Below are 57671 nucleotides of genomic sequence, written 5' to 3'. Positions count from 1 at the left end.
CGCCGCGCACTCCGCCGGTCAGGAGCCCGAAGCGGTCCGACAGGCGGGCCGCGATCTGGCCCGGCGCCAGCACCCGCACCCGCGACGCCGCCAGCTCGATGGCCAACGGGATCCCATCCAGCCCCCGGCAGATCTCGGCCACCGCCGTGGCGTTGCCATCGTCGATCCGGAAGTCGGCCACCACCTGCCGGGCCCGCACCTCGAACAGCCGCGCCGCTTCCGCGGCCGCGACCCTGTCGGCGGACCCAACAGTGGCGTCGAGCACCGGCAGCCCGGCGACCTCGAACGTCGCCTCACCCGCAACCACCAGCGGCACGCGGCTCGTGGCCAACACGTGCAGGTCTGGACACAACGACAACAACCTGGCGACCAGTTCCGCGCACGCCGCCACCACGTGTTCGCAGTTGTCCAGGACCACCAGCATCTGCCGTGCGTGGAGCTGCTCGGCGAGCGCATCGACCAGCGGCCGCCCGGGCCGCTCGCGGACGCCCACCGCTGCGGCGAGGGCCGGAGCAACCATTTCAGGCTCGCTTACGCCTTGCAGGTCCACCCAGCCGGCCCCATCGGGGAATCGCGACGCCACGTCCCCCGCGACCTCCACCGCCAAGCGCGTCTTGCCGCAGCCGCCCGACCCGGTCAACGTGACCACGCGGGCATCCACCACGAGGCCAGTCACTGTCGCACGCTCACGCCCGCGGCCGACGAACGCCGCGACCCCCACAGGCAGCCCGCTGGGCATCTCCATGGACTCCACGCTGTCCCGGATCCTACGAGCAGCGCCAGCACACGCGCTCGCGCGTCTTCGACGGCGCCGACCCCGGTGGTCACGCCGCAGCGCAGCGGCTGCGTAGGAGCGCGACCCCCTCGCCCTCGAGATCGTCGCAGTACGGCGCGCGGCCGGTCATCCTCATCGTCAGCGCCAGCGTGGTCCCGGACACCAACCATGTCGAAGGAGGACTGCTGCCGCGGAGAGAACTCATCGGTCCCCAGCAAGGCCCCCTCGTCGGTTGCCCGCGACCGTCTGAAAGCCCCGTCCCTGGCCAGGTTGGCCCCGTGAATGTCCGTCAGCGAGGGTCGGTGCCGTACGCCTATGCTGGTCACGAGGGCGGGCCCCGGCGGGGGTCTTACACATTCGGGTGGGGCGAGGCCGGCGCGCTGGTCGTCTGGCGGAACCTGGAGAACGGGGAGGGGCTGTGGAGGCGTTCCGACGGGCCTATGAGGATGCCACCGGCATGCCGCTACCGAGGGAGTCGTTCGCGTTCGGGCTCGACGCGCAGACGGCCGACGAACTCGCCGCGCTCGTCCTTGCGGGGCGGAAACGGGCGACGACCTCGCTGCTCGCGGAGTACGAGGCCGAGGGGCAGCCGCGGCCCGCCGCTGGTGATCGTTCGGTCATCCTTGATGGAGGGGGCGACCCCGTCTGCGTGATCGAGACCGCGCGCGTGGACGTTCGTCGTTTCGATGACGTGGATACCGAGTTCGCGAGGGTCGAGGGGGAGGGGGAGGGGGAGGGGGAGGGGGACGGTTCGCTGGGCCACTGGCGCGAGGTCCACCGCGACGCGCTCGGCGCGACATGCGACGCGCTCGGCATGGCGTTCACGCTTGATCTCGCGGTGGTGTGCGAGCGGTTCGAGGTCGTGTGGGCACCGACGCCGGCGCCGGAGCAGTCGCCGTAGCCTGCCGCGCCCCGGCGAGGCGGAACTCGGCGGCAGCGCGGAGGGGGTTGGACCGCGGGCGCCGACGCGTCGCCGCACGCCCTGGTGGAGTCTCGCGTACATGTACAATCGACCGACGTCGAGATGTACAGGAGGTGATGATGTCCGAGGTTGGGGTTGCGGAGCTGCGCCGGGAGCTCAAACGCTGGATCGAACGGGTCCAGGCGGGTGAGGAAGTGGTCATCACCGATCGGGGCCGACCGGTGGCGCGTCTTATTCGGGCGGGGGTCCCGTCGATGCTGGAACGACTCACTGCTGAGGGACACGTAAGCCGTCCGGCACAGGATCGGCTCTCGGCCCGTGAGCTGCGACGCATCGAGGCACAGGGCGGAGTGTCGGAGTATGTCACGAGCGAGCGTGAGGCTCGCCGGGCGTGATCGCGTACTTCGATTCCAGCGCGCTGGTCAAGTTGGTGATCGAGGAACACGGCAGCGACGCCGCCGCCGCGCTGTGGGATGGCGCTGATGCGGTGCTCTCGAGCCGGGTCGCGCACGCTGAGGTTCGGGCGGCCCTCGCTGCCGCGCATCGCGCAGCGCGGTTGACCACCGAGCAGAACGAGGGCGCCAGGCGTCTTTGGGGTCAGCTGTGGTCAGCATTGCGCCTCGTAGAAGTATCCCAAGGGGTGGGTCAGCGTGCGGGGGATATTGCCGAGGAGCACGCACTCAGCGGATTCGACGCGATCCATCTCGCCAGTGCCCTGCTCGTCGACGCCGACGGACTGATTGTCGCCACATGGGACACGCGCCTGGCGACTGCCGCCATGGCAGTGGGCGTTCCAACACTGCCTGACCGGTCTTGAGACTGACTCCGACATCCACGTCGTCGCCCCGGAGGGCGGCGGTGAAGCTCCTATGGGTGTCAAGCTGCGAGCTGGTCACTCGTTCGCCAAGGCGGCCACCGGTGAGGTGCGCGCGGCGCGACGACCCGGCAGGACCGACGCGGTGACACCGGCGAGCAACGAGATGGCGACCAACGCCGCGAGCTGCAGCCACGGCACCGCCAGTCGAACACCGTCGGCCAGCTCGCCGAGCACGGTCATCGAACCGACGTAGCCGTAGAACGTGCCGAGCAGCGACCCGATCACGGCGCCCGCACCGGCGATGAGCATCGCCCGGATACCGAGGTTCTCGCTGGCGTTCAGAGCGGTAACTGCGTACGCGTTGGCTAGGGGGCTGTGGCCGCGCATAGTGTCGATGGCGCCACGATCGGCTCGTCGTCCGAAGTCTGGTAGACACGGGTCGCGCCCGAGTAAGGGTGGCTGCGGTGTGGTGCACGCAGCCACGTGACAGTCCGAGGAGCTGTTCCATGACCGACGATGACGCCGAGGTCTCCCGCAACGTGAAGGTCACTCGTGAGGTGGCCGCCAGCGTGGAGGTGATCTTTGATCTCATCGCAGACCCGTCCCAGCAAGCGCGGTGGGATGGCAACGACAACCTGGCTGAGGCGCCCGTGGGGCAACGGGTCCGTGGCGCGGGGGACGTGTTCACCATGGTCCTTACGAGGGGCAGCGTCCGCGAGAACCACGTCGTGGAGTTCGAGGAGGCGCGGCGCATTGCCTGGCTGCCGGCCGATCCGGGTCAGCGACCGGCCGGTCACCTGTGGCGGTGGGAGCTTGAGCCGACGGGAGGGTCGACAACGAAGGTGACGCACACCTATGACTGGTCACAACTAACGGACGAGAATCGATTCGCCCGCGCTCGGTCCACAACGTCCGAGATGTTGCAGGCATCTCTCGACCGGCTTGCGGATCTGGCGGAAACAGGGACCGGGTCCCGCACGTGAAGCCAGTGTCGCTCGCCAGGTGGATGGGACCGGGGTGCCGCCGCGAGGTAGGGACCGGCTCGCGACATCAGGACGCCGAGCCGATCGCTTCGTCGGCCAGTCGGCGGTGATGGCACGCGCCCGAGCGGTTGGCGCTCGTGGGTTCAGCAGCCCCGGGAGTGCTCTTCGCGAGCGTTGCGCTCGAAATCGGTGAGGCCCTCGTCGGGCATGACGGTCTCGACGTCCTCGATGACCTCGACGAGGTCGCCGTCGGCGTCGAGCAGCGCGTAGGCGACGCACTCCTCTGCAGGCGGGACCCGCCCCCACATCACTGAGGGCTCGAGCTCGGTGACCACGTGGTCTGCAGCGTCCTCGGCCTCGGCAGCGCCCTGACGCGCGCCTTCGGTGAGCAACTCGACCTCGGCTGGCTCGACGCCGCCGCGCGCTCCGACGAGCATCTGGGCGGCCTCGACGCCGTCGGGCACCGGCGCCAGGACGACGGGAGACAGCGAGCGGGCGGTTTCCCCGTCGGCCTCGCGGGCGCCGTGGTCGACGAAGGCCACCGATGGCTCGCCGTGGGGGTGCTCGGACAGGTCGGCGCAGTGCTCCGTGCGCCCGTCGGCGTCGACGAGGCAGGTCTCGCCAGCGGGGGTGATGAACAGCTCGCCGTACTCGCCGAGGTCATGCCGTTGCTGGGCGCGGGTGAGGTCGTCGTCGGCGTGGTAGAGCCCCTCGGGGTCGCTGGTCTCGCGTCGCAGCTGGGCTAGGGCGCCGACCGCGCCGTCGTCGATGCGGACGAGGAACCGCCCGACGGTGGCGCCCCGGTAGCCCTCGAGGGGCTCGTCGTGCCACCAGCTCGAGGCAACCGTCACGCCGGCGTCGCTACAGCCCTCGCGGTCGGCATTGCACAGCCGCGCCGGGTCGGCGTCGAGGTCGAGGGTGGCCTCCACCACGGCAGTGGTCCCCGACGCGAGGCTCTCGAGATCGGCCACGTCGATCGGGTGGCGGTGGAACGGGGTGGGCAGGAGCACCCCGTCGGGCTCGGCGGCGAGGTCGCCGTCGCCGTCGATCATCGTCAACTCGTCGCATTCGCCGGGCAGCGCCTCTCCCTCGTCGCTGGGGCGCTCCGGCGGCTCATTCAGGTAGCCGACTCGGGCGCGCGTCTGGCCGTCGTGCTCGACCACCTCGACGTCATAGGCGGCCAAGCCGGCATGGGCCGGCCCACCCTGCCACTGCCCATCTGCCTCGTACACCGTCGCGCCCACCGGCTCGATGAACACCTGCTCGGGCGCGCACCAGACCACGAGGTGGTCGAGGTGGGTGCTGACCGCCGACAGCACATCGACGTCGCCGTCGTCGTGGTGGACGACGAACACCGGCGAGCCGTCATCGAGCTCAGCGGCGGCGGTCTCGCCCTCGGGCGGCACCGCTACCTCCGACACGGTTCCATCATCGTCGGACGGGACGAGCTCGACAGTGGTCTCGCCCTCGGGCAGCAGCCCCACCAAGGACACGCCGGCCAGCACCACGAGCACAGGCAGCGCGGACCAGCCGGCAACGCGTTGCCGGTGACGGCGTCGACCGCGGCGCGCGACCTCCGACGCTGCGAGGTGGGGGTCGAGGCGGGGTGTGGCCGCTGCACGGGACAGGCGATCGCCCAGGCCCTCATCTGTCATCGGCAACCTCCCGGCTCGGCTCCCGGGCGGCCTCCTCGCGAATGCCGGCTGCGCGAAGGCGTGTGATGGCCTGGTGGCACAGCGCCTTGACCGTGCCGGGCGCCCGTCCCATCACCTGCGCAGTCTCGTCGACCGAGCAGCCAACGTAGTAGCGCAGAACCAGCGCCTCTCGCTGCCGGCGGGGCAGGTCCGCCACCGCGGCACGCACCGCCATCGCGTCCCCGGGATCGGCGCCCCCCTCGGACTCCTGCACCGCAGGACCGTGGCGGCGCCTGGCGCGTTGCTCCGCCTGCCAGCGCCGCCACCACGAGTTCGCCAGGTTGGCCGCCACGCGGTGGGCCCACGCCTCCGGGGCATCCAGCCCGCGCACGTGCGACCAGCGTGACCACACTCGGACCAGCGTCTCCTGCGCCAGCTCCTCGGCCACCCCCGAATCGCCGACATGCAAGCTCAGCGAGCCCACCAGCCGGGGCCGGATCCGGTCACAGAACATCGCCCCCTCGTCCATCGCTCCCACGCATCGTGCAGCCTCACCCAGTTCACGCACGACGCCGTCCAACGGTTTAGCGTCATCAGACCGCCTCGCCGCCCCGCGGAACCATCAGCGCGCCGCCGCAGCCCCTCGGCGACGCTCCCCGCTGCGGCGACCCCGCTCGATCGACCCGTCAACCCGCCCCAGCAACGCCGTAACGCGAGTTCTGAGCGCGACACCGACACAGTTTTGAGACCATGCCCGCGGCGGCTTGATCTCGAAACTCGCTGACCTGGGCGTTCGTGGGGCACCTGAAGGTGGCTCCACAGGTTAGTAAGGCGAGTCTCCACACGGGCAGCGGATACTGGACCCGGACATTGTCTCCGGTCGTGGTGTGCTCGAGCCAGGGTAGACCTGCACCCCTTGATTGAGGAGCGCGTCGGTCAGTTGCTCTGCGAGAGGACTTGATGCGGGTCTTGGGCTCCCCTGATACCTCGCGTAGCAACTCCGGGACGTCGGTGCGTGGAAGGGTCAGGAGCGCCCGCCTTCCGCAGTTCTCGAGCAACGGCAAGGAGGTCCGTGCGGTTGCCCCCCCGTGTGACGGCGTTGGGACGAAGTCACGTAGGGGTGTCGCCTCGTTGGGTTCAGCGGGTCCGCCGTGCGGCGTCGACCTTCTCGGTGAAGTCTCGGGGGCGAAGCACGAAGGTTCGCTGTGGCCCCCAGCGGGGACCGAGCTTCACCAGATCGGGATGCGCTGCCACCAGCATGTTCCCGGCTCTGCTTGCAAGCTCAAGCGGTACCTCCACATGCGGAGGATTCGTCGCGGGCAATGGCGGGTCCGCGACGATGCTGCCGCCACTTGCCCGGGCGAAGGTGAGCAGGGCGAAGATGTACTCGTCGATGTCACGCTGGGCCAGGCCGACGTCGTCTGCGAGCACCGCCTGAACCTGCGTTAGCAAGCCGCGGCTGAGCACAAGACCGAAATCGGTGCCGTGCCTTGGCGAGGAAGACACGATGCCGATGCAGTCCGCCTCAGGGTTGGACGTGTATGGGGGCACGTCAGGCCATGACTGGTAGGTGGCACCCGCGAACGCTGTGGCGGCAGCGAGCAGCTGCGCGTCGTAGACGACCAGCGGCACCGTCAGGCATCCGCGGCCGCAGGGGATTCTGTGCTGGCAGCGGACATGAACGCCTCCGCGGCTTCGTGGTTCGCTTCCACTTCATCGAGTTCGGACCCGTCTGCGAACTGCTCGATCAGGGACGCCACACGCTGGGCATGACGGCTGTCGGGATTCGCTGCCGCCTCTGCGATCAGACCGGCGAGAACGTCGCGGTCGATGCCTCGCCGCGCCGTGAGCCGGTCGCCTCTGGCCTGCACATCCGCCAAGGTGTCGAACAGGGCCTTCTCCTCGAACAGGTCGATGGCCTGACGCAGCCACGAGCTACGGTTGCCGTGGGCGTAGCGGTCGGCAAGCCGCTGGACACGCTCCTGGTCGGAGGGGCCCACTGAGAAGCCGATCGTCGGGCCTGACATGGCAACGGCCTTCCTACTCGGGAACGCTGGCTACGGTACCGGGTTGCAGATACTATGCAACTGGTTGGCCCCTCGGGCCAGGTACCCGCGCGTGGCCTTGGCGGCTTGATCTCATGACGCGCTGACCAGGGAGTTCGCGAAGGTCTGCGGGGAAGGGTCCACAGCTACGCACCTGAGTCTCCGCAGGAACGCTGCAGCTGCAGTCGACTTGAGCGACGTGGTGCGCAGGCTGTCAGTTGCTCGCTCGCACGACTCAAGCAAGTCGAGAGCTTCGATCTATCGGAAGGAAGCGTGTAACCGCGCGCCGGGTGGGTGCGTCTCATGCGGCATGTATGGACGGCGCCAAGATCGACCTCAGCGATGTGTTCGCCGCGTATCAACAGGATGTGTACATCTACATCCTGCGGATGGTCGGCGACCGCCACCTCGCCGAGGACCTCACCCAGGAGACCTTCGTGCGCGCCTTCCGAGGCGCGTTGAGGTTCCGGGGCGACGCGCACGTGCGCACGTGGCTGCTGACCATCGCTCGCCGGGTCGTGGCGTCGCACCTGCGCAAACGCCGAATCGCCGAACCCTCGGACACCGAACCCGGGGACGTGGCTGCCGCTGCCAGCAGCGACACGCCCACGCGGCTCGCGATCGAGCAAGCCTTGGCCGCACTGCCCAGCAACCACCGCGAGGTGTTGGTGCTTTGCGACGTGCTCGACCTTCCCCGAGAAGAAGCAGCGACGATGCTCGACACGACCCCGACAACGCTGAAGGTGAAGCTGCACCGGGCACGCCGCGCCTTCAAGGACCACTACCCCGATGACTGAGCCTTCCCCTGCGCCACACGAGCTCCGCGACCTCGCCGACGAGCCCTCACCGGAGACCGTCGGGCTGGCACTGCGGCGCTTCCGTCGCCGCGTGATCTTCTGGACGCTCTTGGTCGGCGGTATCGGCGGGCTCGGGATCTTGGTGGTCACCGCCCCCGACGATCAACATCTGACCGACCGGTACGACGCTCTCGACACCCACACCCCCATCGGCGCAGTCGAATCGACCGAAGGGAGCTCGATCGCGCTGCTCGACGCCGCCCGACTCAGCGACGACCGGTACGCCGTGCGCGCGGTGGCCTGGCTCGACGAGGCCGAGGCACACGAGGGGCGCGTCTGGGCACGCAGTCCCTCGTTCCCCGGCGACGGTGATGGTGAGGTCACCGAGATCACCTCACGCCGGCAGGGTGACGGGGTCACCGAGCTGTTCTTCACCCTCCCCCTCGGTGAGCATCATGCGATTGTCGAACTGCACGAGCACGACGCCACAGGCGAAACGGACGAGCAGCCGCTGGCGGAGTTCGATCTCGACCTGCGCGGCTACGACCTCGGGGAGGTCACCGAGCCATGAGCGCACCCACCGACCTGCGAGAGCGAGATCGTGCGACCTGGAGGCTGCGGCGAGCCTGGCACCTGGCTGGGTGGCCTCTGCTGGGGCTGACGCTCGCCGCAGTGGTCACCGGACTGGTGGAAGCGCTCGTGCAGCAGCGGCTCTACTGGCGTCTCGAGGCGCACAGCATACTCATTGATCCGCAGCCTGTCCTCACCGGCCCAGGCCTCACGCAGACGCTGCTGACCGCCGCCGTCGCCGGGGCCGCCGGCGTCATCATCGGAGAACTCGCCGGTCGCAGCTCGTGGCGCCCCCGGGCAATCGCAATCGCAGTTGCGGGCATGTACACCGGTGCGCTCGCTGTGCTTGCAGCGCCCGCCACTCCCAGCGTCTTGATCGCGCACATCCTCGCCGCTGCCCTGTCGATTCCAGCGAGCTACGTGACGGCACGAACGCAGGAACCCCGCTTCTGACGTGCGACGCCGTGGTTCTACTGGACATGCTCATCTCTTACTTGACTTGTGAGCACATCCCGCTGACGAGGGAGTTCGCGAGGGTCTGGTGAGAGGCTCACAGGGTTGGCACCTGTGTCTCCTCACGAGCGATCCGGGCGTGGTCGCCTTGAGCGTCCTGCCGCGCCGGCGTTGTGTGCACCACCGCTGTGAACGGCTCCCCGCCCGCTGGCTGGGCCCGGCTACTCGGGCGGGGCTCCCAGCAGCACCTGTCGGTCGTCCAAGGGCTCGTCAAGCTCTATTCGGTCCTGCCCGCCGACGGCTACCGGGGTCTCGTCAGGCCGCTCTCGCCACAAGTGGGGCCACCGGCGGCACTCGCGCACGCTCACGGTCACGACCACGCTGTCCTCGGTCTCGCTGACCGCCACATCGCGACGCTCTTGAAGGCAGTTCTGGTCCGAGTGCCACTCGACGAGCAGTGCCTCCCCGCCCTCGCCGACCTCGTAGTCGTACAACTCGACCTCGGCGAACTCCGGCTGGGTGAGCAACCACGTCAACGTCAGTGCCAGCGCCAGCACGCACCCACCCACCAAGAACATCCATCGACGTCTCGCCTGAGCCATCACCCTGCCCCTCTCCGTGAGGCCCTTCGCGCGTTCGCTCACGGTGAGACGCCGCACCCCCGCCCGGAGTTGCTACCCCTGCGGAACTTGGGGGCTCCCCATACTCTGCGACCGCCCTGTGGCCTCCGACACCAGCTTGCGGGATCGCGGTCCTGACACGACGGGATCGGCCCTTGGCTCGCTCAACGCGTGCCGTGTCCCGAGTGCTCGGTTGCAGCCGAAGGTCGGCGGATCAGCGGGCGCAGCATCGCTGCGACTGCCAGGCCCACAACGACCCCGGTCGTGTTCGTGATCGTGTCGGCGAGTTGGCAGGTTCGCCCGAACCATGGCATGAGGAGGAACTGGGCGGCCAAGATCGCCGCCGCCGGCAGCAGCGCGGCAGGCAGCAGCCGTACCCGGCTGCGTTGGCGCCACAGCAACCCGACGGCGAGGCCGAGGGGCACGAACATCGCCGCGTTGAGGGCGTCACGAAGCTCGAGGTGGGCCGGCGCGAGCGTGCCGAGACCCAACGCGCAGTGGCGGCCGCCTCCGGTCAGCCCCATCGGTCCGAGTGCCGCCGAGGTCGGCGTCAAGGTCACGAAGAGCGGACCGGTCGCTCCGAAGATGAGCAGCGCCGCAGGCAGCCGTGTGGTTCCCAGTCGCCTGGCAAGCCACCGTGATGCGACCGCGGCGATGACCGCGGAGATCAGCAGGCCGGGCAACGCCAGCGGGACGGCTTGGAAGTGCAGGCTTATCACCGCAGATCGCCTCCTGCCATGAGGCGCATGCCAGTGTCACCCAGTGGGTCGTGCCCATACCCGCGCCGTCGTTGCTCGATGTGGAGGGCACGCGGATGGCCGGAGGGGTGCGGCGCCCGACGGAAGCGCACCTCACCCCACCCACCAATCCGACCGGCGCGCTACTCACCACCGAGGAGTTCGAGTATGTGCCCCCCGTCGAGCTCTTCGGTCTCGATCTTCACGGACTCGACCGGCTCGTCCAGCTCTCCCTCGTCGGGCGTGAGTGCAGGCTCTGTGTGATCGTCAGGATCATCGGGGCTCTCTGTCTCGCCCGAGTCGGCCATAGCGCCACCGGCCAAGCCGAAGGTCACCACGCCTATGGCAAGCACCGTCAGGAGACTTCGCTTCATCAGGCTGCCCATAACACGCCCTCCTCTGTTCCACCGGCCCCGGGCTCCGAGGGCCGGTCGGGCGCCGCCTCCCCCCACGAGAGACGGCGCCCGACGGCCAGGCGGCCGCGGAGCGAGGCCCCGTCGCGCCGGTCTCGGCCGTCGAGCCGGACCGTCGCGACGCCATAACATACAGAGCATGCATGTCAAGTATGTATGTGCACCCACAGGAGAGGGGTCCTCGGGTGCGGCGGGACGAGCCACGGACACGTCCCGGGTCTCGGTTGTGCGTCGGGTCGTCAGGCCGGTCGCCGGAGTGCGAGGTGGCGCTCGCGGGCGATGCTTCGGGTGATCGCCCAGGCGGCCAGCGGCAGCCCGATGAGGGCGACGGCGAGCGTCTCCCATGGTGGGGCGGGGGGTCGGCCGATGAGGCCGAGCGCGGCGGCGCTGCCAGGCACGAGCCCGACCGGTATGGCGAGCGCCCCAGCCACAAGGGCGAGCGAGAGCGCTTGGGCGGCGAGGAGCCGGCGGCGGGCGCGGGGGCTGGCGCCGACGGCGGCGAGGGTGGCGCGCTCGCCGCGACCCTCGGCAGCTGCCAAGGCGGTGGCGATCGCCACGACCGCGCCGGCCACGAGCGCGGCCAGCACCAGGACGACGCGGGTCACGATGCGTCCCGGATCGGTGGGCGTGTCGCCGAACCGGAGCATGGCTGAATCGGCCAGCCGCCCCTCGGGGTTGACCTGCACTTGCTCGGTGGCGGTGGCGACGTGACCGCGGATCGCGTCGCGGTCGGCGGCGGCCGGCGGCTCAGCGGCGGCGATCAGCGTCGAAGCAGCCTTGTCGACAGCCAAGTCGTGCGCTTCGGCGGTGGCGGTGATCAGCGCGTTCGCTCGCAGGCTTGGCCAGTCCCCGCCCGGCACCGAGACGGCCGGGAGCTCGGCCACCACTGCGAATGAGGGCTCCCCCTCATCCTCGCCTGGCTGATCGTCAGCATGAGCGTTCGGGTCGAGGGGCACGACGATCTCGACGGTGCGGCCGCGTGGCCCGTTGTCGTCGCCGAGCAGCACGATCTTGCCGGCAGCGAGTGCGTCCTCCGCGGAGGCGAGGGCGTCATCGTCGGCGGCCTCGTCGGGACCGAGGACGGCCGCGACCTCCTCGGGCTCGTCGAGGGCGGCCATCGCGAGCCGGCCCGAGAAGCCGCCGCCCTCAAAGCTGGCCATGGCGGGCTGGCCGGTATCGGGGTCGCGCACCGCGGCCAACGATGCGGCCGATTCGACCTCGAGGGACTCGGCGGCCGCATCGACCGCTGCTGCTGGTACGCCACCGTCGCCGTCGAGCGGCGGGCGAAGTAGGACATGCTCCTCGGCCAGCGATGGGCGGGGCGGCTCCTCGGAGACGAGGATCGTGCCGATCGCCACGGGCAGCGCGAGCGCGGCGGTCACCGCGGCCAGCGCCGCGCCGGTGCGGGCGCGGTGGCGGGCCAGGTCGCGCAGAGCCAGGCGCGGCAGCGTCGGCAGCCGCCCCGCCAGCCGGCCCAGGGCGCCGGCGATGGCGGGGCTGGCCAGCGGGACGCCGAGCACGACCAGCATCGCCCCGACGGCGATCGCCACCAGCGCGGGATCCTGGTCGAGCGTGCCGGCGGCGGGTCGGGCCAGCCATGCGGCGCCGCCGGCCAGCAGCACGCCGAGGGCAGCCAGGGCGACGCCGACCGTGGCCGCGCGCCGCGGTGGGGCGCCCGGTGGCAGGCGCCCCGCCAGCGACTCGGTGGCGGTGAGTCGAGCGGCGGTGCGCGCCGGCGCTGCTGCCGCGGCGAGGGCGGCGCCCAGCCCGCCAACAACGGCGAGCGCGACGAGCCCGACCGGCACGGTCAGCCCGCCGGGCAGGCGCTGGCCGAGCCAGCTCTCCAGCCACGGCTCGAGCAGCGCCACCGCCGCGATACCGCCGGCAGCGCCGAGCACCGCGCCCACCGAGCCGGCGACCACCCCGCCGGCCACCATCACCCGCCGCAGGTCGCCGGGTCGGCCGCCGACGGCAGCGAGCAGCCCGAGGTCGCGCAGCTGGCGGCGGACCCCGACCGCGAACGCGGCGGCGGCCACCAGCGCGGCTTCGGCAAGCGCCAGGGCAGCCACGACCGCGAACGCCGCCTCCAACCCGCCCCCACCGGTCACCGGCACGACGTCCGCGCGCGCGGTGACGCGCCAGGCCTCCCCGCCGTCGGTAGTGCCCTCCTCCCCAGCCTCGGGGGCGTCAGCCCCGGGCTGGTCGCCTCGGGGCGCTTCGTCGCCAGGGGTGGGAGCCAGCGCCGTCGCGACGGCCTCGTGCTCGGCCTCGCCCGCGGTGACCACCCACCCAGCCTGCCGGGTGGCACCGGGCAGCGCGTCAGGCGCGGCGAACACGGTACGCCGCGGCAGTGCCGAGGGCCACTCGGCCAGTCCTACGACCTCGCCGACGGGGTCCCCGTCAGGGTCGGCGATCACGTCGCCAAGGTCGACGTCGAGGTCGTCGGCGAGCGCAGGGGTGAGCGCGACCTCTTCCTCGCCCTCCGGCGCCGATCCCGCCACGAGGTCGAGTCGGCCCTCGTGCACCGAGGCGGTGAGGTCGACGCCGATCGACTCGGCTCCCACCGGCCCGAGCTCGCCGGCCAGCAGCAGCTCGCCACGGTTCAGCGGTGTCGCCTGCGCGCCGTCGGGCAGCTCGCCTGGCACCCAGTCCAGGTCGACGTCGCCGTCGCGGGCGCGCACCTCGAAGTCGGCGGCGCCGAACTGCTGCACGGTTTCCTCGGCCGGGGACACGTCCTGGGTGGCCCACAGCGTCGCCCCGCCCGCCAACAGCGCCACGGGGATGGCGATCAGCGTGACGACGAGTCCCGTGCGGCCCCGATGACGTCGGGCGTCGCGCGCGGCAAGGCGCAGCGCCACGCGCCACCGCGCCCACCTGCCAGCCAGGCCAGACGCGGCTGTGCTCATGGGGTGACATCCGAATCGGCGAGCAAGGTCTCGGGGCCCGCCGGCGGCCCGGCCTGGTCCTGGGCGCGGCCGTCGCGCAGGAACACCACGCGGTCGGCCCACGCGGCGTAGCGCGCCTCGTGGGTGACCAGCACCACCGCCAGGCCAGCATCAGCCCGCTCCCGCAGCACCGCCAGCACCTGCTCACCAGCCAACGAGTCCAGCGCGCCGGTCGGCTCGTCGGCCAGCAGCAGCCGGCGCGGGCCCACACACGCGCGGGCGATCGCGGTGCGCTGCTGCTCCCCGCCGGACAGCGCGTCGGGGAAGCGGTCAGCGAGCCCGGCCAGGCCCACGGCAGCCAGCGCCTCGTGGGCCTCCCGGCGCGCCGCCCGCGCACTCGCACCGTCGAGCTCCAACGGCACGGCCACGTTCTCGACAGCGGTCAGCGTCGGCAGCAGGTTCAGGTCCTGGAAGACATAACCGACCGTGCGGCGACGCAACCGGGCCAGCGCCTCCGCGTCCGACGTCGCCAGATCCGCATCACCGACCCGCACACCGCCGCTGGTGGGCCGGTCGAGGCCGCCCGCGAGCGTGAGCAGCGTCGACTTCCCCGAGCCGCTGGGCCCCATGATCGCCACCAGCTCACCCGCGGCGACCGACAAGCTCACCCCATCCAGCGCCGTCGTCGCGCCGCGACCGGTGCCGAAGACGCGGCGCACCGCATCCAGTTCCAGCATCGCCCCGCTCATCGGGATCCCCCCGCCTCGGACTGCACATCGCGCGAACCGTCCGCGGCAGCGCCCTCGGCGTCCTCGCCGCCGCCACCTGCTCGCCCCGCAGCCGCCGCGCGCCGGGCGGCCGCCGCGACGGCCTCATGCCCCGCCCGAGCCAGCCGCTGCTCGCACAGATCGAGCCACCGAACCTCGGCCTCGGCTTGGAAGATGAGGTGATCCACCACCAGCAGCCACGCGAGATCCCCGGCAGGATCGGCGCCGCGCGCGAGCTGGTTGAGCCGCTGCAGCCGCTCCAACGTCGCGGTCCGCTGCGCCTGGATCACCACCGCCGGATCCGCAGCGCTCGCGGCCAGCACCACCAGCAGCTTCACCGCCAGCTCGTCGCGCTGCGGCGGATCCCGGTCCACCGGCGCCGCCAACCACGCATCGAGCACCTCACGGCCCGCGTCGGTGAGCTGATACCGCCGCTGACGCGCATCCGAACCACTCGCCTCAGCCGGCTCAAGGAGCCCGTCGCGCGCACATCGCTGCAGGGTGGTGTACACCTGCCCGATGTTCAACGGCCACGAGTCCCCTGTGGCCGCCTCGAACTCGACCTTCAACTGATAGCCGTGCTTGGGCCCCTCGGCCAGCAGAGCCAACAGTGCATTGCGGATCGCCATGGGCAGCCCAATCGACTCGGCGGCACGGACAGGCCTCCCCTATTGCTTGCGCCGAATGTATGCGAGGTATGCATCGAGCGCAACGGTCGCGGCGACGGGACGGCGGCGAGCAGGTCTCACGTGTCGAGGCCGGCTTGACGGTGCAGCCTTGTTCGCTGCCGGGGAGACGTCAGCTCAACTGCGGCACGAGAGCGCCTATCCACCACAGCGCGCCCGGGGCAGCGACCGCGACCGCGATCGCGACGAGGAGAACCGAGGGCACGGCTGGGCGGCGGGAGGCCCACGCGGCCAGCGCTCGGGCTGCGACAGCGACTCCAGCGCCCAGCGCAGTGGCGAAGATGAAGGTGATGCCGAAGACACCGTCCCAGCCGCCCAAGAACCAGAGGCCCGCCAACGTCCCCAGGGTTGCGCCAGCCGCGGTGTAGACGGCCAAGTGCGCATCGACGCGGCGGACGCGGCGCTGCACCCACACCGGGCCGGACAGCGCTGCCGCACTGAGCAGCAGCGCCGCGGCGGCGGGAATGCTGGCGAACTCCACCACCTCGAGCAGCAGTGCCAAGGGGGGATCGTCGGCCAGCGGCGCCCTGCCGGCGAACCACTCGTAGGCGAGAGTGCCGACGCTCAGCGCGACGAACAGCCCGGCGGTGGCGATAGTGCTCAACGCCGCACCGGCCAGCAGGTCACGAACGGTGAGGTCGTCCGCGTCCTGCGACGAGGTCGCCGCCATACGCTGGCCCTCCTCGTTGTCTCCGTTACCCACTCTCGCTGAAGCTGCGCAGCAACGGGTTGGTGATGTAGAGGAACTGCCCGACGCCGATGTCGCGTTGTGCGAGGGAGCTCGGCCGTGGCTGCCTGACACTACGTAGCTTCCTTCGTGAGCGGCCACCACCGCCAGGTTGCCCTGTCAACGTGCTGGCTGGCGCGGCGGAGGCGGTGGGATTCGAACCCACGGGACACACGAAGTGCCCGGCGGTTTTCAAGACCGCTGCCTTCGTCCGCTCGGCCACGCCTCCAGAGACGGCAGTGTAGGAAGTCGGACGGATGAGGGCAGGTCCATGGCCGCTGTCGAGACTGTGCGAGCACGGTCGCGGGCACGAGGAGACGTGGCTACACTCGCCGATGCTCTGCGCGGCAGGGCATTGGAGGCTTCGCCTAGTCTGGTCTATGGCGCGGGATTGCTAATCCCGTTGGAGCTCCGGCTCCTCGAGGGTTCGAATCCCTCAGCCTCCGCCATCCCTTCCCGCCGTCCGGGGCCCGAGTGCGCGGGCAGCCTCGCCCTGACGCGGCATGTCCTCGGCGGCTTCGCGGCGTCCTCTGACGGGCTGCTCGCAGAGGACGCCGTTGTCATCGGGCGAGCGCCGAACGCACGCCCCGGTTGACGGTGGGTGCGGGGGCCGGCACGCGGACCATGCTGCGCCTACGCGAACTCATCCCCCGCGGGGACCCACTGCCCGAGGCGACCTTGCAACGGCGTCACCGTCTGCTGACCGCCGTACTGGTGCTGCACGTCCCACTGATCGCCGTCCTCGGTTCGCAGAGGACGGCCAGCGGGCCGCGGCCGAGCAGGCCCAGCAGGGCGCCATGGCCCAGGAGCGACGAGCGGAGGAGTCCGCGCAACAAGCCGCGCGGGTCGCCCAGGGCGCGGAGGCGATCACCCACGAGGTCGCTCAGGCCAGCGAGGCGGTCTCGACGGCGGCGACGAGCGCGGCGGAACTCGAGGCGAGCATCACCGAGGTGGCCGGCAACGCCGAACGCGCCTCCGAGATCGCGACGCACGGCGCCAGCCGCGCCGACGACGCGTCCGGGACGGTGCAACGGTTGACCGACGCGTCGGAGGAGATCCGCGAGGTCGCCGACCTGATCGCCACCATCGCCGAACAGACGAACCTGCTCGCGCTGAACGCCACCATCGAGGCGGCGAGGGCGGGCGAGGCCGGCAAGGGGTTCGCCGTCGTGGCCGGGGAGGTCAAGGAGCTCGCGCAGCAGACGGCCTCGGCCACCGAGCGCATCAGTGCTCAGGTGAGCAACGTCCGCGAGCAGGCAGGTGCGACGTCGTCAGCTCTCGACGGCATCGGGGAGGTCGTCCACGAGATCGCCGGGCTGCAACAGCACGTGGCCGCCGCCGTGGAGGAACAGTCGACCGCGAGCGAGGACATCGTTCGCCGGATGCGCCACGCCTCGGAGGCGGTCACCGGGATCGAGGGGCAGGTCCGCGCGCTCGCGCCCACCGCGGGGACCGAGGACGGGCGTCCCGAGCAGGCGCGACCCAGCGGGGACGGTCGAACCGCCGGGTCGTTCGACGGGGTGGCGCCGACAACCGGCACGGCTGAGGAGGCTCGGGTCGCCCTGACCCGTCCGCGGTGAACCCGAGCGGCTCGCCCGACCATGCCAACCGGTCGTCCGCGGCCGTGCGGACGCGGGCTCCCACCGGATAGGGGTGGCCCGCGGGTCGCTTCGCGGGACAACGCCGGGACACGGTGGGCCGACACTCCCACGACCTGCGTGGCCCCGCCTGTCCTGGAGATGTGGAATGGCTTCCCGTCGGTCCCGTGTGATGCTCGTGTGCTTGATCGTGGCGCTGCCGCTGCTTCTCGCGACCTCGTGGCAGGGTGCCCATAGCCCGGCCGCGGGCTCGGACCGGGACACCCCCACCGGTGCGGACACCGGAGGGCCTCGCGCCCAGAGCGCAGGGGTCACGGGGTCCGACGACCCGGTGACGCGCCTGGCCGGAGCGGACCGCTACGAGACGGCGGTCGAGCTCAGCCGCCACGCCTTCGACGGGACGGTGGAGGTGGCCTATGTCGCCACGGGTGAGGCGTTCCCCGATGCGCTCGCGGCCGGGGTCGCCGCGGCTCGCGATGACGCGCCCCTGCTGCTGACGCGCGCCGCCGGGGTTCCCGAGCCCACACACGACGAGCTCGAGCGGCTCGACCCCGACCGGCTCGTGGTCCTGGGCGGGGAGGCCGCGGTCGACGGAGTGGTGGAGGCCGAGCTCGGGGCCGTGGCGGAGGCGACGGTCGAGCGCGTCGCCGGGCCGGAGCGGTTCGCCACGGCCGCTGAGGTCGCGCGTTCGGCCTTCCCCGGCGGGACGGACACCGTGTTCGTGGCCACCGGCGAGGCCTTCCCCGATGCGCTCGCCGGGGTACCGGCGGCTGTGGCTGCGGAGGCGCCGATCCTGCTGACCCGGACGGGTACGTTGCCGGACGCGACCGCCGATGCGCTCGCCGAGCTGCAGCCATCGGAGATCGTCGTGCTCGGCGGACCCGCCGCCGTCGACGACGGGGTGCTGGGTGAGCTGCGCGACCACGCCTCGCAGGTGCGCCGGATCGCGGGCGCGGACCGGGTGGAGACCGCGATCCGCATCGCCGAGGACACGGTGGGCGCCGGTGGTGAGGCGTACGTCGCGACCGGGTGGGCCTTCCCCGACGCGTTGGCCGCGGGCGCCGTCGCCGGGGCGCAAGCCGCCCCGGTGCTGCTCGTGCAGCCCGACGCGATCCCCGCCCCGGTGGAGGACGCGGTCTGCGCCTTGGACCTCACGTCGGCGCGGGTCGTCGGTGGCGAGGCCGCGGTCGCGTCGGCGGCGGTCGGGGACCTCGGGGCCGCGCTCGACGCCTGCCATGCGGCGCCCGCGAACCTGCCGCAGCCGCCCGACCTCACGCCCACGACCACTCGGGCGCTGATCGAGGAGGCCGTGGCGTCGGGAGACATCGACGAGGCGACGGGCCTGCAGTACCGGCTCTTCGCGCGGTTCGACGACGACCGGCTGCCCGACAGGTACGCCGGCGAGCGACGCGAGTGGGAGGATCACGCGGTGTTAGGCGAGCTCGCGGCGGCGTGGGAGGACTTGCCGGGCGACGTGCGCGACACCGTCGAGCCCTACCTCGCGGCCCCGAACGACCCCGCGAGCGTGTTCACGGCGGACGACGCGACCTCGAGCCTGGCACACGGGCGGGCCGACGGGAGCGAGTTGGTGCCGCCGTGCGCGGAGGCCAGGTGGCGCGAGCACGAGCACGACACCCACCCGTTCGTGGTCTGGATGTGCGAGGACCACGGCGATCAGGGTGACGCCGACGCGGTCGCGGCCGAGCTCGAGGCCGTGTGGGAGCCGCTGACCCGGGATGTACCCGACGGCCTGGGACCACCCGAGCTCGATCCCGCCGCCGACCCGCCGCAGGACCGGATCGAGGTCTTCGTGATGCCCTCGGGCGAGATCGCCGACGCGGTCGGGTCGCCGCGGGCCCCGCGCGGCGCGGCGGCCGCCGTGGAGCCGACCGACCATCCGTCGGTCGGCACCTCGTCGAGCGGGATGATGCTTCTGCGCCGAGACCTGCTCGACGACCCCGGCGAGTTGCGGGGCGTCGCGGCCCACGAGCTGTACCACGTGCTCCAGTACGCCCACCACCACTCGCTGGACGATCGCTGGTACTACGAGGCCAGCGCGAGCTGGGCGATGCTGCCCCACTTCCCCGAGGACCACGAGGTACTGCGCGAGTTCCACGAGGACGCGGTCGGGGACTTCATGCCCACCGTTGCGCCGCTCGACGAGCGCGACGCCTACGGCGCGTATCTGTGGCCGGTCATGATGGAGCAGACGGCGGCCGCCGAACTCGTTCATCAGTCGTGGGCCGACCTCGCGAACCAGGCCGACGACGTCCGCATCGTGGAGGAGCTCGACGAAGCGTTCGCCTTCGCCGACCACTTCCACGAGTTCGCGGTGCGCGCCTCCAACCTCGACCTGCCCGGCGACCCGGTCACGCCGCGGTTCGCCGACGTCGCGCCGGGCTTCCCCGACGACCTGGAGCCGGACCTGCCCGGCCAGCGGCACGCGCTCGAGGCCGGTGGCGACCACGTGGAGATCGACCTCGCGGACTGGGGCACCTCAGGCGCGCCCGCGGGGGTGCCCGGCCGGTCGATGCGCTACGACCACGTCGAGGTCGGCGGCGACGTCGCCTCCGAGGGCGAGGTCGTCATCACCGCGGACGACGAGCTGGTCGACGACGAGGACGTTCGCGTCCAGGGCATCCTGCGCGACCGGGACACCGGTCTGTACCGCCGGGTGTCGCTCGACGAGCCCGACGGACGCGGCTTCTGCGATCCCCGTGACCTCTACATCGTGACGAGCAACGCGTCCCTGGAGGAGGGCGCGCTGGCCGACGGGTCGATCACCGTGGAGCCGCAAGGGCCGCCGTGCCCCCCGTTCGAAGGGACCCTCGACATGGACTTCGAGGGCTCCTACCGCAACATGCAGTCGATCCCGATCACCGAGGACTCCCACGTCCGGTGGCGTGCCCACTGGTTCATCCGGGCCGAGGACCCGCAGCCGGTGTACGACCATCCGGCGCTGTCGCCCGAGATGCGGGAGCAGATCGGGGTCGAGTACGACGCGAGTGGCAGCCGCGTGCACGTGAGCGGTGCCACCAGCTGGGAGGGTTGCCCCAGTCCGGGGGGTGCGTGCGGCACCCGCCAGCGCACGTACGCGCACTCGGGATCGGTGGCCGGCGAGGACCTGTCCCCGGGGTACGAGCCGACGGTGTTCGTGGACGACGACGGGACTGTCACCGTCGACCTGCAGGTGGAGGTCGGCTACCGCGAGGTGCACGTTCGGCCGATCATCTCGTACGCCGACCTGCTCTACGAGACGACCGTGTCCGAGGGCACCGAGAACCTGCGGGTGCAGTGCGTCGATGGCGGCGTGCTCTGGCCCGACGCCGGGGATGGTGTACGCCCCGACAGCGGGACCCACCTTCCCACCGGCCGCGAGGGACGACCCCTGGACGGCGTTCTATCCGACGACGGCGAGAGCGTCACCTTCGGCTGTGAGGAGTTCACGGACCTGTCGACCAGCTACAGCGACGGGGCGGTCCAGTTCACCGCCGCCGGGACGCTGCGGCTCGACGACTGAGCGCCGCGCCGCCACTCGTCGCGCCGCCGATCACTCGGCGGCGCGACGGTAACGGCTGACCGCCAGCGGCACGAAGATCGCGAGCAGCACTACGACCCAGACGGTCACGCGCGCGAACGCGAAGCCCGGGCTCATCTCGAGGATGTCGATGGCGGGCTGGCCGAGCATGAGGATGCGGGCCATGTCGACCACCGAGCTGATCGGGTTGACCAGCGCGAACGTCGCGAGCCAGTCGGGCATCGCCGCCGGTGGTACGAACGCGCTCGAGGCGAACACGAGCGGGAAGACCCACACGAAACTCGTCGCCTGCGCGGTCTCCGCGCCCTTCGAGGTGAGTCCGACCCAAGCGGAGACCCACGCGAGCGCGTGCGCGAACACGACGATGATCGCGAACGCGGCGAGCACGGACCAGATCCCCGTCTGGAACCGGAACCCGACGAGCACGCCGACCCCGGTCATCAGCAGGACGACGAAGCCCGCGCGGAGGGTGTCCGCGAGCGTCCGGCCCGCCAACACCGCCGAGCGGCTCATCGGCAGCGAGCGCAGCCGGTCGATCACGCCCTGCTCGAGGTCCTCGGCGAGGGCCACGCCGGTCTGCACCGCCCCGAACGCGACGGCCTGCGCGTAGATCCCGGGCAGGAGGTACTCGATGTACCCGTCGACGCCCGGGATCTGGATCGCCGAGCCGAACACGAAGTTGAACAGCAGCACGAACATGATCGGCTGGATCGTCGACACGACGAGCAGCCGCGGCAGGCGGACCCAGCGCATCAGATTGCGCCAGGTGACCACGAGCGCGTCGCTGATCTCCCAGCGCAGGCGCTCGGGCAGACCCGGCCGTTGCGCGGTTCCGGCCGGGGGCCCGGGGCTCGCGGCGGTGGGTGAGGTGTCGAGGCTCACGCGCCCCTCCCGTTGGATCCGTCGGGACCGCCGTCGCCCGTACCGGCATGGTGGGGCCCCACCGCGGTGCCGTGCAGCGCTGCCTCCCCCGACTCGGCCGCTGCGTCGGGTCCCTCCCCGTTGCGCGACGGCGGCACCGAGACCTCCGCGGCTGCCCGGCCGGTCAGCGCGAGGAAGACATCGTCGAGCGTCGGGCGGCGCAGTCCGAGCTCGATCGCGTCGATGCCTGCGCCCTCGAGCCCTCGGGCGGCGGCGGCCACGTCGGTCGTCCCGTTGGCGGGGACCGTCAGGTGCCCGTCCTCGGTGCGGTGGCAGGCGCCGGTGCCCAGTGCCTCGAGCGCGTCACGGGCGCGAGCCTCGTCGTCCGGCGCCACGCGCGCCTCGACGACGGCGCCTCCGACGCGGTCCTTGAGCTGGTCGCTGGTGCCCTCGGCGATGACCCGGCCCTGGTCGATGACGGCGATGCGGTCGGCGAGCCGGTCGGCCTCCTCCAGGTACTGCGTCGTCAGCAGGACCGTCGTGCCGGCGTCGACGAGCGACTCGATGAGGTCCCACAAGGCGAGCCGGCTGCGCGGGTCGAGGCCGGTGGTCGGCTCGTCGAGGAACAGCACCGGTGGGTTGGCCACGAGGCTCGCGGCCAGGTCGAGACGGCGGCGCATCCCGCCCGAGTAGGTGCGCACGAGTCGGTCGGCGGCGTCGGTCAGGGCGAACTGCTCGAGCAGCTCGTCGGCCCGGGCGCGGGCGGGGTCGCGGCCCAGGTGGTACAGCCTCCCGACCATGCGGAGGTTCTCGCGCCCGGTCAGGTTCTCGTCCACGGCCGCGTACTGGCCGGCGAGCCCGATCTGACGCCGCACCCCGTGCGGGTCACCGGTCACGTCGACGCCCGCGACCGTCGCCTCACCCGCGTCCGGGCGCAGCAGGGTGGTGAGCACCCGCACGGCGGTCGTCTTGCCGGCGCCGTTCGGCCCCAGCAGGCCGAGCACCGTGCCAGCCGCCACGTCGAGGTCCACCCCGTCGAGGGCGACCGTGTCTCCATAGGCCTTCCGCAGGCCGCGGGCGCTGATGACCGCCATGGCTCCTTCTCGTCTCGAACGTGTCGCGGACCATAAGCCCGACAGGGGTCGACCGCACTCGCGCCAGGGCGCGTGGTGCCCGTGTGGCGATGGGACGGCCTTGTTCCTCGGTCGTGAACGCACCAGCAGCCCCGAGCCTTCCCGCGTGAGGCGACGCTTGCAGCCTCGGCCGGACAACCGCTGCGCGCGGCGTGGCCGGTTCCATGCGACGAACCGGGACCAACGGGCCGAGTAATAGGGTCATTCCGGCGTTCCGGGCACTCCACCTCCAGGCCATCTTCCTGAGAGGATGCAGAGTGCACGCGCTGCAGACGAGAGAGCACGATGCCGGAGACGGCGCCGGCATCCGAGGAGAGGTGATCGCGATGTGGACCGCGGTGGTGGGAATCGACGCATCGACCGGTGCCGATCGTGCGCTGCGGTGGGCGGTGGACCTGGCGCGGCATCGTGGTGGGGGCGTAACTGCCGTGCACGCCTACGTGACCCCGGAAGGCCTGGGTTCCGCGACCGCGGAGCAGGTCTCGACCGAGTCCCAGCAGAGGGCCGAGAAGATCGCCGACCAGGCGCTCGCGGACCTCGGCGACGTCGACGTGCCGGTCAAGCGTGAGGTGCGGCCAGTGCGGGAGGGCAACGTCGCGAAGGCGCTGCTCGACGCGGGCGAGGGCGCCGACCTACTCGTCAGCGCCAGCCGCGGAGTGGGCGGGTTCTTCGGCCTCGTGATCGGGTCGGTGAGCATGCAGCTGCTGAGCAACGCGTCCGGGGCGGTGGCCATCGTGCCCGGGCCCGAGCGCGGCGCCGAGCCGCTCGGGGAGGGCGGGCACGTGCTCGTCGGGTTCGACGGGTCCGACCATGCGGCGCCGGCGCTGGACTGGGCCGTTCAGGAGGTGCAGGTGAGCGGTGGGACGGTCGTGGTGCTCTACGCCGATCCCGACCCGAAGCCTCACGGCCGGGACCGCGTGATGGAGCAAGCACGGCAGCGCATCCCCGATGGGGTGGCGGTGGAGGAGCAGCCGCTCACGGGTACGCCTGCCGAGGTGCTCATCAATCGCAGCTCGGAGGCCCGCACGGTGGTCCTCGGCTCGCGCGGGCGCGGCGGGTTCGCCGGCATGTTGCTCGGCTCGGTCGGCATGCAGGTCGCCCAGTACGCCCAGTGTCCGACGGTGGTGGTGCACGACCGGAAGTAAGGCGGTCGTCGCGCGACTCGCAGCGGCGGTTCACCGGCGTGGATCTCCTCCTCGCGGTGTGGTGTGCGCCCGCATGGGCACCGTTCCGAGCCGGTGTCCGCTCGGTGCGAGTGATGTCGCCGTGCGCTAGCCTCTCGGAATGCGGTTCCCCGCACGCGCCGGTAGCTCAGCTGGATAGAGCGTCTGACTACGGATCAGAAGGTCGGGGGTTCGAATCCTCCCCGGCGCGCCTTCGATCCACGGTGTGACCAGGGCGCGTTCGCCCTGGTCACACGCGTATCGGGCTCCTCTCGGCGGGTCGGCGGGCACCCATAACGGGGTGCGCCGATGCCCACCGCGACACAGCCGCGACACAGCTGCGACACAGCCGAGCCCGCCGCGGGCCACCGCCGGCGGGCGGGCGGCGACCCGCGCGCCCATCCCCGTCCCGGGGGGCGCGGGGGAAGGGCACGCGCGGGGTGGTGGCCGCCGGTTGTCACCGGTCGCAGAGCTCGCACCGGTCCCGGCATGTGCGAACACACCACCACCGCAAACCAGACCCCTTCGGTGCCGCTGCTGGTCGACCGCGGCGAGCTCATCGGCCTGCTCGGCGTCAGCCGCGAGCACTTCGCCGATCTTGTCAACGCCGCCGCGTGGTTCGACGACGCGATCCCCGAGCCGCTGTGGATCGGCCCCGGCTCGGCCGCTGCGCCATGGGCCGGGCGGCTCACGGTGCGCACCGCCGAGCTGGATGACTGGCTGGCGCGCCGCCACCACGCCGCCGGCGCCACGCCCCGCCAAACCCCGCTCGCGCCGCTGGCCGGCTGCGCGCTGCTCGACACGCGCGGGCTCGCCGCCGCGCTCGGGCTGCCGTTCGACACCATCAAGAAGTGGGCCGCGGCCCGGATCTGGGAGCAGGGCGAGCTTCCCACCCCGATCACCGTCGCGACCCTGCCCCAGGCCTTCGGCGGGTCGGCGCCCGCCTCCGGGCAGCGACGCTGGCAGCGCGCCGAGGTCACCGCGTGGCTCGCCGACCGCCAGCAGCACCACGCCCGGCTCGAGGGGGTGGCCTGAGATGGGCCGCTGGCGCTGCTACCCGCTGGTGCCCGTCGACGCGCGCGATGCCACCGTGCGCGACGCCGACGGCCAACCCGACTTCGACGCTCCGACCGCCCAGAAGCTGTTGCTGCGCTGGCGCGCGCCCGGCGAGCGCAACCCGCGCCGCCGGCGGTTTGCCAACACCAAGGGCGGGCTCGCCGAGGCCCGCCGGCTCGAGACCCTGCTCACCGCCGGCGCGCAGCACTGCTGGCCCGCCGACCCCGACGGGCTGCCCCAGTCCACCTCGGCGGCGACCAGCCCCCGCGCCGGCGGCGCGGACCGCCACGACGCACCCGCCGCCAACGCCGCCGAGCCGGCCGGTGAGGGCGACGGCGCGCGCTCGCCGCAGGGCCACACCGGTGAGGGGGGACCGGTCGATGGCGGTCGGCTGGTCGCCCTGCCGCCCCAACCGCCGCCGCCGCGGTCGGCCGCGGAGGCGGCGCGCTGGACCGTGGCGCAGCTGGGCAGCTACTACCTCGCCACCGTTCTGCCCGCCACGCCCAAGGCCCCCACCCGCGCGCAGCTGGACACGAGTGTGCGGTTCGCCGTGCGCCTGCTCGTCTACGGCCCCGATGACCCGCGGGGCGCAGAAGGCGAGAGCATGCGCGTGGGCGATGTCACCACCCCCGACGGCCAGTACGCGGTCGAACGGCGCCGTGCCACCAATCTACGGGCCTACATCAACGGCCCCACGCCCCGCCAGGACGGCGCCAAGGTCGGCCTCGCCTCCGAGCGGCACTTCTACAACGACCTGCGGCGGGTGTTTGCGTTCGCACACAGGATGACGCCCCCGCTCATCGATGCCAATCCCATGGACGAGGTGGTTGCGCGCCACCACCGTCGCGGCAAGCAAATGCGCAGCACCGAGGACGAACGCCAGGCCGCCGAGCGCGCCCGTGGTCGCGAGACCGGCACCGTCGAGGATGTGCTGTGGGTGCTCGACAATCACCTCGACGCTTTCTGGGAACCGCACGTGCTCAACGTCATCGCCACGCCCAAGCGGGTCGGCGAGCTCGCCGCGCTCGCGGTCGACGACTTCGACCTCGACGAGCGCGTGGTCGCGATCGACCGTACGGCGACGCCCGTGTCGGCGCGGCTGAACAACGGGCAGACGTGGCAGCACGGCGCCCCCAAGTGGCGCGAGTACGGCGACCGTTCGGTGGTGCCGCTGCCGCAGTGGCCCCGCCTGCTGGACTGCCTCGCCAGGTGGTTGCCGCAGGCCCAGCAGTTGCACGACCGGCGCGTGGCGTGGCTGCGCGAGGAGCTCGAGCTCGCCGCTCGCCTCGGCGATCAGCAGCGTCATGAGCAGGTCGCGGCCTGGCTGGGCGAGCAGCAGCGCTTCGTGCGCGCCTTCCCCTCCAAGCAGGGCGCCCCGTTTCGCGGCAGCAACTTCAACGAGCGCGTCTGGCACCCCGCGGTGGCCGCGGCGTTCCCCGACAAGCCCGGCGAGCCGCGGCACCCCCTGCGGGGGCGGGCGTTCGGGGAGTTGCGCCACATCGTCACCAACGACAGCATCGACAACGCCGGGCTGAACTACGGGCAGGTCGCCGACCTCGCGGGCAATAGCGAGAAGACCATCCTCGAGCACTACCGCCACGGCACCAGCGACGCCGATGCGCAAGCCCGTGCGGCGCTGGATCGGCGCTGGCAGGACCACGGCGACGAGGACGCGGACGACGCCGCGCCGGCCCCTGACGCGGGCAACGTCATCGACTTCGCAGCGGCGCGGGCGCGCCGCCGCAAGGGGGTCGGGGATGTCGGCTGAGCCCGCCAACGCGGCCCCCGAGCCCGGTCGCCACATGCAGGCGCTGGCCTACCTGCCCCGCGACGCGCGCGCGGGGGTGTGCCACCTCGAGCTCGCCGACCCCGCGGTCAACCTCGCGGTGGTCCGCAGCGACAGCCTCACCGCGCTCGCGGGCCCGCTGTGGGCGGTGCCCGGCTGCTACGTGCTGCTCGGCCCCGGCCCCGAGCCCGGCAGCACGCGCCTGTACGTCGGCCAGAGCCCCCAGGACGTGCGCGGGCGCTTGGGCGAGCAGGTCGAGCTCAAGGACTGGTGGGAGGTCGCCGTCGCGGTCTCCTCCGCGGCCGCCAACCGCGCGGGTCGGTGGACCTCGGCGTGCGTGGGCTACCTCGAGGGCGCGCTCTACCGCCGCCTGCAAGCCGAGGCCACGCTGGTGGACAACCACCGCACCCCCGGCGACCACAGCATCGACGCGTTCCGTCGCCACCAGCTGGACCGGGTCACCGCGCCGGTGCTGAGCCTGCTCCGCCTGCAGGGGCTCGCCGCGGCCACAGAGGTGCTGCGCGAAGCCGACGACGCCCGCGTCGAAACCACCGAGACCCAACCCACCTGGCGGGCCGCCGCGCAATGGGTGCTGCGCCGCAGCGCCACGCCGCTCAGCGTCGCCCAGGTGCTCGACAGGATCCGTGCCCATCGGCTGCGCGACACCGACACCGCCACACCCGAGCAGACGCTGTTTCGCACCCTGCGCGAGGCCGCCACCGACCCCGCCGACCCCATCACCAGATCCGACGGCACCCCCCTGCGCTACCACGCCCACCCGCCGACGCGGGCGCACTGATGCGCGCCGCAGCGCTCGGCCACCGCAGCGCGGCGACGAGGCGCGCTGCGACCGCGCCGGCGAGCCCATCGAGCCCCGACCGGTCCACCGCCGCGACCGACCCTGCCACCGGCGCCGGGGTCGCGTGTGGCGACCTCGTCGGCCGCGCCACGCCGCGCTTCGCCAGCACGACAACCGATCTTGTCGCGGCTCGCGGCCCGGCGACAACCGAGCCTGTCAGTGGTGTGGGGAAGGCCCGTTGATGGATCGACACCGCGCTGCCGACCGCGTCGAGCTGGCGATGCGTCGCGCGCTGACGGCGGCGGACGTCGTCGAGGAGGAGCACCGCGTCGCGGTGCTGGCCGAGCTCGCCCGCCGCGTCGCCGAGCGGCGCGACGAGGCCGCTGCGCAGGCCCTCGGCCACGGTGCCCAGTACGCCGACCTCGCGCGCGCGCTCGGCATCTCCCGCCAGGCGGCGCGGCAGCGCTTCTCGCCGCCGCGCGAGGACCGCCACTCTGGCGCTTCAGGGGTGCCGGCACCGAGTCGTGCCTCGCCGCGAGGGGACACCGGCTCGTAGGCGGCGGGAGATCGGTGCAGTCGTCGACTGAGCCCTCGAGCGCGACGTCCACAGCCAATGGGGACCGGACCGACAGCCTGGAGGTCGAGACCGGACCTCTGCGCACTGTGGCCGCGCGTAACGAAGGTCGGGGATGGCTCCCCGACGAGACGTGATCGCTGCCGATCTTCCACTCGGCCTGCTGCGTCACCGCGCAACGAAGGTCGGGGATGGCTCCCCGACGAGACACGCGGTCGGCCGCGGCCACGGTCATGCGCTGCTTCGCTCAACGAAGGTCGGGGATGGCTCCCCGACGAGACGCGACCTGCTCGAGTTCGGTGCCGTGCCACCAGGCCACGGCTCAACGAAGGTCGGGGATGGCTCCCCGACGAGACGAGCTCGCTCTCGCGGAGCTGCGCCGATGGAAGGGCGACGCTCAATGAAAGGTCGGGGATGACTCCCCGACGAGACGCGACTGGGCGCTGATCGGCGAGTCCGGCAGCGAGAACGTTCAACGAAGGTCGGGGATGGCTCCCCGCCGAGACACGAGCTCGAGCGCGAGCCCGATCCGGTCGTAGATGACCGCTCAACGAAGGTCGGGGATGGCTCCCCGACGAGACCGGGGTGACCAAGCGGCCCTCGTCGCTCACGGGCACCTCCGCTCAACGAAGGTCGGGGATGGTTCCCCGACGAGACTCGTCGCCGCGGACGATCGCGTCGACGTTGAGGTTCGCTCAACGAAGGTCGGGGATGGCTCCCCGACGAGACCGTGGAGCACGCGCCGGAGTCGCCGCGCGCGGAGACCGCTCAACGAAGGTCGGGGATGGCTCCCCGACGAGACGCGAGTTCTCGATAGAGACCGAACGCGAATCCACCGTCGCTCAACGAAGGTCGGGGATGGCTCCCCGACGAGACGGATGAGCTCGACCGAGCCGGCGAGCTCGTTCATGGCTGCTCAACGAAGGTCGGGGATGGCTCCCCGACGAGACACATCGCGACGATACAGCATCAGCTCAACGAGTTCGTCGCGCAACGAAGGTCGGGGATGGCTCCCCGACGAGACTGCCCGTTCAGGGCGAGCAGTCACTCGAGGGCGTAGGGCGCTCAACGAAGGTCGGGGATGGCTCCCCCGACGAGACCCGATGGTGCGGGTGACCGCGAGAGCAGAGGAGGCCGCTCAACGAAGGTCGGGGATGGCTCCCCGACGAGACCTGGCGGGAAGACCCGCGCTGGGACCAGCTGATGGACGCTCAACGAAGGTCGGGGATGGCTCCCCGACGAGACCGAGCAAGTCCCCGTGCACGCGGACGGGGGTTATTGCGCTCAACGAAGGTCGGGGATGGCTCCCCGACGAGACGGACCGGACCGGCCACCCCGGCCCCTGTGAGGCCACAACGCTCAACGAAGGTCGGGGATGGCTCCCCGACGAGACCTGGCGGGAAGACCCGCGCTGGGACCAGCTGATGGACGCTCAACGAAGGTCGGGGATGGCTCCCCGACGAGACGCCGGGGTCGCGGTCGAGCAGCAGCATGTCGTCGACCGCTCAACGAAGGTCGGGGATGGCTCCCCGACGAGACCGGTCGGCCGCGCGCTTGGCCATGACGTTGCGGCCGGTCGCTCAACGAAGGTCGGGGGTGGCTCCCCGACGAGACCGGTGAGCGACTGTCTGCTCGCGCTCGGTGGCTGGTTCGCTCAACGAAGGTCGGGGATGGCTCCCCGACGAGACGCGGTCGCGCAACCCGGTGGGAACGCGGACCTGCGCCGCTCAACGAAGGTCGGGGATGGCTCCCCGACGAGACCGTGGACGGAGATGGTGCACCCCGAATGGTCCGCGCAGCGCTCAACGAAGGTCGGGGATGGCTCCCCGACGAGACTGCAAGAGCGTCATCGCGTACTTCGGCTGGCCCGTCGCTCAACGAAGGTCGGGGATGGCTCCCCGACGAGATGACGCTGGCGCCCCGGGGATGACTACTGCCCCGGTGCGCTCAACGAAGGTCGGGGATGGCTCCCCGACGAGACGTGACTCGTGACGCCGCGCCACTGTCCCGCGTGTCTCCGCTCAACGAAGGTCGGGGATGGCTCCCCGACGAGACCCCCGTTCGGTGTGCCGGAGGCCGACGACGAGGTCGCTCAACGAAGGTCGGGGATGGCTCCCCGACGAGACGACGCGGTGTTCTTGCAGGCCACGCGCGAGTTCGGCCGCTCAACGAAGGTCGGAGATGGCTCCCCGACGAGACGCGCGCTGTAGGTGGTGCCCGAGTCCCACGCGCCGCGCGCTCAACGAAGGTCGGGGATGGCTCCCCGACGAGACCTTCGGCTCCCCCGTCCTACTGGCTAGCTGGTTATCGACCGCTCAACGAAGGTCGGGGATGGCTCCCCGACGAGACCTTGTCGCCGATCAGGTCGAGCGACTTGAGGCACTCCTCCGCTCAACGAAGGTCGGGGATGGCTCCCCGACGAGACACCGTGTGGCCGTGCGACGCGCCGTCCGGGGCGAGGTCCGCTCAACGAAGGTCGGGGATGGCTCCCCGACGAGACTCGAACCGTGTGGCCAGTGCTTACAAGGCACAGCCAGTCGCTCAACGAAGGTCGGGGATGGCTCCCCGACGAGACATGAGGTCCCACGCGATCGCCTCTTGCTCGGTCGAGCTCGCTCAACGAAGGTCGGGGATGGCTCCCCGACGAGACCCCCCGACCGGCGGGCGAGGTCGATGATGCCCTTCGCTCAACGAAGGTCGGGGATGGCTCCCCGACGAGACGTTGTGGACCGCGACTGGGACCGGACGACGTACGACGCTCAACGAAGGTCGGGGATGGCTCCCCGACGAGACCCGGCGGTCCTGCAGGGCATCGTGCCCGACAGCGGGCACGCTCAACGAAGGTCGGGGATGGCTCCCCGACGAGACCCCCCGACCGGCGGGCGAGGTCGATGATGCCCTTCGCTCAACGAAGGTCGGGGATGGCTCCCCGACGAGACGTTGTGGACCGCGACTGGGACCGGACGACGTACGACGCTCAACGAAGGTCGGGGATGGCTCCCCGACGAGACCCGGCGGTCCTGCAGGGCATCGTGCCCGACAGCGGGCACGCTCAACGAAGGTCGGGGATGGCTCCCCGACGAGACCGTTTCGCGTGTCCGGGGTTAGCGCGCGAGGATCTGCGCTCAACGAAGGTCGGGGATGGCTCCCCGACGAGACATAGCCGCGCTCATTGATCGAAGCCACACCCACGTCCGCTCAACGAAGGTCGGGGATGGCTCCCCGACGAGACCTCGGCTGAGGGCGCTCACGATGTCGGGGTAGGAGTCCGCTCAACGAAGGTCGGGGATGGCTCCCCGACGAGACCTCGCGTGACGGTCGAGCGACTGGCGGGCCCGGTCCGCTCAACGAAGGTCGGGGATGGCTCCCCGACGAGACCCTCCTTGGGGCACAAAGTAGCTGGTCGATGACGTGACGCGACGTGGCTGCCTCACGCTTCCGCCTTGACCGTGGCTTGTGTCAACGTGCTGTATCCGCAGCGTGACGCCAGGTTACGATCAGCCGTGCGGGCTCTTGTGTTGTCAAGGATCACCGACGGTTCGGCCTACACGATCCAGGGGCCGGCCGGGCCGCTGCCCCGTCTGCGACCCAGTGCTTGCCGGCTCGTCCGCAGATCGCCAGGGAAACGATAGATGAGCACCGAGTCGTCACTCGGGAGGATGGTGGCCTCCAGTTCAACGACCAGCGACTCCGCGGCCGTGGCCGTCAGCCGGCACTCGAACACAGAGTACTGCACTCGAACCCCGTAGCGCTCGCACACGGCGGCGACCTCAGCCAGACGGCGCTCTCCCTCCCGGTCGCGGGTTGCGACGTCGTATGCAACGAGCAGGTCCACGACGGCTCACCCCGCGAGCGTGAACGGTGGGTAGTCAGCCAGGTCGCCGCGCACATGGCGGGCCATCAGTGTGGCTTGCACCGACAAGGCGCTCCACCGCGGAAGATCGCGACCCAGCACCGGATGGAACACTTCCTCTGACTTGAACTCCTCGAACGCCTCAATGAACTTGCGGCGCCCTTCGTCATTCAGGTGGCACGCATCACGGTTGGAACGGACGAAGTCATCGTCAGTGAGTTGCCCGCGCATGAGCGCAGCGATGCCGAAGCGGTCACCGAACGCTGGGCGGAACTCCTTGACCAGGTCGAGCGCAAGTGCGGGCCGCCCGGATCGTGGTTGGTGCAGGAAGCCGATCTGCGGGTCGAGACCGGCAGCCTCGAGCGCTCCCACCGCTTCGGTCAGCAGCAGCCCGTAAGCGAAGCTAAGCACTGCGTTGACGGGATCGCGGGGAGGCCGCCGCGAACGGCCGGCGAAGTGCACCGAAGTTTCCTGGGAACCGAGGTGTAGGGCCAGTCCGCGGAAGTAGCGGCGCGTGCCGTCGCCCTCGATGCCGCGGATCCGGTCCCCGTCGAGGGAGCCCTCGAGCGCACGTAGCCGCTCCTCGACCATTCCTCGCTGATCGGCGAACAGGGACCGCAGTCGAGCGGGCGCGTCCCACTCCCACCGTTGCAGCATGCGACGGCAGTTCTGCAGCTTCCCGGCGACGACGGTGCGAGCGACCTGCGCCGAAGGCGCGGCCTCCGTCGCTCGGCGGTACTGCTCGAGCCGGAGGTGGACGCTACCCCCGGTCGGACCGGCGACCACAAAGCGGACACGGCCGTAGCGGGTCAGTGCAGCGACGCGGATGTTGCGCCTGGAGCACTCGGCAAGAAGCTCGGCCGACGGCTGCGCGCGGCCGAGGAGCACCACTGTGTCGACAGCGTTTATCGGCACCCGTCGTTCTCTGCCATCGCGCAACTTGACGGCTAGAGAGCCCTTCCGCAGTCCTACTCGCGCGCCGTGCTCGGTGACGTACAGCGTGTTCAGGAGCCGCACGCGAACACCTCCTCGGCGAGGTAGCGCGCGACCCACGGGGCATCGTCGATGACGGAGGGGAGGCACTGGTCCAGGAACTGGCACTGCGCGCAGCGGGCATCGTTCACAGCAGGGGGAAGGCGGCCAGCAGCAAGGGCGGCGCGGACCTCGTCGATGAGCGCGCGGGTGCGGGCGCGCAGCCCCTCGTCGATTGGCACTGCGGTGCGCCGCCGCGGGCCGCTGTGCCACAGCGCTCCCTCGGGTACCCGGCGGTCGGTCATCTCCTCCAGGCAGAGCGCCTCGGCGCACAGCTGCACCTCGGCGGTATCCCCATGCCTGCCACCGACCTTGTACTCGACTGGAACGACGGTCCCATCGCGGTGAACCTCCACGACGTCGGCGCGGCCGATGAGCCCGAGGTGGTGTGAGTGCAGCGGCACGCCGCGTAGCACGCGCCGGCCGCGCTCGACGCGATCTGTCCCCGTGTCAGGGCGTCGGTGGCCCCAGGTGCCCCGCACCGTGTGCGGGTTGTCCTGCCACAGCCCCTCGACGTGGATGAAAGCGCACTGGCGTGGGCAGTACACCCAGTGCTCTAGTGCCGAGATCGGCAGCGGCTCGGGGTCGAGCATGGCTACCACAACCGTCGGGACGCGTAGCCGCGGCGGACATCGCTCTGCCCGGTCGGCTGGTAGGGGACCGTCTCGAACACCGCCGCCACGCCCCAGCGGCCTATCCGATGAGCCTCGTGTGCTGCGGCATGGCAGCGATCCAGCAGCCCGTCGACTGCCCAGACATCGAGCCAGTCAGACCAGGCGGGCCAGCGAAACGAGCCGCCCCGTAAAGCGGGACCGCGCCAACCACGCGTGGTGGGGCGCACGCCGTCGCCGCGGATCGGCAGCAGCGCGAGGCCGAATAACGCCAGGCACTCCACGATGGGATCGACGGTGAGTTCGTCGCCCCCCGCAGCGGGGTCAATGCGGCGCACGTCGAAGCCAAGCCCGTTGGCTTGCACCCGCGTCGGCACGCCCTGAAGCGACCGCGCCGCAGCCTCGACCGTGTTCGGCGCTTGGGCGTCGAGCTTCTCTCGCACCCGCACCAGCCGGTCCCACAGGGTTTGCCCCTTGGGCGCCGGCGGGTCGAGCGGACTGTGCGGGAGCTCGCGGGAGGCGTCGGATGTCAGATCGGTGACCGACACGCTGAGGGAGAAGTCGTGATCCGCGCGCGCGAGCGCCGCGCGAGCGCGGTAGTCATCCAGCGAGGGATTGCGCTTGAACGGCCTCGAGCTGCTGGGATGCTCGCTGGCGATCGCGAGCCGCTGCAGCGCCGCGAGGTCGGGCAGTGCCTCGGCGATCGCCGAGGCAGGGTCGCTGCCGGGGGCGTGCAGCCGAGCGTGTGGCACGGGATCGGTGCTCCAGGCCACTCGGGCGGCCGGCTCGAGCCAGAGCAGCCCGATGGCAGCCAGCCACGCGTTGAGCCAGTCGACCTGCCAGCCGGGCGCGTCAGCCACCTCGCCGGGGGTCGCGCTCGTGTGATTGGTCTCCGTGGTCATCGCACTGTCACCGCTCCAGAGGCTGCGTGGTCGGCTTGGCGAACGGCGGCCTCGAGTAGCACCAGCCCCCAGTAGCCGTAGCGCTCAGACAGCCGTTGGAACCGTTGTGGCTGCGTCCAGTCGGTCTCGGCGAGGTCACCGGAGACGCTGACGTCGTAGCCTTCGAATCGAGCGGCGACCCGCATCGGCATGGAATCGGCGACCGGCGGCAGCGTCGGCCGTCCGTGCCCGTGATGACTGGCGACGAGATGGAGCAGCAACTCGTCGTCGTCGCTATGCGCGCCGCTTGTAGCGAGCCACTGGTCGAGCACACGGGTGCTGAGGAGTTCATGGCGGCCGCCGCGTGGCCAGCCCGAGGCAGCTCTCGTGAGCTCGACGTCGTCGAGCCGTCGGGCGGACTTCGCGAGCGGTTCCTCGGTGGCGCCGAGCCATCGTTGGAAGCGCGCGTCGATCTTGCCGGCGTCGTGCCAGCGCCCCGCCTCCCTGGCGACGGCGACGAGCGTGGGCGCGACCCCGATCGCGGCGAGGACGGCTGCGGCTGACGCGGCAACGGTCTGGTGATGGTCCCCTAGGCGTACAGAGTCGGCGACGAAGCTAAGCTCGTCGAACGCATCGGTGCGCACCGCCGAGCGCGCCGGGCTGCGCTGCGGAGGGGCTTGCAGGCGGGGCACGTCGTCGACGGGGCGGCGCAGTGCGCGGTCGACCCGGTCGAGGAAGGCCGCCCACTCGTCGCTGTCGACGCCGTCACGGGGTCGGAGGCCGCGGAGCCGGTCGACGATGAGCGCGGCGGCGTCGTCCATGTCGGGGTCGGCCTCGTCCGCGGTCGCGGCTCCCAGCCGTCTTAGGGCTGCCGCCAGTTCGGCGTCCTCGAGCGCCGTGGGTGCGAGGTTCGCGACCGCGGGGCGGGCCAGCGGCAGCACTGCGCCTTCGAGTAGCCCCAGGTCGAGCACCTCCTCGGTCGACCCCGGGTTCCACCCCCGCGGGTCGTAGCCGCCTACGCGCGCGTGGAGCACGACACGGTCGCCCGGGCGCAGCGATGTGACTGCCGCGTCTTCGGTGGTGACGCCGTCGCTGGCGACCACGCGCACGGTCGTGAGCTCCCGTGCCACGAGCGTGTCGCGAAGCTCCCCGATTGGCACCTCGACGCTCTCGCGCGCGAGCGGCGGTGGCGCGAGCGCGACACCCGCGGGTGGCAGGTGCGCTCGCCACAGCACGCTCGCGGTTCGGGCAGGCTCGTCGAAGCCGTCGATGAAGACCTCGAACGGGGCGGCGTCTGGGGGCGGCGCCGAGGTCTTGGCCCACTCCCGCACGTGCGCGGGCAGAAGCTCGCCGGTGCGCGGGGGCTCGTCGGACGGCGGGTCGAGCGTCGCGGCCAGCGCCGCCGGGGAGACGTCGATGACGCCTTGCTCGTCGGCGGCGGTGTCGAGCTCGGCCCACAGCTCGGCCGGCTCGGTGCCGTACAGGGGCCATTCCCGCTGTTGGCGTGGATGGCACAGTACCGCGGGGGCGTGGGCCCGCGCGCCGAGGCGGTTGCACCGCCCGAGTCGCTGCACGAGGGCGCGGCGACCGGTGGCTTCGGTGACCAGCGCATCGAAGTCAAGGTCAGCGCCGACTTCGAGGGTCTGGGTCGCGACGACCATCAGCGGGGGCGCGGCGGGATGGGGCTGGGCCCCGGAGGCGATGCCGTGCTCGGGGTCGAGGAGCCGTCGCCTGATGCGCTCGGCCTCGCGGGCACGCACTCGACCGGTGAGCAGCTCCACCTCGGCCTCAGGTGCCGCCCGGCGAGCTTGGGTCGCGACCGCATCGGCCACGGCGCGAGCACGAGCCGGCGAGTTCACGAAAGTCACGACGCTGTTGACGTCGTCGACGCCGACGAGGTCGAGGGTGGCGCGGGCGAGCTCCTGCTCGAGCTGGCTTTCCCGCACCTCCCGCAGCTCGAGGGCCTTGGGGGCGTGAACGCGTTGCCGCACGAGCGGATGCGCGTGGTCGTCAGCGTCGAGGTCGAGATCATCGGCGGCGCCGGTGGCGCTGAGCGTGACCATCCGGGGGCGGGCCCGTTCGGGCGGCAGCACCGCGCCTGCATCACCCGCGTCGCACTCGACCACGGTGGGCACGAGGTTGACCAATGGTCGGCTGAGGTGCGCCTCGTCGAGCAGCACGAGCGCGTCGGTACCGGCCAGTGCGGCGTCGATCGGCCGCATGCTGCGGCTGCTGCCGTAGCCCTGGAAGAGCCAGCGGCTGGCGTACATCGCGACGGTTGCGAACAGCAGCGCCGGCTGGGAGGGGTCGGGAACCCGCCCGTCCGGGGCGGCGCCGCCACGAAACCGGGCCACATGCAGCGGCCCCTGCTCGGTGCCGAGCGCGCCGACGGCGCCGAGACGCTCGGCGACTGCCGAGAGTGCCTGCCGCTGGTCGACGGGCCGGTCGGCGGCGGCGCCTTGTGGGTCGGCCAGCAGCGCCTGCAGGCGCAGCCCGAGGTCGTAGGCGGCATCGACGAGCAGCCGCCGGTTGACGACGTACCACACGCGGGTCGGGGCGCTGCGCTCGCGTGGCGCTCGGTCGGCTTGCGTGGCCAACGCCCAGACCGCGACGGTCAGCGTCGATGTCTTGCCGAGCCCGGTCGGCACGCCAATCCCTGACGGCCACCTTCCGGTGGCGGCCTGCTCGGCTAGGCGTCGTTGCCATGGCAGCGGGGCGTGGTCGTCATGCACCGCGCGATAGAACACCTCGAACGGCGGAGCCTCGACCCCGACACTGCTCACTGGCCGACCTCCTGCGCGGTCACTGTTGTGTCGGGGTTCGGGGTGTCGTCGACCGGCGCCATGAGGCCGACACCGAAGTGGCGGAGCCGACCGAGCGCCATTGGGCCGGCGACCGGCTCGGCGAAAGTCACTTCGACGTGGGTGAACGGCCGCCGGCCGGCGGCGTTGCGGCGCGCCTCGTGCGCTCGCAGCGCGACGCCGCCGGGAACGAGCGGCGGTCGGCTTGCTCTGAACCCCACTGGCGCTGGCAGTCCCGCGTGGGCGCACCAGCGAGCGACCTCGTCGAGGTCCAGGCCCTTGCCGGTGAAGCGCTCGTGTACGACGGGAAACACCGAGGCCCAGCGGCGCGCTGGCTGCGTCCATCGTCGGGGGTGCGTGCTCCACACGCGCTGCCCCGCAGCGCCCGCTGGTTCGACCTGGACACGGAATGCGCCGGGAGCGACGAGCTCGCGTACGTGCCACAACGCGCTGCGCAGTCCTTCCAACAGATGCGCACGTTCGTCGGCGCTTACCCCCAGCCGGGCGGCGGGCGGCAGAGCGACCGCTGCGCCGAGGATCCGCCCGCGCGCGTGGCGGTGGCCGACATCGGGCAGCGCCAGCCAGTAGGCGTGGTCCAGGCCAGTGCCGGTGTAGCCGTGGCCGTGCAGTGCCGCGGGCACCTGCTCGCTCGCGCCGGCGACGTGCCGCTCGTAGTGCTCCAGCACGGCGGCCCGCAGTGTCTCGGTGACAAGGCGCACCCGCCGCCCGTCGAGCGCTGGGCGCAGCCGCAGCCACACCCCCGCCCACGTCTCGTCAGCGTCGTCGCGTCGGGTGTGCGGCGCCGTGTAGCGCGCGTGCCCGGTCGGTAGCCAGGCGCGGCGGACCGGCTGGCCGGCGCGCCAGCGCTCGTAGGCGTCGTCGAGCACCGCGAGGCTGCCCTGCCAGGGTACCGGCAGCACGTCCATGCCCTGTTCGCCGACGCGCCAACGCCGCGACGCGGCGGATCGCGCGGCACCGGCGGGCGCGTCGTCCTCCTCCATCGGGTTAGTCGGGGTGGTCGCGACGCGCATGCGGACCGGGCTGTCGGCACAGCCGAGGTAGCCGACCCGGGCGGCGCGACGCTGCAGCCCTTCGACGACGTGGGCTGGCGGCGTCGCGTCCGGCCACTCGTAGACCACCCGCGGTCGGCGCGGGCACACCCGCACACCCGGACGCACCATGGTGGCCTTGCGCGCTGGATAGTCCTGCACCGTGCCCGCTGCGCGCTGGTCGTCGACGACATAGCGAGGGGTCACCGGCGAGACGAGCACGTCGTCACGGTCGTCGGCGATCAGCTCGGGCGCACCCGCCGACTCCAGCCACTCAAGCTCGCTGCCGTCGGTGACCGTGCAATGCCGACCGGTGCCATCAGCGGCGACGAGCGCCGCGAACAGCCGGGCCGGGCTCGGTGGCCACTCGCCCGTCGTCGGCACCCCCGTGACCGCCGCGTCGGACCCGGCCAGGCGCAGGACGCCGTGCAGCAACTCCACCTCCACCGCGATCACGAGTCAACCTCCGGGTAGGTCTTGCGGATCGCCTTGGACAGCTGCTCGTGCGGCTCAACGACCAGCGGCTCGGAAGGCCATGCGCTGCCGACGGGCAACCCGACCTCCTCTGCCGCCGCGGCGCAGCCCTCCAGCAACTCGCGCGCACTGGCGACGTCGAGCGGGTCCACCGGCGTGTCGCCGGCCTCGCCCAGCCACGTCCACGTGCTGCCGGTCGAGCGGAGATCGCAGCCCGAGCGCAAGCTGAACGCGCGGTCGAACGCCGCCGCGTGCGCGAACAGCCCGATGGCGGCGACCACGGCTCGGGCAGGAGCGTTGCGCGGATCCTCGGCACCGAAGGTCAACCGCCGCAACCCGGCGAGCGACAGTGTCGCCTGCTGCTCGATCGACGCGAACGACACACCGCCGGGCGCGGCGTCGTTGACCGAGATCGGCACTTGCCCGTGCCCGAGCTCGGACAGTCGCTCTCCCCGGCCGCCGCCGCGCGCCTCCTCGGTCAACTCCCACGCGCTGCGGTCCGACTCGTCGAACTGCACCCGCTGCTCGACGCTTAGGTTGAGCGGGTCGCCCTTGAGGCCGAGCTGGCGGGTCTCGGTCGTGGCGGGCTCGTAGCCGACGGTCTCGGAGATCCAAGAGCGCGCGAGCTTGGCCTGGCTCTGCCCCTTCGCCAGGTGGGACTGCCAGAACCCGAACAGCAGCGCCTGCGGGAACCACTCAAGCAGCGCAGCCGGATGGTCCGAGGTGGCGTCGCGCAGTCGCCGGCCGATCTCGGTTCGCTGGAACGGGGTGCCGTCGAGCATCGAGTCGCGCAGATACGCGTCAGCGTGCCGATGGGGGAACCGAAATCCGCTGATCGTCGCCGGCAGATGTGGCGGCAGCGCCCCAACCCCGGAGAGATCGAGGACCACACGCGGTAGCCCGAGCCATCCGGCGTGGCGTTCGAGAGCGGCCTCGAGGCGGTTGGCCTGACTGGGCACGTTGTCGACCACGAGCACATCGACGGGCTCCGCACGGCCATCGGGTGGCCACCGCCGATCGTGCTGGTACACGCCGCCCTCGTAGACCGCAGGCTTGATCGGGCTCCCCTCGCCCCCGAGTGGTTCGAGGCTGCTGTGAATGTGCAGGCCGGCGTCGACGGCGGTGTCACGACACGCCGCAATAAGCCCGCTCGCAGAAATCGACATGGGGCCTTCCTTCCCGTCGGCTTCCCCTCATCGCGCTATCGCTGCGCCGCGCGTGTCCCGCCACAGCAACAGGAGGACCTTGGACGATACCGAAGGGTTGTGACATGCACGATGCCGGTCAAGGGTGGCCCCAGGGGTGTTCGGTGTCGCGCGCCCGGGAAACGCCTCGCTCAGCTGGGACTGCGAACCACGGCGGCCCGAAGCTGCGGTGTGCAGCTGCAGGAGGCTGGGGATGGCACCGACTGCCGCGGGTGTATCTCCTGATCGAGTTGCCAGCACTCCCACGAGCCTGCGCCCGTGTCGCGCCCATCGGGGCTCGGCGTCCCCAGCGGGTTGACGCTCGCGGGTCGTCACCTCGGCGTGCCTGACGCCGACGACAGGCGCGCCCTCGTGCCGCGCCGCAGTGCTGGGAAACGGGCTGCGCGCACGGGTGTTGCGGGCCTTGGCCGCACGAACGTGTGCGGGGCCGCTACGTGACTGCGCGACCCTGTCGCGTGTTGCCGCGGATGCCCGATCGGTGGGCAGCCGCGCCCGCTGGCGCACTGTCCCGGCCCATGGGCCGGGACATTCCCGCTCATCGGTGGAAGAACCCGTCGTCGCGATCCATGGTCAACGTCGTTCGCGGACGGTCCGCGGACGACTTGCCGAGGAGGACCCGTTGGGCGACGAACACGAGGATCACGACCCCGAGTCCCAGAACGCTGACGAGGATGACGCCGTCGAGCCGGCCGCTCCCGAGGGGCTGACCGCGCCCGACGAGGTGTCGCGCGGCGGAGACGAGCTCGCCGACGCGCCAGGACCCGGCGAGGAGGGCGATGAGGGCGGAGCGAGCGTCGACGCGGGCGGCGAGGACGAGCTACCGCCCCCGCTGGCGGTCGAGGCCGCCAACGGCCTCACGCACGGTCACGTCACGCTGCACTACTCATCGCGCGATGTGGTGGTCCCGTTCGACGGCGCGAACGCGATGCGGCTGCTCGGTCTGTTCCAGCGGCGCGCGGTCGCGGCCGGACCCCGCGTCAGCGCGGCGACCACGAGCTCGCTGCAGGGCTGGCTCGTCGCCGCGCTCGACGGCGACGAGGCGCCGCTGGCGGTGAGCTGGCTGCCGGCGGTGGCCGACCGAGCTCCGCGGCGCAGCGCCGTCGACCCCGATCTCGCGGTCGCGCTGCTCTGACCTCGCGTTTCGCATCATCGGTCGGGTCGCGCCTTTCCGGCGCGGCCCGATGCGACGTTGAGGCGCCCCGATGCGCGGCGTGTGTCCCGGCGAGACGGCCGCGCACGCTCGGCCTGCGATGCAACCGGCCAACCACCTCGACACGCGCCTGCGGCTGACGCCGAGGGACTACTGCGCTGTCGGGCCACATGAGTTCGGCCACAACGAGACTGCCGAGTTCGTCGTCCCCGCCGGCGGGAACGCGACCAGCGCCCGCATCGCGCGGGTCCAGCATCTGCTCGTGTGCCGCTGGCGGGCGCAAGGTCAGCGACCCAGCGGCGCCTGGCTCGGCCGGCGATGGGGGTTCAGCCGGCAGGTCTTCTCACGCTCGATGCTCGGCGAGCGGTGGGCCGGCAACAACGTGTTCGCCGCGCTGGTCTACGCCACGTCCTTCGCATCGCACGCAGCCGTTGGCCCCAGCGCGCCACCACCCCAGGGATTGCCGCAGCCGTCGGTCCGCGCCCACCGCGAGTCCCCGTCAACAGCCGTGCGCCCCGACACGACCTGACCGCGCCACGACCAGCGGTTCGACGTGAGACCCTCCGGCGCGGCGGCCTATTCGGGGACGGCCTCGTCGGCGGGCGGCGGGGAGGCGACCCGGTCGAGCAGCCTGGCGGTGGGGTTGTTGGCCCAGTCGTTGGTGGGGCGGTAGTAGGTGTAGACGTGGCGGGTGTCGCGGCGGCGCTGGTGGCGGGCGATCTCCTCGGCACTGAGGTCGCGGTGCAGCATCTCGGTCGTCTGTCCGGCGCGCAGCGCGTGGCTGCTCATCCGCTCGTTGGCGCCGGGCTCGATGCCCGCGGCGGCCGCCCAGTGCTTCACCAGGTCGTTGATGCCGTGATAGCCGAGCCGCCCCCCGACGCCACGGTTGAGCTGCGGGAACGCGGGGTCGTCGGCGACGAGGTCGCGCCCGAGGGCGGCTTGGTAGCGGGTGAGCCACTGCGCGGTGCGCTCGAGCGGGCAGGCGATGAACCCGCGCTGGTGCACGATCGGGGTCACCGCGCCGTGCCCGTAGGGGTCGTTCTTGCTCCGCCTGACGCGCACGGTGAGACCGCGGTCGTGGTCGAGGTCGAGGTCGCCGACGTCGAGCCGCTCGGTCTCGTCCGCCCGCAGCCCCGCCCACCACATCACGCTCAGCACGGCCAGGTCGCGGATCTGACGCAACGTGGGGGCGTTGAGGTGCTCGAGCAGCAGCTGGCGGTCGGTCACCGACAGGCGCGCGAGCTCGCCCAGCCGTGCGGAGGCGGCCACGCCCGCGCGGTCGAGGAGCTGGTCGACGCGTTGGGTGAGGCCCTGGCGGCTGGTGGGCCGGTCCGCATCGCGCGGGGATGGGAAAACCGGCCCCTCGCCGGCGCACTGGGCGTGCCAGCGCACCAGGTGGCGCACGGGGCAGATCGCGGGGGTGTCCTCGGGCGGGATCCACACGGTGCCGATGCGGCCGCCGAGGTGCAGTCGGGCCGGCAGGCCCGGCTCGTCGGGCAGCTGCACGTGGTCCCAGCGCAGCCGCGACAGCTGGTTGGCGGTCGTCTCGACCAGCGGGTGGGTGGCCAATGCGAGCAGCGTGGCGTCGCGCAGCTGCTCGGGCGGCGGCAGCTCGCAGCGCACGGCCATCAGGCCGAGCTCCTCGAGCGTGATGCCGTGCGCCTGCTGCGTCGCGCGGGCGTGCTGGCGGCTGTAGCCGCCGATCAGCGCCCGCACCCGCGGATGCGCGGTGGGGTCGGTGTGCCCGTGGTTGCGGTGCACGGTGCCGATCGCGGTGGCCACGAGCGCGAGCGTGCTCGGCGCGAGGCGGCCAGGCTCAGCGTCCGACGCGCCGCGGTCGCCGGTGGTGCTGGTGGTGCCCTGGTGCGCGATGGTGACGAGGTAGGCGGCGACGACCTGGGGGCTCGCGGGGAGCGCGTCCGCGCCGATGCGGGCGCACCACTGCTTGAATCCTGCGAAGTGCTCGCGGTAGGCGTTCACGGTGCTCTCGGCGAGCACGGCGTCGACGAGCTGCTCGCCGTGGGTGCCGAGCTGCTCGAGCTCGGCGGCGCTGAGCGTATCGGCTTCTGCGGCCAGGTGCTCGCCGAGCCACGCTCGCCACCCCTCGCTGCCGGTCACATCCACCATCGTCGCCTCGCTGGGTGAGGTCACGTTCGGTGATGTGATCATAGATCGGGGTGACGACACGCCAGGGTCGGCGCGCAGCGCGGCGGCGACCGCGTCCGCGAACGCGTCGCGTGGCGGGGGCGCAGACGCGACGTCACGGTGGTCACGGCAGTGGGTCTGCGGCGCGGTGACCAGCTTGCGGCAGCGGCTGCCGCTCGCGGTGGCGGCTTCGCACTGCACGGCCTCGGAGATGGGGCCCCGCTCGTTCATGCCGAGCGCTCCGAGCGCTCCGAGCGCTCCGCGTCGCCCTCGTCCGCTCCGCGCCGGGACGTCGTGTCGTCGGCGGCGGCGGAGGTGAGCTGGTCGGTGGTGTCGAAGGCGAAGGGGTCGAGGTCGGCGATGTAGCCCTCGGTATGGTCGCGGCGCCGGTGGCGCAGCAGCCGCTGGATGGCGATGAGGTCGTAGTGGGTGTGCCAGTCGTGGGTGGCTCGCGACCGGCGGAAGCTGTGCCCGGTGAGCGCGATCCCGTCGAGCTCGGCGAGCTGGCCGACCAGCTCGCGGGTGGTGTCCCTGCTGGCTGGCTCCACCGCGGCGGCCTCGTGGGGCGCGAGGTTGATGTCGCCGGGCAGCAGCGGGCCGGTGTCGTGCTGCCAGATCGCCAGCCACCCCTGGATGGCTGCGACCGGGCACAGCGCGTCGCCGGTGCGGTCGAGGGGGATGGCCTCGGGCTCGCCGGCGCGGTTGAGCTTCGAGCGGCCCAGGTGCAGCTCGTAGCCGTTGCGCGTCGGGGTGAGCTCCTCGATGCGCGCCTCGCGCAAATCGCCCATGCGCAGCGCGCCGGCCCACGCGACCGCGACCAGCATCCGGCGGCGCGCGGCGTGTCGCAGCGCGTAGCCCAGCACCCAGGTCGCCTGCTCGAACTCGGCGCGGCTCCACTGCTCGCAGGACTGGCTGATCTGGTGCGGCACGAGGCTGGCGGTGGCGAGCTTCCACCGGTCGATGAGCACCCCGTGCTCGCCAGCAGCGTCGAGGAGCCGCTCGACCGCGCGGACCGGGCAACACAGCGGCGTGGGTCCCTCAGGCAGCCGCACCGTGCCGGCGGGCGCGTCGATGTCGACCCACTGCCGGTCGGGGGCCACGCGCACGTCGCCGCCGCGAAGCGCTGAAGCCCGACGTCCGGGCTTGAGCGGCCACGGCGCGCCGGCCTGCGCGAGGTGCCAGCGCAGGATCGCGCGGTCGAGCGTGGCGGTGGGGGCCTGGCCGGCGCGTTCAGCGAGCACCTCGAAGGCCTCGCGGGGGTGCACGGGCGCGCGGTCGGGCGTGCGGCCGGCGTCGCGGCGCTCCAGCGCGCGCGCCACCGCCTCCGCGAGGTGGGTCGGGGGGGCGGCGCCGGGGTCGGTGAGCGTGAACCACCAGCGCAGTCGCGCCAACTCGCGCGCGATCGAGGTGGGTTTGACGCCGCGGCGGTCGGCGTCGGCGACGAACGCCGCGACGGCCTCAGGGGGCGGATCGATGGGGTCTACCGGCTCGCCGGTCGTGGGTGGCAACGCGGCGGCGAACCGCTGCCACGCCCGTCCCACGCGCGCCACCTCGGTCTCCTCTCGCGCGGTGAGCAGGGCGTGGGTCTGCTGCGCGGTCGCCTCGGCGAGGTCGCGCAGCGCGTCCAGCGGCAGCGCGTCGCCGTGCTCGTCCGCGCTGGCGCGCGTGGTGAACGTCCCGCTCGGCTGCGGCTGGCGGCGCGGCAGCCCCTCGACGTCCGCGCCGGGGGGGCGCGTGGGGGACAGGTGCCAGGTGCGCGCGTCGGCGACCTCGGTGGCGGTGCGCAAGTGCGCGATGTAGCGCTCGGTGATGTGGGCGCTGCGGTGGCGCAGCAGCCGCTGGATCGCCTGGAACGGCCATCCCGCGAGATAGGCGTGGGTGGCGGCGCTGCGGCGGAAGGAGTACAGGGTCAACGCCTCCCGCGGGTGGCCGGCGCGCTCCGCGGCGGCGTGCAGCCGCCGCGCTGCGGTGGCGGGGCTGAGCGCCACCCCGTAGCGCGTGCCCGGGACCACCGCGGCCTCGGGCAGGTCGCCGCGCACCGCGAGCCAGTCGGTGAGCAGCTGCCCCGAGCCGATCGGGTCGTGGTCGGCGATGAACACCCGCTCGGCGTGGCGGGCCTTCTGGTTGGTCTTGCTGCGCCACAGGGTGACCTCCCACCCGCCGTCGCGGCGCGCGAGCTGGGTGGTCTCGACCGTCAGCGCCTCGCCGGGGCGCAGCGCGCCGCCGTACAGCAGCGCCACCAGCGCGCGGTCGCGGGCGGCGCGCCACTCCCCGTTGAGCTCGTAGCCGGGCGCGTCGGCGCGCAGCTCGCCGAGCAGCTCGCGCAGCAGCCACACCGCCAGTACAGGGGCGGGGCGGCGGGCGCGGGCGGGCAGGCCGCGCCGCGCGGCGGCGAGCACCAGGCGGGCGGGTGCGGCGATGTCGTCGTCGCGGCCGGTCTGGCGTTGCCACTCAGCGGTGATGCCGTACAGGTACTCGCCGACGCTCTTGGGCTTGAGGTGGACGTGGTACAGCGCGTGGTAGGCGTAGGCGGCGAGGTCGAGCGGGTCGGCGTCGACGAGGTTCACGGCGGCGGCGCGGGCGGCGACGAACCGCTCGAACCGGCGGGTGCTGGCCCGCTGCTCGAAGACGGTGCACGGCGCGAGGTCGGCATCGCGCGCCAGCAGCTCGCGGGCGGTGGCCAGCAGCTCGGACGGGTCGCACGAGGCGGGGTGGTCGTGGGACACGGCGGGGACCTCCTGGGGCTTGGGCCCGCGCGCGAGCGCGTGGGTGCAAGCGCCACCCCCGCGAAGGTGCAAGCTGCAGGCGAGGAAACCCCCCTTCCCTTGGCTGGGTGCTTGCACCTGCGGGAAGGCTCGGGTCGCGCTTGCACCCACCCCCGCCGCGGGCGATGGGCACATCACGCCCCCGACCCGTGCGCGCTAGCCCCGCTGCGGCAACCAGCCCCGCGGGCTGCCGGCCAGCACGTGCCGCCACCAGCGACAAACCCCGCGCCCACAAGCGCCCGGACGCCAGCGCACACGTGGCCGAACGCGCCGGGCTCGCGTCGCGAGACCCCAGCACGCGAACCCCGACGAAAGGTCCGGGGGTGTCAGTTGATCGGTGTAACGGGGCTGGCCTGACAGGCTGAGCTATCCGCTCGGCCAGAAGGGACAGCTGATGACCGACACGACTGGAGACAACGCCGAGCGGCAACGCTCGGACGACGACCGCGAGGTCGCCGAACGCCTCGTCGAACAGGCGCGCGAGGAAGGCCTCGACCTGGTCGGCCCCGCCGGGGTGCTGACGGGGCTGACCAAGCAGGTGTTCGAGACCGGGCTCGAAGCCGAGCTCTCCGAGCATCTGGGCTACGACAAGCACGCCGCCGAAGGCCGCGACGGCGGCAACTCGCGCAACGGCACACGCGCCAAGACCGTGCTGACCGAGATCGGCCCCGTGCCGCTTGAGGTGCCCAGGGATCGGGAGGGTTCGTTCGAGCCCAAGCTGGTCAAAAGGCGCCAGCGGCGCCTGTCAGGCGTCGATGAGATGGTGCTGTCGCTGACCGCGAAGGGGTTGACCACCGGGGAGGTGTCCGCGCACCTGGCGGAGGTGTACGGCGCCGAGGTGTCGCGCGAGACGGTGTCGAAGATCACCGACCGCATCCAGAGAGGAAATGGGCGACTGGCTCAAGCCGGCCGCTCGAGCGCGTCTACGCCGCAGTGTTCGTCGCGCGCGTCGTGGCCCGAGGTCCGCGACGGGCAGGTCACCAACCGGCCCGCGGACACCGCCATCGGCGTGACCGCCGACGGCACCAGAGACATCCACAGGCATCTGGATCGGCCAGGGCGGCGAAGGCGCCAAGTTCTGGCTGCAGGTCCTGACCGAGACCCGAGAACCGCGGCACCGAGGACGTGTGCATCGTCGTCTGCGACGGCCTCAAGGGGCTACCGGAGTCGATCGAGGCGACGTGGCCGCTGGCGGTGATCCAGACCTGTGTGCTCCCACCTGCATCGGCCACACCTTCCGGCTGGCCTCACGCCGCGACTGGGACGCCATGGCCCGCGACCTGCGGCCGGTGTACACCGCGCCCAGCGAGCACGCCGCCAAGGAGCGCCTCGCCGACTTCAACGAGCTCTGGGGCGAGCAGTACCCCGCGGTCACCAAGCTGTGGGAGAACAGCTGGACCGAGTTCGTGCCCTTCCTCGACTACAGCCCCGAGATCCGCCGGGTGATCTACTCCACCAACGCGATCGAATCACTGCACGCGCGCATGCGCCGAGCGACCAGGGCGCGCGGTCACTTCCCCAACGAGCAGGCCGCGCTGAAGTGCCTGTACCTGGCGGTGCGCAGCCTCGACCCCACCGGCCGCGGTAGAAGGAGGTGGATGAACCGCTGGAAGCCCGCCCTCAACGCGTTCCAGATCACGTTCGAGGGCCGCCTGCTACCCGCAGGAGAGTGACCACGTGGCCAGCCCCGATACACCGTGCATCTGACAGTCCCACGCCACATGCACACGTTGGCTACAGGGTTCATCCTAGGGGACCGGTACTGGACTAGCGTCATCCCGCCGTAGGGTCCGTGAGGGAGGCAACTTGGAAGGCAAGGGGCTCACAACATGAACGCTGCTCCACTATTGGCGTTGGTAATCTTGATGGGCGGCGCAGTGCTGCTCGTGTACGTATTGGTGCTCCTCCGCCGGATCACGACGGCTGTCGAAGGCATACACCGGCGCTTGGAGGAACTGAGCGATAGCCGGGAGGTCTGAGCGTCGGGGAGAGCCACCGGCCCATCAGTAGACGCAGGAATCGGCACGGGCGCGCCCGCGACCTCCTCCGGCTGCGACGCAGGGACCGGATTGAAGTGTGACAGACTCCAGCAACTGACAGTGCTGTGACCAGCAGTTTCGTGGGTCTAGTCCGGTGTTTGTCCTGGTCAGAGCCTTGGACTCCATCACATCCGCAATCCGGTCCCTGCTGCGACGGGCTTCGTGCACCGAACCCCCGCATCTCTGCCGAGCCCGCCAGCTTGCCGCGGGAGCTTGATTACTGCCCCTAGGTTACAGCTTGCTGCCGCGCTTGGGCGCGGCTGTAATCGGCGAGGACGCCGCGCGCCGCCACTGCTTCGCGTCGACGGTCCGCCCAGATCTTCGGCGCACCCTCGTCACGCAACCGATGATACGGCCACTACTGAGGGTCCTTGTCAAAGGCTGCGCCGAACCGCGACCGCTTCGCCAGCGCCGCTCCACGCAACCGCGCCGTCTTCTCGGTCAGTGCCCACAGCACCCGCTCGTCGATCTCGGACGGACGCACGTGCGTGGTGCTGGTCGCGCACTCCGGCTGGTCGACCACGCTGCATAGTTGCCGCGCTGACTCCACCGATTATCGCGTTGCGCACCCATCGCCAGTCACGATGCGGCAGTCGCCGCGAAGTGCAGTCACCCACCCGCAAGACCTTGTGGGCACTGGAGCAGACTGACCACCCCCTTATCGATGGCGGCTTGCGGCACGGTCGTGGGGCTGGTGCGCATCGCGCCGCCGTCGGACGCGCCCCAGGACGGCCTCACCCCGCCCGCGTGACGATTGCCGTGCCGCCGAAGTCGGTGGCCTCCCACCCGTGACGGGAGGGCAGCCAGTAGCCGAGGCGGTCAAGTACATCGTCGGCGGCCTCGGTCTCGGGGTCCCCGTCGGCGCGCGATGGGGTCGCCGGGCTCGATGATGCCGGCCTCGTCGTACGAGGCGTCGAAGATGAGAAGCTCGGGATCGCCCGCCGTGCGCACCGTTTGGGCGGTCAGTTTCCTGCTCATCGGCTCGCCCCTTCCCCGTCGGGCGAGGCGGGCAGCTGACCGAGCCAGCTGGGGTCGCGACCTCGCTCCGGGGAGCTGCGCTCTACGTCACGCCACCGCCTCGACGCATGCGTCTCGACAGCGACACCATCGCCACTCGGGCAGGGCACTCCGGTCATCTCCAACCAGGCGGGACCTCCGCCGGCCACCAGCGAAGACATTCACTGGCCACGAGCGGGGACCTCAACTGGCCACAGACGGGGGACTTTCTCATGGTGTGAGCGGACACGGCTCGACGGCGAAGGTCCTGACCACCCGGCGAGGGCATCGACGAGCACGAGGCGCGGGAACTCCGCGCCCCGCGTCGAAGGGGTCCTCGCAAGGGCCCTACCGCCTCGCCCCCACGGTCGTGGAAGCCCGCGCCAGCGTCGGGTTCACGCTCTCCCCTCCCCCACGGCGGACCCGAGGCGCTCATCTCCAGCGCTGCCGATGCCATGTACGCCCACGAGGCGCAGCGGACCGACGAGGCGTCGCCTTGAGCCGGGAAGGTGCGCGTCGCGGAGCGACAGTGACCCCGGGCGCCACCAACCCCATCTCCCCATGGACCGCGAGGGCTCGGAGCATCCTGCGAGCCGCGTGCACAACCGGTTGACGCGCTTGACCGCGATCCGACAGGTCAGTCGCCCGGGCCGCTCCCCTACCTCGGGTGCGCACCCCGCGCGCTCCCTGGCGGGCCCCGCCGGACAGCAGCATGAGCACCCTTCCTGGCGAAGCCAATCAATCCAGACACCCCTTGCGTTCGCGCTGCCTTCTGTTAGTTTCGCCTCGCCACTGCGCGTCACGATGCCATGACGTGCTTACACTTGCCCTAACAGTGGTTCTCGTGGTAGCGCAGTGGACAGGGGGAATCACAGCACCGTGGCAAAGGAGCCGCAATGCCGGTCCGCATAACTGCTCACTGGGGTATCACGGCAGTCGCTACCTTCATCATGCTGGCTGCGGTTTGCGTCGCATTCCTGGTAACGGGAACAGCGCACGCGGACGTCTCAGATGGGGCAAACGAAGCGAACGACGACGTTTATGACGCGTTCCCGGACGCGACCCCGGAAGAACGCGAAGAGATTGTGGAGATCGTCGAGAACGCCGCGACTAGAGGCCTAACCGACCGAGAAATCGAGTACGTCGAGGAAACCTATCCAGAGCTCGTCGAGATCGACCTGCCCGACCCGAACGCGGACCCCACTGTCAGCTACGAGATTCGCGACGCCGCGGGCAATGTGGTTTCCAGCGCCGAGGACGTCGATGCCGATGATTTCGATGGTCCAGCGATCGAGGAGGTGCCAAGTTCAGATGACGTAGGGACTCAATCGACTTGTTACGATTGGTTCGGCACGGTGACAGTGCCTGGGACATGGGGCACCCTCCTAGTTCTGGAGCGCCACGCGACCTACTGCTTCAACGGCGACAACGTCACCTCGTTGTACAACACCTTCAACCGTGTCCAAGAGTCTGCGATGCAGATGACACGGCAGGGCGTCGTATACGAAACCGATGATGCTACACCAAGCAGTTACGTCGAAAGCGCCACCCAGGAGCTTTGGTCCTATAACCTCGCTGGCACCATAACCAACTATCACCCAGAGGTGATCTTGCAGATGTGGGGTGGTGGCGGCTCGAACGTGCAATCAGACTATTGATCGCCAAGCCGGCAAGCTAGCCTCGACTATTCACGCCAGCGAGGTGGGTGGCGGGGCGCCTGAAGTGTGGTGACCCCCTGACCTGCGAGGGTGCTGCTTGTCCAAGAGCAGTCCCTCGAGACCAGGGGGTCACCGTGCGGGTGAAGGCTAGCAAGTCGGCGGGCGGGTTCGTTGTTACCGGTGATGGGGTCGGGCTGGAGGGTCGGGCGGGGTTGTCGTTGCCGGCGCAGCTGGCTAACCAGGTCGGGTTGACTGGGGCGCTGCGGCAGGCTTTGGCGGGGGTGCGGTCGTGGCGGGATCATCATCCGGGGGTGGTCGCGCGGGATCTGGCGGTGCTGCTGATCGACTGGGGCGAGTGCGTCTCCGCTCCCGCGTCCCGCGATCCGGTGCTGTTTGGCGAGCATCCCGGGCAGGCGACCGCGTCGCAGCCGACCGCGTGGCGCCCCCCGTGTGATCTCGTTGGGATGAAGTCAGGCCTCTCGCGGCCGCGTGTCGGTGCTCCCCTCGGTGCTATGGCCGGAGCCGCGGCCGTGTCTGTCCTGGTCAGCGGCGTACAATCCCGACCGCGCCGGCGCGTAGCGCAGCGCCCGCGACGGGGACCGCGCGGGGTTTATCCCAACGGAATCACACGGGGGGCGTGGCGCACCATCGAGGCGATCGCCGATGGCGAGCGGCGATCACCCGAATCGAGGACGCGCTGGCGCGGGTGCGGGCGCATGTGCGGGGTCTGCCCGGCGGCGCGCCGCCGGGCCTGGACGCCGACATCGACGATGGCGTCGTCGATGGTGTGTCCAGCGATACCCAGGCCGAGCTTGCGGCGCTGAAGCGACGCAACCGCCAGTTGGAGCAGGAGAACGAGATCCTGCGCCGCGCGGCGGCGTACTTCGCCAAGGACACGCTCCCAAAATGATGCACCCGCTGGTCCGCGACCTCGCCGCCGAGGGGTTCCCTGTGGTGGTGACCTGCGGGGTGCTGGGGTTCACACCCCAGGCCTACTACCAGTGGGCCGCCTGCCCGGTGACCCAGCGCGACTCGGTGCGACGCGCACCTGGTCAACGCGATCATCGACATCCACGCCGACGATCCCGAGTTCGGCTACCGGTTCATCGCCGACGAGCTCGCCGCGGCCGGCTGGGCGGCCTCGGAGAACCGCGTGCAGCGGCTGTGTGGCCAGCACGGGATCGCCCCGGTCACCCAGCGGCGTCGGCGTGGCAGGGGCGGCCAGGCGCCCGGCCCGCCGGTGCACGACGACCTGGTCAGCCGACGCTTCGCGGTCGACGGGATCGATCGCGTGTGGTTCACCGACATCAGCGAGCACCCCACCGCCGAAGGCAAGCTGTACATCTGCGCGGTCAAGGACACTTGCTCGCGACGGATCGTGGGCTGGGCCACCGGCGCGCGCATGACCAGCGATCTCGCCGATGCCGCGCTGCGCACCGCTCTCGCGCGCCGTCCCGGGGCCACCGTGGTCGTACACAGCGACCGTGGCGGGGAGTTCCGCTCCCCCCGGTATCAGCGCACCCTGCGCGCCCACGGCCTGTCCGGGTCGATGGGCCGCGTCGCATCAGCCGGCGACAACGCCGCCATGGAGAGCTTCTTCGCGCTGCTGCAACGCAGGCGTCCTCGACCGCAGGCGCTGGGCCACCCGCGAAGACCTCGCGGTGGCCATCGCCCTGTGGATCGAACGCACCTACCACCGCCGTCGACGCCAACGAGGCCTCGGCAAGCTCACCCCCATCGAGTACGAAACCGTCCTCGGCCACGAATCAGGGAAGCCGATCCGGAAGGTGCAGCGCCCAGACGCGCTCGTTGTCGCGCCGCACCCGCGGCCCACACTGGGAGATCGCGGGCGGCCCCGAGTGCCAGCCAGGCGGGGCTGCTCCGCCCGCGAGAGGTGGGTGACCAGGCCACGCGGCTGGCGGCGCCGAGCAGACGGTGGCTGTCGGCGGTCGGCTGGTCGACCTGCACGAGCTCCCCGGGTGAGTCGGCGCCGGTCACTCGGGCCAACTCGAGCCCGCCCGCGCAAGGCGGCTCGGCAGCGAGCACGAGCAGCGGCGCCTCGGGGGCTTCGATGGCATCGAGCGCGGCGATGAACGCCGCGGCGAACCGTTCGCGGGTTCTGGCGGTCACGGGCCGGTAGTGTGCGCCTCGGTTGGTCATGCGCTGATGGTGCGGGGGCGCCGAGCTCCGGCGCACTCGCCCCTCGCACGCGACGGGAGGCGCGCGGTCCCCCGGGGGTGGGTGACCGGCGCGCCAAGCGCCTACCACACGGCGTGGGCTTCATTGGGCGTAGCTGCGCGCATGAGGTTCCCGCTACGTCCACTGCGGGGGTGAGTTCGCACGGCGCGTGTGCGCCGTCTGCCTGCTCAGCGCCGACTGCTTGCGGTTCGCGTTCGACGCCACCTCCTCACTCGCCGGGGTGTGGGGGCGCCACGGCGCGCGCCAAATGCGCGTAGCTCGCCGCCGAGCTCGACCAGCGCCGCCGCCCCTCGACTCCCGAGGAGGGAATCGACGGCGATCTCGAGCCGCTCCTCGGGTCCCCAGCCGGCTTCGCGCCAGCGCCCTCACTGCCCGCTCGTACGAAACTCTCGCAGCGCCGACGCTGCGGCCCAGCCCAGCACGGCAGACCGACCGGGTGCGCCCGCCCGCGCTGCGCCGACGGGCTCAGCCTCTCCCGCCGAACTCCGCGTCGCCGAGGCCACCGTCCGCGACGACCTCCGCGTACGAGGACCGACCCTGCAGCTGCGGGGCGCGTGGCGCTGACGCACCAATGTGGCATGCTCCCCCGACGGCATCCCGAACAAGGATCGCGAGGAGTAGGGATGGTCACTGACGCGCAGCACCGCCTGCTCACCGTGTGCGCACTCCGCCACGATGGCTCAGGTCCGGACTGGAACGTGGTGGCCCGCGAGGCCCTCCGCGGCGACGGGCCCGACCTGTTGGGCGAGGGGCAGGTACACGAGCGGTCGACGGCGGCCGACAGCACCCGCGAACTACTGCGTGCTGTCCTGCATGACGATTGGGACCGCGCCAGCGAGCGCGTGCAGCAGGAGCTGCAGCTCGCGGAAGAGGCAGGCGCCTCCCTGGTCACGGTCCTCGACGAGGACTACCCCGCCACCCTTCGGCTCGTCCACGATCTGCCGCCGTTCCTGTTCATCCGAGGACACCTCACCGAGGACGACCTCGTGTCCGTCGCGGTCGTCGGCACCCGCCAGCCAAGTGACCTCGGACTGCGCCGCGCTGCTCAGATCTCCCACAAGCTCGCAGCTCGTGGCGTCACCGTCGCCTCCGGGCTCGCCCAGGGCATCGACGGGGCAGCGCACCTCGCCGCGATGGATGCCGACGGCCGCACCATCGCCGTGATGGGAACCGGCATCACCCGCATTTACCCCGCCCACCACGCCGAGCTCGCCGACCGCATCCTCGACGAGAAGCGCGGCGCGCTGGTCTCGCAGTTCTGGCCCTCGATGCCGCCGGCGCGGCACACCTTCCCGCGCCGCAACCGCACCATGTCAGGCATCACCCAAGGAACGGTCGTGGTCGAGGCAAGCCAGACCAGCGGCGCGAAAATGCAGGCCAGACTCGCGCTCGAGCACGGCAAGCGCGTGTGGCTACTGCGCAGCCTCGTCACCGGACAGACGTGGGCGCACAAGTACGTCCACGAGCGCGGCGCCGTCGAGGTAGCCGACGTCGATGACGTCCTTCGGGAGCTCGCCAGCCCAGCGCAGATCGCCAGGGCGGGGCAGCGCGCCCGCCAGCTCGCACTTGACGTCCTCTGACCGGGCCGCACGAGGTCTCGCGTGACCTGGGAGCCACCTCCGGAACCGGCCGGCTTCCCCGACTGCGCGGAGTGCGCCTACCAGCTCACCGGCCCGGTGGAGACCTGTTACGGCTGTGCACATCAGAGCATGGAGGCGGTCTCGGCCTACGCTTGTCCGGTCTGCAGCCAGGCACGCGAGTCGTCGGATGACCCGTGCATCAACAGCCTCTGCAACGACCCCGCTCGGAGCATCGAGGCGATCGACGCGATCGCGATGCACTCGGGGGGACTCAAGCGCGCCATCGAGCGATACAAGTACCAGCGGCAGTGGGGGTGGAAGCTCATCTTCGCGCGGCTACTGCTCGGCTACCTCGACCGCCACTACGCGCCCTGGGACGTCGGTCTCGTAGTAGCGGCGCCCACCTGGACCGGGTCAGGAGGCCGCAGCTTCGGCCACACCGAGGAGGTCGTACGACAGGCGGCCGAGTCGGACATGCTCGGCTATTGGCCGCTCGACGACAGCCCCCAACCCGTCCTCACCCTGACCCGTGCTACGCGGACGTCCGCTCGCGGGACTCTGCCCGAGAAACGCGCCGCCGCCGACGACCTCGCCGCCGCCACCGTCGTGCCAGACCCCAGCCGAATCCGCCGCCTCGTCCTCGTCTACGACGACGTCTGCACCTCCGGGCACACCCTCGACGCGCTCGCGCGAGTGCTGCGCCGCCACGGCGCCGAGAGAGTGCGCGGCGTCGTCCTCGCCCGAAGGGGCTGGGGATAGCCCGAGTCCGGCTTAGCGCTCCCACCTCGACATCAGATCCGCCATCCCCGCCATCTTCCACCGTCCCCCGCGCCGGCGGCCCCCCGCGTCGCAGGGCGCGAAGTGCAGATCGTCGCCGTGCCCGTGTGACGATGCCCGCGTCGGCCGCGCCTCGTCTCCCTTTCACCTGTGGGCGGGAGGTGGGGGCTCAGCGCATTCGTCACAACCGCGATCTACATTGCCTAGTGGACGAAGCGTCCGGTCGGGGGCACACCGGACGCGGAGCGGGGCGGGAGCATGGACCCAGCAACGACAGCGCCACCGAACAGCGGCCCTCCGCTGCACCCCGATCGCGACGACGACTGGGTCGACGAGCTGCTGGGCTACGAGGGGCCGCCCGACTACACGGTCGCGGCGCTGCGCGAGCTGCGTCTGCGCGACGACGGCGCGGATGTCTGGCTCGGCGCGTTGGACCAGGTACTCGCCGCGCTCACCTGCTGGCTGGCGCGACTGCGGGTGCGCCACGGCGCGACGGCAGCGCTGCACGTGCAGCTGCCCCGCGGCGCGCACGAGGTCGCCGCCATGCTGGGGATCTTCGCCCAACTCGCGCGGTTGCGGTCCACGCTCGACGGCGCGCGCCGCGAGCCCCCGTTTCACGGGTCGGTCACGGTCATCGGGATGGACAGCGCGCTGCAGCGCCGTCTGCGCCGCGTGAGCCTACACAACGTCGGCCTCGCCGAGGGGCTCGCGGTGCACCGGGTCCGCAGCGACGGACAGCTGGTCGACCCCTCGGGGGCGATCGTGCCCTACCGCGTGGGCCGCCAGCGGATGCTGTACCTCAACACGCGCGTGGGCTATCCCCCCTGCCGGGCGAGCGCGACGGGCTGGTGGTCATCGATCGCACCACCTTCCGCAACCCCGACCTGCGCGCGCGGGCGCTTGACTGGGCAGAGGCGCACGAGGCGCGCCGGCTGGTCGTGGTCAGCGACCTCGGCGACCGCGAGACCGCCCGCGTGGTCGACGAGCGCTGCGCGGTCGTGTCGCACTGGCCGGTGATCGACGAACTCGTCGCCGCCCTGTGGCGCTCGGGCGGGCGCGAGCGGACCCGCTCGCCGCTGACCACCAGCGCGCTGCTCGACCGCGACCCCGGCGAGGTGGCCTACAGTGACGTGCACGCGCCCGCGTTCGACCGCAGCATGCGGCAGGCGATCACGCTGCTCACCGACGCCCACCGCGTCGCCGAGGAGCTGCCCTACCCGCTGCAGGCCGCGCGCCGCACACTGAACACGCTGGTGCAGCTGGCCAGCACCGCCGAGGCGTTCAACCGCTCCGCGGCGCTTGACCACCGCGCCCGCACCCTCAACAGCCTGCGCGCCGACGTCGCCCGCACCCGCAGCAGCGACCTCGGCGGGATGTGGCACCGGTACGCCGCAACGCGCTGGGAGGGGCTGCGCGCGCTCATCCTCGACCTCGTCGACGGCCTCACCGCGGACAACCCCAAGTTCCTCGCACTGCTCAGCGCCCTCGAAGTGAGCGCGCGGCGCTACCCCGAGCACCGCCTCGTGGTGCGGGTGGCCAGCGAGGCCGCCGCGGCCGCGGTGGTCGACGACCTCCTCGAGTACGGCGAGCACGAGTTGGCGCTGGGCGACCAGCGCCTGCAAATCGTGCCGTGGACCGCGCGCCTGCCGTGGTCCGAGCGCGACACCACCGAGATCCTCCCCGCGCTGCCGCCGCGGTCGCGCCGCGAGGCGCTGTGGTCGGGCGAGGCCAACCGACGCATCGTGCTTGCCTACCCGTGGGAGGTCGAGGCGCTGCCCGGCCTCCTCGACGCGGAGGCCGACCGCGCCAGCGCGGCGCTGCGGCGCTCGTTCCCGCTGCAGGGCCTGGACGCCGACGCCGCGCCGCGCGCCGCCGCCGCCACGCCGCGGCGGTTCGACGGGATCCCCCCCGGCCCCGAGCCCGCGGTCACCCCGGTCGACCTCGACGTCGACCTCGCAGGGCTCACCGCCGACCTCGCCGCGCTCGAGCGCGTCGCCGACGATCCCGGCGACCGCGACGCGCCGCGGCCCGGGGGCGGCGCGTCGCACGCGCCGGTGCCCGGCTACGCCGTCGAGCTCGAACCGTCGGGGCAGGTGTGGCTGGTGCCGCAGGACTCC

At 71.7% G+C, this 57671-nt stretch carries 49 protein-coding genes, 3 tRNA genes, 2 pseudogenes and 2 CRISPR repeat arrays (2 of these 56 cut by a window edge); of the genes and pseudogenes, 26 read left to right on the top strand and 28 right to left on the bottom strand.

The window, feature by feature from the left end; translation table 11 throughout:
• Both ER308_RS22355 and ER308_RS23370 read right to left on the bottom strand, forming a co-directional pair.
• Positions 1-745: the 5' portion of an ATP-binding protein gene (locus ER308_RS22355; protein ID WP_131154672.1), read on the bottom strand. Its footprint begins 602 nt before the window's first position; the window shows 745 of its 1347 coding nt (coding positions 1-745); its start codon is at positions 743-745; the stop codon falls past the left edge of the window.
• A gap of 79 nt (positions 746-824) precedes the next feature.
• Positions 825-941: pseudogene (locus tag ER308_RS23370) on the bottom strand (maleylpyruvate isomerase family mycothiol-dependent enzyme); the annotation flags it as partial.
• A 291-nt stretch (positions 942-1232) separates the two neighbouring features.
• Here ER308_RS23370 and ER308_RS09000 point away from each other — a divergent pair.
• From ER308_RS09000 to ER308_RS08990, 3 genes are all read left to right on the top strand, one after another.
• Complete coding sequence (locus ER308_RS09000) at positions 1233-1676, top strand: ASCH domain-containing protein (RefSeq protein WP_131154671.1); 444 nt, start codon at positions 1233-1235, stop codon at positions 1674-1676.
• Positions 1677-1816: 140 nt separating this feature from the next.
• Complete coding sequence (locus ER308_RS08995) at positions 1817-2092, top strand: type II toxin-antitoxin system Phd/YefM family antitoxin (RefSeq protein WP_165491933.1); 276 nt, start codon at positions 1817-1819, stop codon at positions 2090-2092.
• Entirely contained in the window at positions 2089-2514 is a 426-nt protein-coding gene (locus ER308_RS08990) for a type II toxin-antitoxin system VapC family toxin (RefSeq protein WP_131154669.1), read from the top strand. The genes ER308_RS08995 and ER308_RS08990 overlap by 4 nt, the downstream gene beginning before the upstream one ends.
• A gap of 75 nt (positions 2515-2589) precedes the next feature.
• On the opposite strand, the gene ER308_RS08985 is transcribed toward ER308_RS08990, so the two are convergent.
• Positions 2590-2901, bottom strand: a complete 312-nt coding sequence (locus ER308_RS08985; protein WP_131154668.1) for an FtsX-like permease family protein — start codon at positions 2899-2901, stop codon at positions 2590-2592.
• A 119-nt stretch (positions 2902-3020) separates the two neighbouring features.
• Between ER308_RS08985 and ER308_RS08980 the strand changes: the two genes are divergently transcribed.
• The gene (locus ER308_RS08980) at positions 3021-3497 is read left to right on the top strand and encodes an SRPBCC family protein (RefSeq protein ID WP_131154667.1); all 477 of its coding nucleotides are present in this window, start codon (positions 3021-3023) and stop codon (positions 3495-3497) included.
• Between the two features lie 143 nt (positions 3498-3640).
• Here the strand turns inward: ER308_RS08980 and ER308_RS08975 are convergent, their stop codons facing one another.
• The 4 genes from ER308_RS08975 to ER308_RS08960 all read right to left on the bottom strand — a co-directional run bounded on the left by ER308_RS08975 (position 3641) and on the right by ER308_RS08960 (position 7158).
• A complete protein-coding gene (locus tag ER308_RS08975; protein WP_131154666.1) occupies positions 3641-5152 on the bottom strand; it encodes a Rieske (2Fe-2S) protein in 1512 nt (503 codons plus the stop codon).
• On the bottom strand, positions 5142-5711 hold the full coding sequence (locus ER308_RS08970; RefSeq protein WP_131154665.1) for a sigma-70 family RNA polymerase sigma factor: 570 nt from the start codon (positions 5709-5711) through the stop codon (positions 5142-5144). Before ER308_RS08970 ends, ER308_RS08975 begins: the two co-directional genes overlap by 11 nt.
• A 557-nt stretch (positions 5712-6268) precedes the next feature.
• Positions 6269-6763, bottom strand: coding sequence for a hypothetical protein (locus ER308_RS08965; RefSeq protein ID WP_131154664.1), 495 nt, complete (start codon positions 6761-6763; stop codon positions 6269-6271).
• Positions 6764-6765: 2 nt separating this feature from the next.
• Positions 6766-7158 carry a hypothetical protein gene (locus ER308_RS08960; RefSeq protein ID WP_131154663.1) on the bottom strand — a complete coding sequence of 131 codons (393 nt, stop codon included), beginning with the start codon at positions 7156-7158 and terminating at the stop codon, positions 6766-6768.
• Between the two features lie 332 nt (positions 7159-7490).
• Here ER308_RS08960 and ER308_RS08955 point away from each other — a divergent pair, with 332 nt between their 5' ends.
• The 3 genes from ER308_RS08955 to ER308_RS08945 are packed head-to-tail and all read left to right on the top strand — an operon-like array spanning position 7491 to position 8996.
• Positions 7491-7973, top strand: a complete 483-nt coding sequence (locus ER308_RS08955) for an RNA polymerase sigma factor (RefSeq protein WP_131154662.1) — start codon at positions 7491-7493, stop codon at positions 7971-7973.
• Positions 7966-8544, top strand: coding sequence for a hypothetical protein (locus tag ER308_RS08950; RefSeq protein ID WP_131154661.1), 579 nt, complete (start codon positions 7966-7968; stop codon positions 8542-8544). Before ER308_RS08955 ends, ER308_RS08950 begins: the two co-directional genes overlap by 8 nt.
• Positions 8541-8996: a hypothetical protein gene (locus ER308_RS08945; RefSeq protein ID WP_131154660.1), complete on the top strand. Its 456-nt coding sequence runs from the start codon at positions 8541-8543 to the stop codon at positions 8994-8996. The genes ER308_RS08950 and ER308_RS08945 overlap by 4 nt, the downstream gene beginning before the upstream one ends.
• Positions 8997-9217: 221 nt before the next feature.
• On the opposite strand, the gene ER308_RS08940 is transcribed toward ER308_RS08945, so the two are convergent.
• The 8 genes from ER308_RS08940 to ER308_RS08905 all read right to left on the bottom strand — a co-directional run bounded on the left by ER308_RS08940 (position 9218) and on the right by ER308_RS08905 (position 16060).
• On the bottom strand, positions 9218-9574 hold the full coding sequence (locus tag ER308_RS08940; protein WP_131154659.1) for a hypothetical protein: 357 nt from the start codon (positions 9572-9574) through the stop codon (positions 9218-9220).
• Positions 9575-9780: 206 nt separating this feature from the next.
• Positions 9781-10335: a VanZ family protein gene (locus ER308_RS08935; protein WP_131154658.1), complete on the bottom strand. Its 555-nt coding sequence runs from the start codon at positions 10333-10335 to the stop codon at positions 9781-9783.
• A 161-nt stretch (positions 10336-10496) separates the two neighbouring features.
• Positions 10497-10739: a hypothetical protein gene (locus tag ER308_RS08930; protein ID WP_131154657.1), complete on the bottom strand. Its 243-nt coding sequence runs from the start codon at positions 10737-10739 to the stop codon at positions 10497-10499.
• Positions 10740-11005: 266 nt separating this feature from the next.
• The gene (locus ER308_RS08925) at positions 11006-13672 is read right to left on the bottom strand and encodes an FtsX-like permease family protein (protein ID WP_131154656.1); all 2667 of its coding nucleotides are present in this window, start codon (positions 13670-13672) and stop codon (positions 11006-11008) included.
• A complete protein-coding gene (locus ER308_RS08920) occupies positions 13669-14400 on the bottom strand; it encodes an ABC transporter ATP-binding protein (RefSeq protein ID WP_131154655.1) in 732 nt (243 codons plus the stop codon). Before ER308_RS08920 ends, ER308_RS08925 begins: the two co-directional genes overlap by 4 nt.
• The gene (locus ER308_RS08915) at positions 14397-15047 is read right to left on the bottom strand and encodes a PadR family transcriptional regulator (RefSeq protein ID WP_131154654.1); all 651 of its coding nucleotides are present in this window, start codon (positions 15045-15047) and stop codon (positions 14397-14399) included. Before ER308_RS08915 ends, ER308_RS08920 begins: the two co-directional genes overlap by 4 nt.
• A gap of 169 nt (positions 15048-15216) precedes the next feature.
• Positions 15217-15774, bottom strand: coding sequence for a hypothetical protein (locus ER308_RS08910; RefSeq protein WP_131154653.1), 558 nt, complete (start codon positions 15772-15774; stop codon positions 15217-15219).
• Positions 15775-15972: 198 nt separating this feature from the next.
• A tRNA-Ser gene (locus ER308_RS08905) sits at positions 15973-16060 on the bottom strand.
• A 128-nt stretch (positions 16061-16188) separates the two neighbouring features.
• Here ER308_RS08905 and ER308_RS08900 point away from each other — a divergent pair.
• The 3 genes from ER308_RS08900 to ER308_RS21500 all read left to right on the top strand — a co-directional run bounded on the left by ER308_RS08900 (position 16189) and on the right by ER308_RS21500 (position 20949).
• A tRNA-Ser gene (locus ER308_RS08900) sits at positions 16189-16280 on the top strand.
• A 348-nt stretch (positions 16281-16628) separates the two neighbouring features.
• Positions 16629-17411, top strand: a complete 783-nt coding sequence (locus ER308_RS08895) for a methyl-accepting chemotaxis protein (protein ID WP_205745979.1) — start codon at positions 16629-16631, stop codon at positions 17409-17411.
• 166 nt (positions 17412-17577) lie between these two features.
• On the top strand, positions 17578-20949 hold the full coding sequence (locus ER308_RS21500) for a cell wall-binding repeat-containing protein (RefSeq protein ID WP_165491932.1): 3372 nt from the start codon (positions 17578-17580) through the stop codon (positions 20947-20949).
• A 30-nt stretch (positions 20950-20979) separates the two neighbouring features.
• Here the strand turns inward: ER308_RS21500 and ER308_RS08885 are convergent, their stop codons facing one another.
• Entirely contained in the window at positions 20980-21849 is an 870-nt protein-coding gene (locus ER308_RS08885; protein WP_205745978.1) for an ABC transporter permease, read from the bottom strand.
• A complete protein-coding gene (locus ER308_RS08880) occupies positions 21846-22922 on the bottom strand; it encodes an ATP-binding cassette domain-containing protein (protein WP_131154651.1) in 1077 nt (358 codons plus the stop codon). The genes ER308_RS08885 and ER308_RS08880 overlap by 4 nt, the downstream gene beginning before the upstream one ends.
• 296 nt (positions 22923-23218) lie before the next feature.
• On the opposite strand from ER308_RS08880, the gene ER308_RS08875 reads away from it, so the two are divergent.
• From ER308_RS08875 to ER308_RS08850, 6 genes are all read left to right on the top strand, one after another.
• Positions 23219-24106, top strand: coding sequence for a universal stress protein (locus ER308_RS08875; protein ID WP_165491931.1), 888 nt, complete (start codon positions 23219-23221; stop codon positions 24104-24106).
• Between the two features lie 155 nt (positions 24107-24261).
• A tRNA-Arg gene (locus ER308_RS08870) sits at positions 24262-24335 on the top strand.
• 278 nt (positions 24336-24613) lie between these two features.
• The gene (locus ER308_RS08865; protein WP_131154649.1) at positions 24614-25159 is read left to right on the top strand and encodes a hypothetical protein; all 546 of its coding nucleotides are present in this window, start codon (positions 24614-24616) and stop codon (positions 25157-25159) included.
• A gap of 1 nt (position 25160) precedes the next feature.
• Entirely contained in the window at positions 25161-26948 is a 1788-nt protein-coding gene (locus ER308_RS08860; protein ID WP_131154648.1) for a site-specific integrase, read from the top strand.
• Positions 26938-27765: a hypothetical protein gene (locus ER308_RS08855; RefSeq protein WP_131154647.1), complete on the top strand. Its 828-nt coding sequence runs from the start codon at positions 26938-26940 to the stop codon at positions 27763-27765. The genes ER308_RS08860 and ER308_RS08855 overlap by 11 nt, the downstream gene beginning before the upstream one ends.
• Positions 27766-28006: 241 nt before the next feature.
• Positions 28007-28321, top strand: coding sequence for a hypothetical protein (locus tag ER308_RS08850; RefSeq protein ID WP_131154646.1), 315 nt, complete (start codon positions 28007-28009; stop codon positions 28319-28321).
• Between the two features lie 486 nt (positions 28322-28807).
• Positions 28808-29363: direct repeats of the CRISPR family, unit length 37 nt; unit sequence CGCTCAACGAAGGTCGGGGATGGCTCCCCGACGAGAC.
• 110 nt (positions 29364-29473) lie between these two features.
• A CRISPR array of direct repeats spans positions 29474-31717; the repeat unit is 37 nt; unit sequence CGCTCAACGAAGGTCGGGGATGGCTCCCCGACGAGAC.
• 166 nt (positions 31718-31883) lie between these two features.
• Here the strand turns inward: ER308_RS08850 and cas2 are convergent.
• From cas2 to cas7g, 7 genes are read right to left on the bottom strand one after another with little or no spacing between them, the layout of a single operon-like run.
• Positions 31884-32174, bottom strand: a complete 291-nt coding sequence (gene cas2 / locus ER308_RS08845; RefSeq protein ID WP_131154645.1) for a CRISPR-associated endonuclease Cas2 — start codon at positions 32172-32174, stop codon at positions 31884-31886.
• Between the two features lie 6 nt (positions 32175-32180).
• Positions 32181-33209 (bottom strand): CRISPR-associated endonuclease Cas1, encoded by a 1029-nt coding sequence (gene cas1, locus ER308_RS08840; protein ID WP_165491930.1) that lies wholly within the window; start codon positions 33207-33209, stop codon positions 32181-32183.
• Complete coding sequence (cas4, locus tag ER308_RS08835; RefSeq protein WP_131154643.1) at positions 33197-33817, bottom strand: CRISPR-associated protein Cas4; 621 nt, start codon at positions 33815-33817, stop codon at positions 33197-33199. Before cas4 ends, cas1 begins: the two co-directional genes overlap by 13 nt.
• A 2-nt stretch (positions 33818-33819) precedes the next feature.
• Positions 33820-34737 (bottom strand): hypothetical protein, encoded by a 918-nt coding sequence (locus tag ER308_RS08830; protein WP_131154642.1) that lies wholly within the window; start codon positions 34735-34737, stop codon positions 33820-33822.
• A complete protein-coding gene (gene cas3g, locus ER308_RS08825) occupies positions 34734-37499 on the bottom strand; it encodes a type I-G CRISPR-associated helicase/endonuclease Cas3g (RefSeq protein ID WP_131154641.1) in 2766 nt (921 codons plus the stop codon). Before cas3g ends, ER308_RS08830 begins: the two co-directional genes overlap by 4 nt.
• Positions 37496-39022 carry a type I-G CRISPR-associated protein Csb2 gene (csb2, locus tag ER308_RS08820; RefSeq protein WP_131154640.1) on the bottom strand — a complete coding sequence of 509 codons (1527 nt, stop codon included), beginning with the start codon at positions 39020-39022 and terminating at the stop codon, positions 37496-37498. The genes cas3g and csb2 overlap by 4 nt, the downstream gene beginning before the upstream one ends.
• Positions 39019-40206, bottom strand: coding sequence for a type I-G CRISPR-associated RAMP protein Csb1/Cas7g (gene cas7g, locus ER308_RS08815; protein ID WP_131154639.1), 1188 nt, complete (start codon positions 40204-40206; stop codon positions 39019-39021). Before cas7g ends, csb2 begins: the two co-directional genes overlap by 4 nt.
• A 658-nt stretch (positions 40207-40864) precedes the next feature.
• On the opposite strand from cas7g, the gene ER308_RS08810 reads away from it, so the two are divergent.
• Together ER308_RS08810 and ER308_RS08805 are read left to right on the top strand one after the other, a co-directional pair.
• On the top strand, positions 40865-41377 hold the full coding sequence (locus tag ER308_RS08810) for a hypothetical protein (RefSeq protein WP_131154638.1): 513 nt from the start codon (positions 40865-40867) through the stop codon (positions 41375-41377).
• Between the two features lie 118 nt (positions 41378-41495).
• A complete protein-coding gene (locus ER308_RS08805) occupies positions 41496-41924 on the top strand; it encodes a hypothetical protein (RefSeq protein ID WP_131154637.1) in 429 nt (142 codons plus the stop codon).
• Between the two features lie 47 nt (positions 41925-41971).
• Here the strand turns inward: ER308_RS08805 and ER308_RS08800 are convergent, their stop codons facing one another.
• Complete coding sequence (locus ER308_RS08800) at positions 41972-43771, bottom strand: tyrosine-type recombinase/integrase (RefSeq protein ID WP_131154636.1); 1800 nt, start codon at positions 43769-43771, stop codon at positions 41972-41974.
• Positions 43768-46266 carry a tyrosine-type recombinase/integrase gene (locus ER308_RS08795; protein WP_165491929.1) on the bottom strand — a complete coding sequence of 833 codons (2499 nt, stop codon included), beginning with the start codon at positions 46264-46266 and terminating at the stop codon, positions 43768-43770. Before ER308_RS08795 ends, ER308_RS08800 begins: the two co-directional genes overlap by 4 nt.
• Positions 46267-46699: 433 nt before the next feature.
• Here ER308_RS08795 and ER308_RS22780 point away from each other — a divergent pair, with 433 nt between their 5' ends.
• Together ER308_RS22780 and ER308_RS22930 are read left to right on the top strand one after the other, a co-directional pair.
• Complete coding sequence (locus ER308_RS22780) at positions 46700-47503, top strand: transposase (RefSeq protein ID WP_276319880.1); 804 nt, start codon at positions 46700-46702, stop codon at positions 47501-47503.
• On the top strand, positions 47431-47751 hold the full coding sequence (locus ER308_RS22930; RefSeq protein ID WP_338029789.1) for a transposase: 321 nt from the start codon (positions 47431-47433) through the stop codon (positions 47749-47751). The genes ER308_RS22780 and ER308_RS22930 overlap by 73 nt, the downstream gene beginning before the upstream one ends.
• Before the next feature lie 951 nt (positions 47752-48702).
• Here ER308_RS22930 and ER308_RS21495 read toward each other — a convergent pair.
• On the bottom strand, positions 48703-48867 hold the full coding sequence (locus ER308_RS21495; protein ID WP_165491928.1) for a hypothetical protein: 165 nt from the start codon (positions 48865-48867) through the stop codon (positions 48703-48705).
• Positions 48868-50236: 1369 nt separating this feature from the next.
• Between ER308_RS21495 and ER308_RS08785 the strand changes: the two genes are divergently transcribed.
• Positions 50237-50998, top strand: coding sequence for a hypothetical protein (locus ER308_RS08785; protein WP_131154634.1), 762 nt, complete (start codon positions 50237-50239; stop codon positions 50996-50998).
• A gap of 805 nt (positions 50999-51803) precedes the next feature.
• Positions 51804-52752, top strand: a pseudogene (locus ER308_RS22350) (IS3 family transposase); the annotation flags it as partial.
• Here the strand turns inward: ER308_RS22350 and ER308_RS22345 are convergent.
• On the bottom strand, positions 52727-53128 hold the full coding sequence (locus tag ER308_RS22345) for a hypothetical protein (protein ID WP_165491678.1): 402 nt from the start codon (positions 53126-53128) through the stop codon (positions 52727-52729). The pseudogene ER308_RS22350 and the gene ER308_RS22345 sit on opposite strands and share 26 nt — an antisense overlap.
• 692 nt (positions 53129-53820) lie before the next feature.
• On the opposite strand from ER308_RS22345, the gene dprA reads away from it, so the two are divergent.
• From dprA to ER308_RS08750, 4 genes are all read left to right on the top strand, one after another.
• Entirely contained in the window at positions 53821-54777 is a 957-nt protein-coding gene (gene dprA, locus ER308_RS08765; RefSeq protein ID WP_131154631.1) for a DNA-processing protein DprA, read from the top strand.
• Between the two features lie 21 nt (positions 54778-54798).
• Positions 54799-55536, top strand: a complete 738-nt coding sequence (locus tag ER308_RS08760) for a ComF family protein (protein ID WP_131154630.1) — start codon at positions 54799-54801, stop codon at positions 55534-55536.
• A gap of 276 nt (positions 55537-55812) precedes the next feature.
• Positions 55813-56571, top strand: coding sequence for a hypothetical protein (locus tag ER308_RS23365; RefSeq protein ID WP_131154629.1), 759 nt, complete (start codon positions 55813-55815; stop codon positions 56569-56571).
• Positions 56572-56711: 140 nt separating this feature from the next.
• On the top strand, positions 56712-57671 hold the 5' portion of the coding sequence (locus ER308_RS08750) for a DISARM anti-phage system protein DrmE domain-containing protein (RefSeq protein ID WP_476700502.1). It continues 621 nt past the right edge of the window; only the first 960 of its 1581 coding nucleotides appear in the window; its start codon is at positions 56712-56714; the stop codon falls past the right edge of the window.

This window comes from Egibacter rhizosphaerae, from assembly GCF_004322855.1.
Taxonomy (GTDB): Bacteria; Actinomycetota; Nitriliruptoria; order Euzebyales; family Egibacteraceae; genus Egibacter; species Egibacter rhizosphaerae.
Note: the sequence above shows the minus strand (reverse complement) of the source record. Positions and strands in the feature narration are given on the sequence as shown.

Bases quoted from the DNA above. Each gene is read 5' to 3' on its own strand.
- ER308_RS09000 (WP_131154671.1), top strand. From the start codon at position 1,233: ATGCCGCTACCGAGGGAGTCGTTCGCGTTCGGGCTCGACGCGCAGACG.
- ER308_RS08995 (WP_165491933.1), top strand. From the start codon at position 1,817: ATGTCCGAGGTTGGGGTTGCGGAGCTGCGCCGGGAGCTCAAACGCTGG.
- ER308_RS08985 (WP_131154668.1), bottom strand. From the start codon at position 2,901: ATGCGCGGCCACAGCCCCCTAGCCAACGCGTACGCAGTTACCGCTCTG.
- ER308_RS08980 (WP_131154667.1), top strand. From the start codon at position 3,021: ATGACCGACGATGACGCCGAGGTCTCCCGCAACGTGAAGGTCACTCGT.
- ER308_RS08975 (WP_131154666.1), bottom strand. From the start codon at position 5,152: ATGACAGATGAGGGCCTGGGCGATCGCCTGTCCCGTGCAGCGGCCACA.
- ER308_RS08960 (WP_131154663.1), bottom strand. From the start codon at position 7,158: ATGTCAGGCCCGACGATCGGCTTCTCAGTGGGCCCCTCCGACCAGGAG.
- ER308_RS08955 (WP_131154662.1), top strand. From the start codon at position 7,491: ATGGACGGCGCCAAGATCGACCTCAGCGATGTGTTCGCCGCGTATCAA.
- ER308_RS08950 (WP_131154661.1), top strand. From the start codon at position 7,966: ATGACTGAGCCTTCCCCTGCGCCACACGAGCTCCGCGACCTCGCCGAC.
- ER308_RS08945 (WP_131154660.1), top strand. From the start codon at position 8,541: ATGAGCGCACCCACCGACCTGCGAGAGCGAGATCGTGCGACCTGGAGG.
- ER308_RS08940 (WP_131154659.1), bottom strand. From the start codon at position 9,574: ATGTTCTTGGTGGGTGGGTGCGTGCTGGCGCTGGCACTGACGTTGACG.
- ER308_RS08930 (WP_131154657.1), bottom strand. From the start codon at position 10,739: ATGGGCAGCCTGATGAAGCGAAGTCTCCTGACGGTGCTTGCCATAGGC.
- ER308_RS08925 (WP_131154656.1), bottom strand. From the start codon at position 13,672: ATGAGCACAGCCGCGTCTGGCCTGGCTGGCAGGTGGGCGCGGTGGCGC.
- ER308_RS08920 (WP_131154655.1), bottom strand. From the start codon at position 14,400: ATGAGCGGGGCGATGCTGGAACTGGATGCGGTGCGCCGCGTCTTCGGC.
- ER308_RS08915 (WP_131154654.1), bottom strand. From the start codon at position 15,047: ATGGCGATCCGCAATGCACTGTTGGCTCTGCTGGCCGAGGGGCCCAAG.
- ER308_RS08910 (WP_131154653.1), bottom strand. From the start codon at position 15,774: ATGGCGGCGACCTCGTCGCAGGACGCGGACGACCTCACCGTTCGTGAC.
- ER308_RS08895 (WP_205745979.1), top strand. From the start codon at position 16,629: ATGGCCCAGGAGCGACGAGCGGAGGAGTCCGCGCAACAAGCCGCGCGG.
- ER308_RS21500 (WP_165491932.1), top strand. From the start codon at position 17,578: ATGGCTTCCCGTCGGTCCCGTGTGATGCTCGTGTGCTTGATCGTGGCG.
- ER308_RS08880 (WP_131154651.1), bottom strand. From the start codon at position 22,922: ATGGCGGTCATCAGCGCCCGCGGCCTGCGGAAGGCCTATGGAGACACG.
- ER308_RS08865 (WP_131154649.1), top strand. From the start codon at position 24,614: ATGTGCGAACACACCACCACCGCAAACCAGACCCCTTCGGTGCCGCTG.
- ER308_RS08860 (WP_131154648.1), top strand. From the start codon at position 25,161: ATGGGCCGCTGGCGCTGCTACCCGCTGGTGCCCGTCGACGCGCGCGAT.
- ER308_RS08855 (WP_131154647.1), top strand. From the start codon at position 26,938: ATGTCGGCTGAGCCCGCCAACGCGGCCCCCGAGCCCGGTCGCCACATG.
- ER308_RS08850 (WP_131154646.1), top strand. From the start codon at position 28,007: ATGGATCGACACCGCGCTGCCGACCGCGTCGAGCTGGCGATGCGTCGC.
- cas4 (WP_131154643.1), bottom strand. From the start codon at position 33,817: ATGCTCGACCCCGAGCCGCTGCCGATCTCGGCACTAGAGCACTGGGTG.
- ER308_RS08830 (WP_131154642.1), bottom strand. From the start codon at position 34,737: ATGACCACGGAGACCAATCACACGAGCGCGACCCCCGGCGAGGTGGCT.
- cas7g (WP_131154639.1), bottom strand. From the start codon at position 40,206: ATGTCGATTTCTGCGAGCGGGCTTATTGCGGCGTGTCGTGACACCGCC.
- ER308_RS08805 (WP_131154637.1), top strand. From the start codon at position 41,496: ATGCAACCGGCCAACCACCTCGACACGCGCCTGCGGCTGACGCCGAGG.
- ER308_RS08800 (WP_131154636.1), bottom strand. From the start codon at position 43,771: ATGAACGAGCGGGGCCCCATCTCCGAGGCCGTGCAGTGCGAAGCCGCC.
- ER308_RS22780 (WP_276319880.1), top strand. From the start codon at position 46,700: ATGACCGACACGACTGGAGACAACGCCGAGCGGCAACGCTCGGACGAC.
- ER308_RS08785 (WP_131154634.1), top strand. From the start codon at position 50,237: ATGCCGGTCCGCATAACTGCTCACTGGGGTATCACGGCAGTCGCTACC.
- dprA (WP_131154631.1), top strand. From the start codon at position 53,821: ATGGTCACTGACGCGCAGCACCGCCTGCTCACCGTGTGCGCACTCCGC.
- ER308_RS23365 (WP_131154629.1), top strand. From the start codon at position 55,813: ATGGACCCAGCAACGACAGCGCCACCGAACAGCGGCCCTCCGCTGCAC.